The following is a 40,623-nucleotide window of genomic DNA, read 5'->3' as shown; positions in this document are numbered from 1 at the left end:
AAGGTTCTTAACTATACAAGAATTTACAATTTCATTTAACCTTTTAATATTTTTTTATTTGTGAAAGTTCATTGTAAAATACAGCTAAAAATCCTACAGCAATATCTTCTCCCTTTAACTCCTGTGGATTGGTCATAATTGACCTAATATCCTCTTTTGCAATTCTATTTGCTTTAAGTCTTCAAAAGTACCTTTGCAATGTCCCTTAAAAATATTCAAAACTGTTTATCTTGATGTGATGATAAAATCAGCTCAATATAAAAAGTCAAAAGCTATTAATAATATACAAAAGAAACATTGCAAAAAAATAAAACATTCATGACTTGACATGAACAAATGATTTTCTTTTTTATAATATATGTTTGAAGTAACAACTGATATTGACTATAGAATTATCACATTAGACATGCTATATATTAGTACAATCAAATAAGCTGCCTGTGGACTACTGGTAGGTATCACTCACCCCTTTNAACAACTGATATTGACTATAGAATTATCACATTAGACATGCTATATATTAGTACAATCAAATAAGCTGCCTGTGGACTACTGGTAGGTATCACTCACCCCTTTTTGAAGGGAGGTGATACAATGAGTAATGACATCTTAATGTTACTTTTTGAAGGAGAATTATTCCTCATTTCACTGCTAACATTCATAGTATTACTTATTAAGACAATAAAAAAATAGTAACCCCCGCTGCAAATGGATGGTTACTATTTTTTATTATAAATTAATAACAACACCAGTTGCCTGAGCAACTAGATTGTACACTACAGGATGTTCTCAGCATCTATTTTTATTTTCCCTTTTCTTTATTTATATTATAACACATTTTACAATTTAAAATCATATATTTTATAAAATTTTTCATCCATATTAAATTCAAGCAAGTCTCTTTAACCCTCTCATATCAACTCATACCACAAAAACCTCCGTCATTTATGGTATGGTTCTCCATAACAGTTATAACGTAGACTTTTTTCTTTAATCATTTAATAATAATTCAGATTTAAATATTATTACAGCATTTCCAGAAACTTTAACTTCAACAGGCAAAATCCCAACACCTGTTTTATGATAAACTCTTGAAGTATCGAGTCCATCTTCAACAGCATGGGCATAATGAGCAGCAATAGTAGCATGCCACAGATAATAGAACCCTATAAAAGCATATTAAGTAGCTCATATTCCCTGTCTTTATTGGTATTTATATTATTTACATCATTAAAGCCTACATCTATTATTTTATTGTTTCTAATTCCAACAACCCTTCCTGTACAATTTTCTATTAACAACTCCACAGCTTTAATACCCATTTTGCTTGCCAATATTCTGTCAAAAGCAGATGGGTTTCCTCCTCTTTGTATAAACCCCAAGACTGTATTTCTTATACTTATATTTAACTTTCTCTCAATATATTCTTGAAGCTCCCTTATATCATATATCCTTTCAGTTATTATTATCAAGTTATCACTTTTCCCCTTACTTATATTTTTGCTTAATTTATCACATATAGTATCAAAATCCAGCTTTCTCTCGGAAGTAGATATTATATCTCCTCCTCCTGCTAAAGCAGAATACAAAGCTAAATCCCCGCAATACCTTCCCATAACTTCTACAATAGTAGTCTTTTCATGGGAAGCATCCGTATCTTTTATCTTACCTATACATTCCAATACCGTATTTAATGTTGTATCAAATCCTATACAATAATCTGTATAGGCTAAATCATTATCTATAGTTCCTGGTAGGCCTATAACTTTTATTCCTAATTTACTAAGTTTCTCTGCTCCTTTAAATGAACCATCTCCTCCAACTACAACTACACTGCCTATACCAAATTTATTTAATGTATCTACTGCCTTTCTTCTTCCTTTCTCTCCCATAAATTCTGAACACCTTGCCGTTTTGAGTATGGTTCCCCCTTTTTCTGAAATGTTATCTACAATTGAATTGTCCAATTTTATCAATTCTTCATCTATCAATCCTTTATAACCATATTTTATACCCAAAACTTCAATATTATTATAACTTGCGGATTTTACTACTGCCCTTATAGCAGCATTCATTCCAGGTGCATCTCCCCCGCTTGTTAAAATTCCAATTTTCATATGCTTCACCTACTTTGTATAAATTTTAATATATAAAAGAAATGAACTGCCAACAGGCACTTCATTTCTTTAGTTTTATTTAGAATATTCAACTTCTAAGTTATATATTAGTGAAATTAATATTAATGTAGAATATTTTTTAATACATAGCTCTTTACCCTGCTCATTTCCTCTAGAGTATATCGAACTCCTTCTCTACATATATTATTGTAGAATTTTTAAATATATTTTCATATAACCATTTTTACAATTTTTCTTAATAACCATTATGCACCTGTACAATTAAATTTGGCACTTTATTAATTGGATATTATTGTTTTATAAACTTGACAAAAATATTTAATGACTCCATAATTTAATTAATAAATTTATAATAAATAATTATGTAAGTTATCATAACAAATTTTATACTATCCAAATTACTTGGGAGGTAATTATTTTGCAAATTATTTTAAATGAAGCTTTAAAACTGCATCCACTTAATAAATCGAAAATAATTGCAGGTGTAAAGGGTTTAAATCGCCCAATAGATCAATTTGGAGTACTTGAAACTCCTGATTCCTTTCATTTTGTAAAGAGCAATGAATTTCTTATGACTACAGGATATTTATTTAAAGACAATACTGAACTTCAATATAAAATCATAAAAGAATTATACAATAGAGGTGTCTGTGCTTTAGGAATTAAAATAAACAGATATATAAAAGAATTTTCACCAGAGGTCATAGATTTCTGCAATACTTACAATTTTCCTTTAATATATATTCCCAATGAATACGGTTGGTATGATTTTTTTTCTCCTCTGCTCTATTTAATGCATATAATACAATTAGATACAAATAAAGATATCTTAAATAAAATGACTACATTATCCGATTTTATATTAAATAGCAATAGTTTTGATGAAATCGCCAAACATATATACAAAATATTTAATATTCCCTGTTATATACATATAAATTACAATGATATATCCGCTAGCTACCCTCCAAAATCTTCCATATCGAAAATACAAATAACAAAGTTAATTGAAAAATTTCAAAATACAGAAAATACTTTCGCAATAAAAGATATCAAAAGAATTGTTTTCGAAGACAAATCAATTTTATTTTCCGATATAAAGCATAAAACGAGCTGTTATGGCTATATAATTCTTTATGAAAAAAATGGTGAGCTTAACTTTGAAAATATATCTTTGTTTCAATATGTCTTGACTTGCGTTCAATCCTATGTAAATAGATTTTTAAACTCTAATAGAAAATTTAGTGCAAAGCAAAACAAATTTTTACTGCAATTAGTTAATAATAAAATTATAGACAAAATTGCTTTGTTATGTGAGTCAAATGAGTTGAATATAGATTTATATAATGACTATATAGTAGCTGTGTCTAAAGACTCGCCTATATCTCAATATGAGGATTTAGACAAAATTTACACATTTATTGAAAATAATATAAATCTCAAATATAAGGTATTAAGTGCCTTTGAGTTTAATGGAAACTATATTGTATTTAGTCCTGTAAATAGAGATATTTCCTCTATCCAAAATTATAAAAACACGAAATTGAAAATTATAAAAATACAAAAAGAATTTAAAAGTTTTTTTCATATAAATGATTTTAGTTTTGGAATAGGTACATATTATCCTTCAATAGACGGTATTAGGACAAGCTATAATGAAGCCATAAGAGCATTTGAGTCCTATAAAAAATTTTTTAATAAAGACTTCATTATAAATTTTAAAGACCTTGGAATTTATTCTATATTGAGTAATCCTGCTGTCAATAAGGATATTCAGAACTTTGCCAATAAATATATAAAACCTATAATAGCTTTTGATAAAAAAAATAATTCTGAACTGCTTATAACTTTAAAATATTTTTTTGAATATCACAGAAGTTTTCGAAGTTGTGCAAAAGAAATGCACCTCCATCACAATACAATAAGGTATAGACTAAAAAAAATAGAAGAGCTATGCCATGTGGATACAGCTTCAGAAAACGATTTACTAGAATTAGAAATTTCATTGAAACTGTTACCATTTATAAATAAATCTATTGACAACTAAGTAATTATAACTAGACTTGTATATTAAAATTTCGATTTGATTAAATAGTCATAAAAATAAGTATAGATTTTCAAAACTATACTTACTTTCAATGTTTGCTTATTTTTTAATATTATTATTTAACGCCACATTTAAAATATGACTGCAAACATTCCTGCAGCTGCTATACCACCACACACTGGTGCAATAACTGGAATCCAGGAATATGCCCAATCAGAGCCATTTTTTCCATTTATAGGAAGCAATGCATGTGCAATTCTTGGAGATAAATCTCTGGCAGGGTTTATTGCAAATCCTGTAGTTCCCCCTAAGCCTGTACCTATTACTAAAATTATAAATGCTACAAATACTGTTCCAACTCCATCTGCAGTCTTTGCAGCACCCACACCCAAAATTGTAAATACCAATATAAATGTAGCCATAAATTCTGAAATAAAATTCATAGTATAATTTCTTATTGCAGGAGTTGTACAGAAAATTGAAAGTATGACCTCTGATGGTATGTCTTTACTTTCAGCCCAGTGTGGCAGATAATGAATCCACACAAGAACTGCCCCTATAAATCCTCCAAGCATTTGGCTAACTACATAGCCCGGTACTTCCGCCCACGGAAATTTACCTATTGCAGCAAATGCTATTGTAAGCGCAGGATTGAAATGTGCACCACTTATACCTCCAAATATTAATGCGGGAACTCCAACTGCAAGACTCCATCCAATCATACAAAAAAGTGAACCTGCATTTTGGCTTTTACTTTTATTCAATGTAATATTAGCACAAACTCCATCACCTAGAAATATAAGAATTGCTGTTCCTATAAATTCAGCTAAATAATGGGACATAAAATTCCCTCCTTTCACTTATATCCAGTATAAATTCTCTATGGGATTTCTATATTTTTTATATAATACTATTTTAAATGAAGCACCTTAATATTTACGTTTTTATTAAGATGCTTCACAGTAACATTACTAAATTTAGTATTCTATCTTGACTTTATAAAATTTTACCTGATGCAACTGTCATTTCAATATTACAGCGCTAATTTAAGTATTTCTACTATATCTTCTTTATACAACTTTTTAAATGATCCCAAAGGACCATTCACAGTAGCTTTTACTGCCATTTCTTCAAAATACTTATCATCAATGTTTAATTCCGTTAACGACGTTGGGAGGTTAACTTCTTTATAGAAATTTTTAGTTCTGTTAATTCCCTCTAGCGCTATTTTTTCTAAAGATCCATATTCAAGGTCTACATCCCATACTCTTACAGCATATTGTACAAATCTATTTACATCTTCCTTATAAACATATTTCATCCATGCAGGAATAATTGCTGTTAATCCTGCTGCATGTGTAATATCATATATAGCGCTTATCTCATGTTCAATAAAATGAGATCCCCAATCTGGTGTTCTTCCACTATCTGTATATCCATTGTGAGAAAATGAAGCTGCAAGCATTATTTCCGAACGAGCATCTATATCCTTAGGATTTTCCATAACTATTCTGCCATTATATATCATTGATTTAAGTAAAGCTTCACATAATCTGTCAGTGAAGTCATTTTTCCATCCCGGTGAAAAATATTTTTCCATTGTATGAGACATTATATCTACAAAACCACAAGCAGTTAAAAACGGCGGTATCCCAACTGTTAGTTCGGGATTTAGCATGGCAAATCTAGGTCTTAATTCCAAACTGTCAATAGATAATTTTTGCTTTGTATCACTTTTACTAATAACTGCTCCTGTACTTGTCTCACTTCCAGATGCCGGCATGGTAGTAATAACTCCGATAGGCAGAGCTTCTTCTACTATACCTGCTTTACCTGTAAAATAATCCCATACATCTCCATCATAAGGAACACCTGCTGCAATTCCCTTAGCTGTATCAATTATGCTGCCCCCTCCTATTCCCAATATGAAATCTACATTATTCTTTTTGGATATTTCAATGCCTTCATGTATTTTACTTAAATCTGGATTTGGCTTAATCCCCTTAAGCTCCAGCACTTTCAGATCAGCTTCTGCCAACGATTTCATAACTCTGTCATAAAGACCAAGCTTTTCAATTAGACCATCTCCATAGTGGATTAAAAGAACCCTTTTACTTTTGCTAATATTATTTATCCTCTTACCTACAGTAGATTCAACACCCTTACCAAAAATAATCGAAGTTCTGTTAGAAAATTCAAAACTCTTCACACTTATCTCCTCCTTATTATTTAAATTTCTATTTAAGAATATTTTTTAATACATAGCTCTTTACTTTGCTCATTTCCTCTAGAGTATATTGAACTCCTTCTCTTCCTATACCGGTCATTTTGGTACCGCCAAAAGCCATATCTATATGTCTATAGTTTCCCGTTCCATTTATTACAACATTTCCGACTTCAATTTTTGCAGCCATATTGATAGCTGTTTTAATATCATTGGTTACAATTCCACACTGAAGCCCATATATTGGAGCATTTGCTATTTCAACAGCCTCTTTTTCAGTATCAAATCCAATTATAGGAATTACCGGTCCAAATATCTCCATATCATTAGCTACATCCATATCCAGTGTTACATCAACCAACACAGTAGGTTCAAAAAAGGCTTTGTTTCTGGTACCTCCATATACACACTTTGCCCCCTGATCTATAGTATGCTTAACTTGCTTTTCAACATCTATGGCAGCTTTTTCGCTTATCAAGCATCCTATATCCGTACTGTGGTCAGCTGGATTACCCCTTTTTATTTTTTCAAGTCTTTCTATAAGTTTCTTTATAAACTCATCTTTAACCTTATTATTGACAACTATTCTCTTTGTGGCACAACAAGTTTGTCCAGTATTTGATATCCTTCCAAGCATGGCTTCCTCTACTGCAAAATCTATATCTGCATCATCCATTACTATCATAGCATCGTTTCCGCCAAGTTCCAAAAATACATGATGGAGATATTTTGCTGATTTCTCAGCTACTTCAATACCAACTTCTGTACTTCCTGTTAAGCTAACAGCATCTACATTAGGATTTTCAATAAGATGATTTCCCACTACAGGACCTCTTCCTGTTATTACTTGCACCACATTCTTAGGTATTCCCGCTTTTAATAGAAGTTCAACAAGCCTTATAACTGTTAATGGATTATCTGTTGCTGGTTTTACAATAACTGAATTGCCCATTACAAGAGCCGGTGCTACCTTATGACAGAATAATTCCACAGGATAATTAAAAGGTATTATACAAACAATTACGCCTAAAGGTTCTCTTCTTGTAAATATTATGTCCTTGCCACATTCCGACTGACAATCCGGCATCACTTCACCACATAAGTGATTGGCTCTTTCAATAAAACCTGTAAATATCTTTGCAGCCGTACCTAATTCCCCTTCACATTCTTTTATTATTTTGCCGGTTTCACTGCTTTCCAATTTGGACAATTCTAGTTTGTTTTCTTTTAGAAGTTCAACATACTTTTTAAGTATTGAGGAGCGTTCATATAAAGGTATCTGAGCCCAGACTTTTCTCCCTGTTTGGGCCACTTGTATAGCTTTTTGTATATCTTCCTGCGTCGCACTTGGTACAGTATCTATGACTTCCTGTGTCGCAGGATTTAAAACCTGTATTCCTTTTTTATCACTGGAATCAACCTTTTCTCCATTAATAATCATCTTCATAATACAATCCTCCAATTTTCATTTAAATTTTAAACATCTAAATAACTTGTCTCCAATTCAATTAAAACCTTTTCAGAAATTTTAAAATGTGCCCCTTAAACTCTACATATATTATTGTAGAATTTCTAAATACATTTTCATATAACCATTTTTACAATTTTTTTTAATCTATATTATACATTTATACAATTGAATTTGGTATTTCATTAATTGGATATCATTGTTTTATAAACTTGACAAAAATATTTAAGTTATTTAGGAAGTGATATTTTGCAAACTATTTTAAATGAAGCTTTAAAAACTACATCCACTTAATAAATCAAAAGTATTTGCAGGTGTAAAGGGCTTAAATCGTCCAATAGATCAATAGGCACATATTATATTTTCATAGGCAGTATTAGGACAAGCTACAGTGAAGCAATAAGAGCATTTGACTCCTATAAAAAACTTTTTAATGACAACTTTATTATAAATTTTAACGTTCTTGAAATTTACTCTATATTGAGTAATCCTGATATCAATAAGGATATTAAGAACTTTGCCAATAAATATATAGGACCTATAATGGCTTTTGATAAAAAAATAATTCTGAACTGCTTATAACTTTAAAATATTTCTTTGAATGCCATAGAAGTTTTTGAAGTTGTACAAAAGTAATGCACCTCCATCACAATACAATAAGATATAGACTAAAAAAGATATAAGAACTATACCATGTGGATACAGCTTCAGGAAACGATTTATTAGAATTGGAATTTTCACTGAAACTGCTGCCGTTTATAAACAGAAGCTTAGCACGTAAAAATATTTTAAGGCGTTAGACTGTTGATTAATAATAATCTGTGTTCACAACCTATTGATCTGCCAACCTACCAGTTCCTTAATCAAATATAATAAAATACTATTCCAGTAAAAATAAAATTTTTACTGGAATTTTCATAATAAACTTCTGTAATATAATTGAGCTTTTTTACTTCTAAAAATGCTATAAACTTTCATACTAATTTTTTCAAAATCTTCATTTATATCCTCTACCCCACATGATTCCTTCTAAATATGGATCTGCCGGTTTTTCAAGACATGCTCTTTTTATAGCCTTTGTTGCCATGAACAAACGAGGAAAGAAAAATCCTGCTGCCAATTTAAAAAATCCAAAGATGATTCTCTATGCCCTGTAAGCATTAAAAATATTTCCTTGTTGTTATATTTAATTTTTTAATATACTCATATCTATTATAATTTCGTATTCCATCAGCAATACCATTTCCCCGAAGATTGTGAATGCTTAATGAAGTTTCATAGGCTCTAATTTTGGCATGATCAAATAAGCAAATGCCCCAATGAGAGAAATGATACCAGATACAATAAATGGCACTGCATAAGAATTGCTGATGCTGAGCAGCACACCAATCAGAATCGGGCAAACAATTCCTGACATATTACCTGCTGCACTTTGTACACCACCTATGGTACCAATCATATTACTGTTTGGTGCAACATCAGCAGGAAGCGTCCATACAACAGATCCCGCTCCGGTCGCTGCTCCATTGGCTATGCAAAGGATGGTCACAGTGAACCAAATATTGTGAGAGATGGCAGCTAGCCCAATCACACAACTCAACAATAGACCCAATATCAAAGGTACTTTTCTTGATGCCGTTGTTGAATATCCTTTTTTATAAAGTTGATCACAGATAATTGCTCCAATCCACCCACCAATCATAGCAGCAATTCCCGGTAAAATACCAATAAAACCAAACGTAATAAGTTTGAGATGATACGTATTGATCATGTAAGTAGGAAACCATGTGAAGAAAAAATAGGAGACAAAATTAACCGAAAAGAATCCTATCATCATACACCACATTGTTTTTTGCTTAAATAATTTTGCTACCGCATATTTGGGAAGTTCTTTTAAAACATCTTCTTTTACTTCCTCCTGATCGGACTCAATGAGTTTCAATTCCTCATCAGTGATACTATAGTGATCCCTTGGTGTCTTGTAGTATTTTAACCATACAAATCCCCAAATTGCTGCAATACAACCAACAACTACAAACGATAGACGCCATCCAATGCTAGTAATTAGAATAGCAAGAAGTGGGGTAGCAACAGTCCCACCAAATTTTGATGCATTATTAAATGTACCGCTGGCAAAACTACGTTCCTTCTTTGGAAACCATTCTTTAATAGCTTTAGTTCCAGAAGTATAAAGAGGCGCTTCTGCAACACCAAGAACAAGTCGAAGTCCAAAAAATGACAAGAAACCTCTAGAAAGTGCATTTACAGCTGTTGATAATCCCCAGATAACTGAAGCACAACCTTGTGTTAATCTCGGTCCAACCTTGTCACCTATATATCCTAACGGTATTAGGAAAATAACGTATGACCAGAAAAAACCAGAGAGAATAACACCTGTTGCAGCAGGCGACATATGAATATCTTTTTCAATATACGGCAATGCGACACTTAATGCTGATCTATCCAGATAGCTGAACGCCACACCTAATGACAAAACACCTAGCATAACCCATCTGCGGCCAGCTTTTCTACGCACATTACCTGGTTTATTTGCGGTATTTTTGTTATTTACAATATCCTGTTTATTTTGCATTATTATTCACCCTCCATTATAAAAATTCATAGGATAAGATAATACCATATTTAGCATTACTAAAATTAAATAGCTTAATTTAACACATAACCCTGTATTAATTTTGTTATAAGCTTTCTATAAAACGTTTACAATAAGATCAGGCAGTTTTAAACAGTGAGTCAGATTTCAAGAATTTCACTGAAAATACATCAAAAGCATCTCCTAAAATAATTTTTTCTTTTAATGCTCTATATAAATCTTCTTCTACTACAATTTCCCAATGTAAAGCATTGATTAAATAAGAGATGTTCTTCATCAATTTAATTCTCATAATCAATTAGGTTATTGGTGTTCTCTATAAATGAAATATGAATCGTAATAAAATCATTTTGTTTTAGCACTTTCAGCTTAGCTTCTATTAACGATTTCACATTTTTTAAACTTATCTTCTCCTTTATAATATAAAATAATATATAAAATCCAATAGGAGCTGAACAGCTATTTTGTTCAGCCGCCTATCAAACTATATATGCAGTATTTATTTGCTAACTTTCAGCAAAACTTTAAAGTGGTCTTTGTCTTTTATGGAAAATTCCAAAGCCTTTTTGACATCCTCTATATCAAATTCATTAGTTACAAGTCTCTTTAATTTGTCATTGAACACATTATTCTTAATGGCATCTACTGCAGCTGCAAAATTTATTTGTGAATGTATTCTTACCCCTCTCATTTCCAGTTCTTTTAAAGTTACAGCTCCTGTATCCACAATGTAACTTTTAGTTGGGATCCCTATCATCATTATAGTTCCACCTATTTTAGCAGCTTTAGTCATCAAGTCAGCTCCAGCCTGAACCCCTGAAACTTCGTAAACTACATCAAATCCCATATTATGAGTTACACCTTTAATTTTTTCATCTATATTACCTTTCAAAGGATTAATCACATCAAATCCCATATCCATATCTTCAGCAAATTTAACACGTTTTTCATTTATTTCGCTTATAACAACTTTAGAAGCCCCATTGAGCTTTGCAACCATAGCTATTAAGATGCCTATAGGGCCTCCTCCTATTATTAATGCTGTCTGCCCTACCAATAGGTTACTTCTTCTAACATCATGCATAGCTACTGCTAGAGGTTCTACCAATGCCACAATTTTAGGATCAATAGTCTCTGGTACTGAATAAACCTTTTTTAAAGGTACTTTTATATATTCTGCAAAGCATCCATTACTATGAACGCCAAATATATTTAAATCCACGCACACATTATCTCTTCCTTGAATACATAATTCACATTTGCCACAGCCAGTTAAAGGCTGTGCTGCAACCCTTTGTCCTATTTTAAAATTTATAGGTTTATCTGTATTGACTTCAGCCAATCTTCCTACAAATTCATGGCCCGGAATGAGAGGTGGTTTGGCTTGCTTGTGATGTCCTGCAAATATATGGACATCCGTACCACATATTCCGGCATATTCAACCTTTATCAGTGCCTCATCATATCCCAATTGTGGTTTTGGCACCTCCTTTATTATTATATTATTAAATTCTTCAATAACTGCTGCTTTCATAATTAACCTCCATATTTGTATTTTTTCTCTTTAAAACTTTCTCTACCTTGTCAACTACATTGGAACAATTCAGGCCATATTTATCCTTTAAATAATCTATTGAACCAACTTCTCCATAGCAATCCGGCATTCCTATCCTCTCCATAGGCACAGGAGTATTTTCCGTTAAAACTTCTGCCACTGCTGATCCAAGTCCATTCAATATATTATGATTTTCTGCTGTTATAATGGCTCCAGTTTCCCTAGCACTTTTTATGATTGCTTCTTTATCAACAGGTTTTATGGTAAACATATTAAGTACCCTAATAGATATGCCTTTATTTTCCAAAATTTTTGCCGCCTTTATAGCTTCAGCTACCAGAAGTCCTGATGCTATAACTGTGGCATCATTTCCCTTAACTACTTCCACAGCTTTTCCTATTTCAAAAGTTGATCCCTCTTCATATATTTTTGTGGAAATTTTTCTTACAAGTCTTATATAGTACATTCCATATTTATCCTTGACTTGTTTTAATATGTCTTTTAACATGGTAACATCTGTAGGCTCCATAACTGTCATACCTGGAATTCCCCTCATTATACCCAAATCCTCGTAGGTTTGATGTGTACCTCCATTGTAGGCTGCTGTAACTCCAGGGTCACTTCCCACTATTCTTATATTTGCTTTTTGATATGCTCCTGATATGGCAACTTGGTCGCAGGCCCTTCTTGAAGCAAAAACTCCGAAAGTATGCGCAAAAGGTATTTTTCCTGTTAAAGACAGACCACTGGCCAATCCTATCATATTTGCCTCAGCTATGCCTACATCAAAAGTCCTTTCTGGATACTCTTTAGCAAAAGGTTTCATACCCATAGATGACATTAAATCTGCATCTAAAGCTACAACTCTTTCATCTTTTTTCGCTAGTTCCATGAGGGTTTCAGCATAAGCATCTCTCATAGCTTTTGAATCAACAACATTTTTCTCTGCCAGTATAACGCCCATAATTTTCACCATCCTTAATTAATCATTAAAGTATTTAACTTCTTTTCCAGTATTTCGACAGCTTCATTTCCCTGTTCCATAGATACATTTATGTGATGGTTATTTAAAGTGTTCTCAGCGAAACTACATCCTTCACCTTTTCTTGTATTTAATACTATCATCGAAGGTCTTTCTTTTTGTGCCTTGGCTTTTCGGACAGCCTCCTCTATTTCTTCTACTTTTGAGCCATCTATATTTAGTGAGTACCAGCCAAAGTCTTCAAACTTCTTACATATATCTCCCAAATCATCTATATCTTTCGTATATCCATCTATTTGTTGCTTATTGTAATCTATAAATGCAATCAAATTGTTTACTTTTTTTTGTGCTGCATATAATGCTGCCTCCCATACTTGTCCCTCTTCACACTCTCCATCACCCAATATTACATAAATATAGTTATCCTTTTTATCCAACTTGTGCCCCAGTGCAATTCCTGCTGCTATAGACAATCCCTGTCCTAAAGAGCCTGTAGTTACATCAATTCCCGGAGTTTTTGTCCTGTCACAATGGCTTGGAAGACTTGTTCCATTTTGATTCAATGTTTTAAGCTCTTCTACCGGGAAAAATCCTCTCAAAGCTAATGTAGAATATACCGCTGGACCTGCATGTCCCTTAGAGCATACAAACCAATCCCTTTTTTCCCATTTAGGATTTTTAGGATCAATTTTCATAACATCACCGTACAAAACTGCCAATACATCACATATGGACATAGCTCCCCCAATATGTCCAAAACCTCTTGTGGCTATTTGTCTTATAGTTTCTATCCTAATTTTTGTTGCAAAAATATTTAATTTTTTTACCTTATCTTTATCCAACACTTATCTTCACCTCTTAATTTTTATAATTTTCTATTCTATTAGAATAAATTTTCATATACAGAAGATATAATCTTTTTATTAAAAGGAACATAATTGTTTTTAAGCAGCCTCTGCTGAGTTTTAATTACCAGTTCTGAGAAATCATCTATTTCACTTTTCTGCATACCATATTCACTGAGCTTTTTCTTATATAAAAAATCCCCTAATGTTTTATCTATACTATCGTATATGATTTCTGGATCATCTCTGACATTCAATATTTCCGCAATATAAGTATTCAGTTCTTTTATTTTTCCTTTGCTGTTCATCTTATAATAAGTTCTTAAAACCTCTGTTAAGAACTGATAGTTGGCTTCTCCATGAGCCACATGGTATTTCCCACTTAAAGGATATGATATGGCATGTACAGCACCTACTCCTGTATTGCTAAAAGCTATTCCTGCATAATTACTGGCTACAGCAAAGTTATCCATAATTTCATTTCTGTAGTCCTTACCCTTCGCAGCCATTTTTAAATATCCCTTTAATATGATCTTCATTGCCTTTAAACTGTATAATTCCGTATAAGCATTGGATTTTGGTGCCAAATAGGATTCTATGGAATGGATTAAAGCATCAATAGAACTTGTCATAAATGGATTGAATGGCAAAGTTTTTAAAAATTCTGTTATTAATACCGCATCATCAGCATAAAGTTCTTCGCTGGCTAATCCAAACTTTGTATTTTTCTTAATAAAACCTACTATGGAAATATTAGTAACTTCGCTTCCTGTTCCACAAGTAGTTGGAATAATAACCAACTTTTTATTTTTATCAAAAGGAATTTTTTTTGTAAAAAGACTATATAAATCTATATCTCCAGATACATCTGAATAAGTCATCAATTTGGCTATGTCTATTACAGTACCCCCTCCAACAGCTATAATTCTTTTATAGTTAAATTTCTCAGCTTCCTGAAATATACTTTTTACCATCTGGTCTGTTGGTTCTCCAAGACCATATTTATCCTGAAATATATAGTTGCACTTCAAATTCAACGGTTTAAATATCGGCTCATATAGAAAACTTAAAGTTAATACAAGATCCCCTTCACCTACATTAAATTCTTCTGCAAATTCTTTAAATTTTTCAAAGCTGTGAATTGTAGGCTGACATTTGAACAATAACATAGACATCTTCTCCCTTATTTTGTTTTCAAATCATATTATCTCTTTACATAAAAATTATATTACCTGTGAAATACGTTTACATCAGACAATAATATAATATTATCATCTCTTTATTGTATGAATGCTCATATTTTAAATGTTTTTCAATGGCAGACTTGACCAAAAAACCATCACTTTTAAAAGTGATGGTTAAAATTATTATTAGTATTATAAATGTCTTCCATAAGACAAAAGCGGGTTCCCTGTGCTAAAAAACCAATCTCAACATAACGGAAATAGCACTATCCTGTGGGTTCAGCAATATAATTTATTTCACCCGTTTTTATAAAGAGTCTAAAAATATATCTCCTCTAAAATTCAGAAAAGGCAATTAAGAATCACTTGATTTTAAAACAACATCTTTATTATTCCTGAATTTATAAAAATAAATTGCTCCCATAAATCCAATTATAGATACAGTCCCCATAAAATAATATGCCGTACTCATATTATAATTATGAGAAATTATTCCTGTTAAAGCTGGAATTATCGTCATACCGACTGCATAAATTGCCTGAAAATACCCCATGGCAGTAGATTTTTTATTTTGATCAACATTTTTCATTGCCTCACTTGTACAAAATGAAAACAAAATTCCTGTAGACATTGCCATTAAAATCTGTGCAAAATATATATAGGTTATAGAAGCTGAATTAGGAACTACTAAACAATAAATGCAAATGCATACAAGAACAAGGGGAACCCAAAATTTAGGTCCTCGTTTTAATGCCAGTTTTGATGTGGAAAAATAGGAACTAATTACTGCTGCCACTATGTATATTATTGAGTTCATTCCAATTTGAAAGCCGGAAGCTCCAAGTTGTTTCACAATCTGATTTGTAAAAGACATTACAGTAGACATGAGAATACCCTGTTGAATCAGAGTCAGCAAAGAAAATCCTATTAATCTTTTATTGAAATATACAGTTATGAGTTTTTTCACTGGAACAGGTGTAAAATTTATATCTGGTTCCTTTATAAAAAACGCCAGTATAGTTGAAGGCACTGCAGCTACAACACTCAATATACATAAAAGATTCATTCCAAATCTGTCATAAAACAGAGACCCTGCAACAAACCCTACAAGAACACCTATATTATTTGCTGCAATAATTATTCCCATTGATTTTTGCATTTCATCTTTTCTGAAATAATTTGAATATAAAACCATAAATGAAATCCACATAGCTGACGCCAATCCTGAAAATAAGCTTCCAAGAAGAAACCCAACACCATTAGGCATAAATATCCTAAAAAGAGAAGCTAGTCCACTAGAGCCGGTACCTATTATAATAAAAAATTTATGCCTGCCCCTCATATCTGCCATTATCCCTATTGGCATACGAAGTATCATCTGAGATAGTCCATAGGCACCTACAATTACTCCAATAAAATTTGCAGCCACACCTACAGAAAGTAAATATGGAGTTTGATATGGCATATACACATATTGTGAAAACCAAAACATTACCACTATTACGAGTAAAATTCTTTTTTGTACTTTTATATTTAATTGTTCCACTACTGTTCTCCTCATATAATAAAATGCAGATATCACAACACATATTTATGTATCGTGATATCTTATATATTTGTTTCTATTTTATTTTTCCATTTTATGTTTCAATCCCCAAAAACAAAGTGAATTTTAAATGGCCCAACGAAGATTGGAGCTTGTGTTTTCATTAGATAAACATTCTTCTCCAATTGCCTCCACACGCTTAGCTGTTTTTTTCCGTTACTCAAACCAATTCACCTCACATATATGTTTTAAACTAAACTGATATTTTTATGCGGCTTATACGTCAATAATTATTTCAAATAAAAAAGGGCACTTCTATCCCCTTAATATTTAATAACATTATAGTATTTAATTGCATTTTTCAAATGGTCATATTTAAAATCCGGCCAAAAGTCATTTGTAAACCATAACTTGGCTTTCTCAGACTGCCATAACAAAAAATTACTTATCCTCATTTCTCCACTTGTTCTAATAATTAGATCAACATCAGGCAATCCTGAAGTAAACATATACTTGCTGATTAACTCCTCGTTTATTTTATCAGCACTAAGACTTCCAGTATCTATGTCATGCATTATGTTTTTTGCAGCATCTGCTATTTCTGAACGGCTTCCATAATTTAATGCTATATTCAATATCATACCTGAATTATTTTCTGTTGAGTTTTCTGTCTTTTTAATTTCATTTATTAATTCAGAGGAAAGATTATCTCTAATACCAATATGCCTTACCCTAATATTTTCTCCAGCTTCATTACGTAATTTTACGAAAAATTCCATAAAAAGCTTCATTAAGAAATTTACCTCTTCATCAGAACGGCTCCAATTCTCAGTAGAAAAAACATAGAAAGTAAGTACTTCAACTCCTAATTCAGAACAACATCTAGTAATATTTTCAATTGGCTTTGTGCCAGCTCTATGACCAAAAGTTCGAGGAAAGCCTTTCTTTTTAGCCCATCTACCATTCCCATCACAAATTATAGCAATATGATTTGGTATCTTAATTCTATTATCATCTAATAAATCCTTAATCAGACCATTCATTTCCTCTGACCCCTTTTCTTTAACAGTAACTAGCCGTTAGTTCTGTTCACAATATAAACAATTATTGATATATTTTAAAATTGATCACCATATAAGAGGAAAAAGTCGGTAGGAATGTTTGCAATATTCATCAAACTCGCCCTCAAATTGTATTTTCAAAGCCCTTTCTTCTATTTTAATTCTAATGCCATAACATATCATGCAAATTATAAGTACAGCAACTGGCGCAAATACACTTCGCAGAGAAAAGGCAATACCCATCAAACTCATAATACTCCCTAAATATGCAGGATTTCTTATATATTTATAAAACCCCGTTTTGATCAAATGTTGATTATCTGTTGTCTGGACATAAAAAGTAAATGACCTTTTTAAAGTCCATACTAAAATATCTCTAACAAATATTCCACCTATAATAAGTAAAATGCCAATATAATAAAATATATGGGGCAGCAGTAAATTTCTTAAATCTTCTATAAATCCCCTGCTTCTAAAATAGTAACTGACCCAAATGCTGCTGCAAAATCCTAAAGTAATCAGCCATATTGTTCCTCTGTCGGAATCGGAAGGTTTTCCTTCTCTCTTTGCTGTAAATCTGCTGGAAGTAAATAGCCGTATAATAAACTCTGAAAGAAGTAAAAAATAAATAGAATACTGGCAAATACTATACTCTAATAAATTCATAAATTTAGGTGGATCACCCATGAAATTCCCCTCTTTTCAACTCCTTAATCTAGTTTACTTCTGCAAATTGAATAATAATTCAATTATATCACTAGTTAATTAAATACACATCTCAAATTTTCTTTGTATAATCTGTAATGCCCATTCTGTTTCCAAAAGGATCTTCAAATTCAACAGCCATGCCTGTCATGGTTTCAAAAGGTTCGGACAAAAATCGAACACCTCATCCTTTCAATTGATTATATTCAATTTCAACATTTTCAACTTCAAACCAAATGGTGGGCTTCATATTTTTAAAAATACTCTCATCTTTTAAAATAATTGCCGGTTCTTCATTTCCAATATTAAAGGCCGCCATTCCTTAACAATATTTCGCTCATCTTGCTCTTTTCCCTTGATAAAAAATTTGTTATATATGCCGCTTCAAACCAATGCTACAGCTGCGCACATAATAATTAGAGATACAGCTTTTACCGTATATCTACCCAAAAAGAATATAGCACTTGCCGAACTGACCAGCATTATACCAATCACTATGATAGGTATATAATTAAAATTTTTCATTTTTTGAATCCTCCTCATAAATAAATATTTCTTCTATGCTGACCCTAAAAAACTTAGAAATTTTAAAAGCCAGTAATATAGAAGGATTATATCGGCCGTTTTCAAGTGAACCTACTGTCTATCTTGATACTCCAAGTCTTTCTGCAAGTTCTTCCTGTGTAATGCCATGTTGTTTTCTAATTTCCTCAAGCTTATTTTTCAATTAAATTCCTCCAATCAGTGACGGAAAGTAAACTTTCCATTTATAAAATATCATTCCCAGTATAAATACTTCATAGGATGTAAATTCATTATCACTCATAATTTAATTTATTCATAATTTCTGGAGATTTTTATGAGACAGGGTATTTGTAACAAAATAAAACTTTATAGAATTAACATATTGACAATTCTTAATTAAGCTTCTAATATAAATTACATGATGGAAAGAAACGGTGGGATAAATTATGAAATATTATAAAAACATATGGATAGAATTATTACTTAAAATGCCCTCTTTATTTTTTGGCTTTTTTTTATGTTCTATAGCAATACTTCTGGCACTTTATTCAAAACTTGGAATGAGTCCTTGGGATGTTTTTCACATGGGCATAGTTAATCATTCCATTTTTTCTTTGGGACAGACCACACAAATCGTAGGTCTTTGTGTGGTACTGCTATCAATTTTTTTAAAGGTAATTCCCGGAATTGGAAGTATATTTAATATGTTTTTCGTTGGAATTTTTGTAGATTTAATCAACAATACCGGAATATTTAAAACACCAGAAAATATGGTTGGAAAAATACTAATGCTCATATCATCTATCATACTTATGGGTATATCTACATATTTCTATTTACGGGTCGAACTGGGTGCCGGCCCCAGAGACGGGCTCATGGAAGGACTTGTAAAAAAGCTAAATAAGCCAGTATGCCTTATAAGAGGAACCATGGAAATTACAGTTTTAATAATAGGACTCTTTTTAGGAGGTCCCGTTGGAATTGGCACTCTGGTATCTGCAATCGGAATTGGGCCTTCAGTAGAACTTGCATTTAGAATAGGAAAATATGATTCTAAAAAAGCTCATCACATGGATTTCATAGACTTGTATAAAAACATCAAGGGTACAGACAGTGTGGATATTATTGAATCCAAGAAATCCGTTTAGTTTATTATTTCACAAGACTTTTTCATTCTCCTGCAGCTCCCTTCTGCCATCCTATATTGATATCAGTGATTCTCCAGATTCATACTTCCTCTTTCCTAAATATAAACATTTACCTAAATTATCATCAAAGTACTTTTTTTGAGTATTTCTCCATTTCATCAATATCAATATGATCCTCAAAGAATTGTTTCTAAATAACTTTAAAGAAACAATTCTATTGCCTTTATAGCTTTGATGCAGCATTTGTTTTTGCAATTGCACGTTTACCTGCAACTATGTTTCTCTATGGAATAGCAAATATTTCTCCGATTCCAGCCGCTCTTTTAACAGAAATTATTTTAATGAATTCAGAAATTTACATATTTTTAGCATATTATTTGGCTTGATTTGTGGTTCACTTTCAGGCAGATATAATATGTAATGTAATATATTGCCTACAGCATTCTATATTTATTTATTTTCAACTAGTTGAATCTGAATGCCATTTGGATCTTCAATAAAGAAAAATCTCACCTTTGGAGATGGAGAAATTGGCCCTTTTTTAATAGGAATATTTTTACTCTTTACATAACTCATAGCTTCATCCAGCCATTCCACTTCAAAGCCAATGGAAATACCCTCACTTTGATTTTTAACCTTATTCTTTTTATTGCATATCAACTCAATTTTTGGTTTATTCTCTTCTCCAAGCATAACAATCTCTACTTCTTTACCTGGGCTAAATCTTTTTAAAATTTCAACTCCAAGCAATTCATGATAAAATTCCAAAGATTTCTCCATATCTTCAACATTTAATGTTATCCAACAAAAATTCATAATACTACCTCCTGATTAATATATTTATCTTAATATCTTCTCTTTATTTTTTCATTATAATAATCTTTTTAAAATAAGTATTTCATATAACCTCTGCTTTTGCAAATTAATCAATCTGCAATTTCATTAGCAAAACACTGTTGATTACTCCATAACTATTGTTTTCACAAGTTAAAAAACAATTTACATCTATTAATATATAGTAACGCAATGATATAATCTAATTATAACTTAATTCGCAGATTTAAATTTTCAAGAAAAAGAACCCCTAAATACATAAAGGTTCCCATCTTGCGAGGCGAAATAGCAAAACTTACTTCATTGGTTTTAAGGAAACATTAAGGTACTACCTATATTTTAACATTACAACAGAAAAAGCAATAATCTAAATATTAAGAATAAATTAATATATTATGGGTATGCTATTTATAGAGTATTTTCATTTTAATTTTTACATGATTCCCTTAAGATTAGAAGTTCTGGCTAAATTAGCCTGAAGCTTCTAATTATTTTTGATGGTAAAAATATAATAGACTTTATGACAATTTGTGGTATAATAAACATATATAGCTAACTTCTTACAATGTAAGTTACCTTCTTATCTTTATAAAGCCCCGGCTTCCCGGGGTATAATTATTTCTATACTGGAGCTGGGGTATTCGCATTTTGTGTAGTGCCCACAGGAGTTACAGTACTTTGTATTGTAGAAAGCTTAAAAAGCAGAGTTGTTAAATATTCATGCAGCTCTGCTGTATTTCATTATCCATCTTTCACCTCGCCCTCCTAATAGCATCCTTGACCATTCCGTAACAGTCATGGACCATTAACTTTTTTATATCGTAAAAAGAGAGGTTCTCGCCTCTCCTAAGTTTATTCTTATTCAATTTTTCCCTCTTAGGCTTTTTCTTCATATCCCCCCTAATTCCTGCATAAAAACACTTTCTATTAATTCACTGCATAATATAAAAGAGCCCTAGTTATAAGGCTCTTTAAGGTGCTCTAATTATTTAATTAGAATAGCATAGAAATTAATCCACACTCTTAGGGTTTTCTTCTTTTCCCTGTTGTTTTAAATACCATCTTGACGCATTAATTTTCTGGCTCAAATTACCAGCAAATGGTTCAAAACTTTTTATTACCTTATCTTCTTCTTGAAGTTCACATAAAGCATCATAAATTAGAGAAGCGTCCAAATGAGCATTATCTATTTTTAAAAGAAATTTTAAAGTAGTCATTGGGCATTCACTTAATCCACTTATATAATTATGTTTTTTTAGTATGTCTAATATTTCTTGCTTTAAATTCTCTTTATCCATATACATTATTTCCTCCTCAATCTTTATATCTATTAAATTTCTACAAATAATGATAATATCCTGCTAAAATAAAAAGATGGCAATATATACTAGCATATTAATTATTTTTTCTGATTTCTTATATAAAAATAAGTACCAGGTTTTCTGGTACTCTAAGCTATTAATCAATGCTATTGTACTAGCATTGATTTCTTGCCTGCTTTTAATTTTGTGCAAAAAATCACCCGGCATTTAGGGTGCTTATCTGTATATCTGTAACGCTATTACAACTATTAAAAGGAGTGTCTATTTATTATAGTATCTTTTGGCGGTTGCACTTAAGTTTATCGTGCCCTGCAACCACAAGCACCAGCTTAGTAATTACCATTACTCTTTTCATTTATGTAAATTTATTATTTTCAATTTCGCTAAGGCTATTTCCTTAGGACACTTATAAGTATATATGGTATTTGTTACGTCTTAATATCATATTAGTTAACTATTTGTAAACATTATGAAATTTTAAAGACACCCAGCTAAAAGTCAGGTGTCTTATAATGGCCGCAATATCTACATTGCTGAATTTATACCATATCATCTTAGTTTTAATCGACTATATACAGCATATAATACTTTTATATGCTATTTGTCCCAAATATGTTCCAACTTTGTCCTATTTTGTCTCAAATTTGCCTTACGATTTTTTTATTTATTTTATATAAAAGCAAAAGTCTGATTTTTCAGGTTCTATTCACTAATATTTAATTGTCTCTTTAATCCTTCCTGAAGAATATGTGAAAAGTTTAAATGTGCTTCTTCGGCCTCTGTATTAAGCCATGCTGGTACTGTCAAAGTTTTCTTTACTGCCTTATTGTCATATTCTCTTATAACTTTTTTCAGCTCAACTTTAACTAATATAGCTACTTTATTTTTCTTTAATTCTATTTTATTAATTTTAGTTGCCTCATGTATAATAACTTTATCTTGGTATAAATCAAATAAACATAACTTCAGTGCATCCTCTGCCATTATATATGCCTCTTCTAAAATTTCTCCATAAGTTATTATTTCTTCAAAATCTGGGGAACTTACATTATAATCATTTTCTGCCATAGTAGTTATTATTGCAGGAAAAACATATATATCCTTATACATAAATTGAAATAATTACTTGAACTATAAACCTGAATTTGATTTATATGGTTATAACAACTTCTGTACCATCTTTTGCTTTAACTTCCACAATCCTTAATCCACTATACCTTTTTAGAAAACCAACGCATTTTAACAATTGGTTTAAGTCAATCATTTCAACATATTTTCTATTTTTTTCAGGTATATGCTTCATTGTCCAGGGAGATTTTAAAATTGATGCACTAAGCCTTAAAAGTATAAATGGAACAGGTATCACAAATCTCTTCCATCTTGATTTAATATATATTTTCATACAAGCTACTCCTATTCTATTACAACTTCCACTACATCCCCATTTGCACTTTTTACATCCACTATCTTTCCAGAAAGGTTATTATCTATGGCTTCGGATATAAGATTCAGATCTATATTTTCCATTCCCTTGACGCTGTCACTTATAGGAATTTTTCCTACAGTCTTGAGTATTATCTTTATAAACTTTACAGGAAGATTTACATTTACATTGTCTCCATCATGAGAATTAACTTTGATTTTAAGCATCTTGTCCGTTATATCCTCATCTGAAACAGCCTGAACATCCTTACTTTTGTCCTTAAGGGATTCAATAATGTCCTGGGCCTTGTCAGATGTGATTTTACCTTTCTCTAACATTTTTAATACTTTTGCTATTTCCTCATTCATTTTCTTATCCTCCACTTCATATTTATTCATTCAACATCTTAATTGCCTGATCTGCATTTATCTCTCCCCTGTCCAGCATATCCACTACCTTCTTCTTGTCAATCTTCAAATCTTGGGATACATTATACCCTAGTGCAGTTATTACCTCATCTAGTTTTGATCTTACTGTAGGATAGGATATACCGAGTTCTTTTTCCACATCTTTTATATTTCCCCTGTTTTTTAGAAATACCTCTATAAATTTAAGCTGTTCTTTCGTAAGATATTCAAATTTTGACATCTCAAAATCATTTTCAATCACAGTGCTGCACTTGGGGCATTGAAGTTTTGAAATTAAAAGTTTTGATCCGCATACAGGGCATTTCCCAATAATTTTATATGCCATTTCACCACCACCTTTCCTATGGCCATAGTATATCATGTATTTTTTATATATTCAATGCAATAATTAATTTTATTATATATATTTAAATTTAACATTAACATATTTAATTTAAATATTAATAATTCTAATAGTACCTATAAAAATTCGAAACATTTTATTGTAGTATAAATGTATATATTGCACCAATAAATAAAAAAGCTCTTCATGACATTTACTTTATCATGAAAAGCCTAAATTCATATATTCCTAAAATATAACTTTAAATTGAGGATAATTTACAATGGCAATCCGAATGGATCTCATAGTCATTGCAAAAATACACAGTATCATTGCAATGGCTATATGGCTATGGCACTTATATCATATTTTATTTTTTCATCCTCGTTTATAAGGTCTGCCGCAGTAATTTCTATTTCAAATACCAACTCCATACTCATGCAATGACTTATGCTTTCACATCCAGAGTTGTTCCTAAATTCGGATCCTGCATCTCACTGATATTCTCTATCATCTGCTGGGCATTTTCCTGTCCATCATCCAGTACTTTTCTTGTCAAAGCTGTACCTACTAAAGTTGATACATCGAATTGGCTCATAGCTATTGACAATTCAGGTATATCCATATTTTCACCTTCGTCTCTCTTTTATTTTTTAGGAATTCATTAGAGGCCTCCGTCCTCTGTATTTTGGCCATATTATATCTGCTATTAAAGTATTTTCAATTATATTATCGTAATTATATTACAAATATTTAATGTAAATGCTAGATTGCATTTACATGTTGTTTTGGTTTACATTTGTTTTCAATTTACATAATATATAGAATGTATACTATGACAGAATTGATGAAGTTTCATTTCAACAGCTACTAATAATACAGGCTTTACGCATAGACCTAATAATTTACCAAGACTCTAAATAATCCTGACAACCGCTTTCATTCCAGGTATCTAATAGCAGTAACTTCCTCTTTATAATTAATATCTGGTACTTCAGGTTCTTTCATTTGAAATTTCTCCTTAAATTTATTCGAGAATATTATTCCAAATCTACCATGCCGTTATGCAAAAAAGAATAGATATAGATTTGATTTTTACACAAATCTATACCCATTCCCCCTATTTCATAATAACTCTTGTAGGATCTTTGAAAAATAAAGTCAAATATGCTCAGTACCAATCCATAAAATTGATTCATAGAATACTATTAATCAGTGTCCCCTATGCTTCATAAGTTTCTTTTGCTGTCTCAAATAAAATTTTTTTCTTTCCTCTATTTCTCTTTTCTGTTTTGATGCCTTTTTCCTCTGAAATTTACCTGTTTCATACTGTAATTTCATAACAAGCTGTGCTTTTGTTCCTATCCCTTTATATTCTACTTCTTGTTTTATCTTCCTTTTGAGCCTTTTGGAATTCAACTTTCTTTCTTTAGTTTCACTAGTATCATGTAGATGTACTGCTCTGCTAAATTTTAGATTGTAAAATTTTCTAAGTATAAAATCATATACATCATAGTCTCTGGGTTCTGAACCAAATACAAATCTTGAAACCTCATACTTTCCATCATAAATTTTCTCAAACACTCCAATCCAAAATGATCCATCAAAAAATACTGTTAACTTGATACAAATTTCCATATTACATTTTCTCCTGTTTATTTAAAACTTGAAGAATGGACAACCCCAGGAGGGCAGGTTACTTCTATATGTTTAATATAGGTCCGGACTACCAACCGGAACTGTGTTTTTATCTTCATTTATATATTAAACAAAATTGAAATTTTATACAACATGTAAATTTTATTTAATGACAAATATAAGTGCTTAAAATATTGATTACGGCTATAAAAATATTATATAAACTTAAATGTAGGTAATATCACATGACTTTATATTTTTCCAACCCATAGTTAAATTAAAACAACATGAGGCATTGAAATATAATGGCTAAATGTGCTTTTATGGCATAAATTATAAAAAGTTAAAAACAGTTGGAAAAATATTAAGAAAATCCTTTATTTATGTGCCTCTAAGGCATATAATAAAAATAAAGAATAGCTATTTTGCACAGGTTGAACCTTAACATGAGATGTATTTAAATCAACAATTAGGACAGATGCCACATTCACCACATTTGTTGAACCTTAACATGAGATGTATTTAAATTTATAAATCGGTCGATATATTGCTTTTCCTTCTTTGTTGAACCTTAACATGAGATGTATTTAAATTTGTTTTAACTGGATAACTATTAAGGTGCATATATGTTGAACCTTAACATGAGATGTATTTAAATGTAGGTATAAGAATGTACCAGAGAATCTTATTAAACAGTTGAACCTTAACATGAGATGTATTTAAATAGGTACTTGCAAAAGCGTCCTCTTTACTATACAAGGTTGAACCTTAACATGAGATGTATTTAAATATAATAGATAAACTTTCTCGTGATGAACAAAAGCAGGTTGAACCTTAACATGAGATGTATTTAAATGGCTAAATGTAAAGTAAATAAAGTAGAAGTTCCTAGTTGAACCTTAACATGAGATGTATTTAAATCTGTTACTGCCTGATCTAATTTAAAATCCTGTTTTTGTTGAACCTTAACATGAGATGTATTTAAATTTTTTTCTCCTATAGCCTTCCATGACAACCCATCAAGTTGAACCTTAACATGAGATGTATTTAAATTCTGCAAAACTCTTATTTAAAAGATTTTGTGCTGTGTTGAACCTTAACATGAGATGTATTTAAATGGCGATGATAGATGGAGTTGTGAATGAGGAAGATGTTGAACCTTAACATGAGATGTATTTAAATTTATTTTGTTGTAAGGCATTTCTTACTAAGAAAGCTGTTGAACCTTAACATGAGATGTATTTAAATTAATGGTAGAAGGAACATTCAAAGCAACTCACGCCAGTTGAACCTTAACATGAGATGTATTTAAATTTCTTGCTTAGACATTATATATACTTTCTTCATGGCTGTTGAACCTTAACATGAGATGTATTTAAATAGTCCATGATGATAATAACGGTGTTGATGTTGGTGGTTGAACCTTAACATGAGATGTATTTAAATTGCTATTGCAGTACAGTTGATTATGACGGTAATGAAGTTGAACCTTAAATAAGTATATCTTACAATGATAATTATTATTAAATACAAAAAAGTAAAAAAATGGTTGTGGTACCCTCGATTATATATTTGTATTTATTTGGTTTTCATCAGTGAGTTCTCGAATCTGTATCTTGGACCATTAAAAACAAGCAGACGGCTGTAATGAATAATTTTGTCAATCAGCCTGTCTGAAAACAGTATAAGACCTTTCACTTTAGGGAGAAAAAATTGGCTCTTTAGTGGAAGCCCCAGAGGAGCTGAAGCCAGTGCCACAGTCTATAGTATAATTGAAACATCCAAAGCCAATGGATTGGAGCCATACAGCTATTATGAATATACACCGGATAGTTTACCGCTTACGATTCAGGGACAGCCCTTCCATAAACCACCGAAACTCCCTGGGTTTTATACATTTTACTGCTTCTGCGTCTTTAGGCCACTGAAAATGACCATTTTCCAATCTCTTGTATAGAAGCACAAATCCATCACCCTCCCAATACAATGCTTTCAGTCTGTCTTTCTTTCGACCACAGAATAGGAACAAACTATTCTGGAAAGGATTCAATTCAAAATTCTTCTGTACAATGGCGGCCAGCCCGTCAATTGACTTCCTCATATCAGTATGTCCGGTTGCAATGTATATTTTTTCTGTCCTTGAAATATCACCCAACATTTTGCAGCACCCTTATAGTTTTTTCAATTAAACTAGCTGAGGCACTATTACGAATTTCCACCACTGCAGAGCCAAAACGAATAACAATGTCAGTCTGAACTGTTTCTGAAGAAACATAGGCTGCATCTGTAGAAATGCTACTTGATAATTTGGAAGTATCTACAGGAACTATTTGTTCCCCTGGATTTTTGGAAGGTAGGGCTTCACAAGCAGCAGCACGTATTTTTCTCAACCAGTACTAGCTGGTCCTAATGCCATTTTCCAGGGACCATGATTTCACAGTCTGTCCACTGCCGCGGCATTCATGTATGATTTTAATCCACTCATTCATTCTATATTCCTGGGTTGCTTTTTGTACATCCATATAAAATCTCCTTTTAAAGTTTTTCAAGTTAACTTTAAAAACTTCAAAACTTATTTTAGAAGATTATCGCATACTTTTTGAACACTTTCCATCCACTTTCTTATTTGACGCATACCCTGAATCAACCAAAGGCTGTAAAAAAAGTTGATGTACAAACAGCCCTCTTGTGTCAGAGAAATCTGAAATCATGCGGTTTATTCTAAAATATCAATTTACTTAATTTTTGCCATTGGATATGGACTATTAAAATCCAAATCAGTAAGTTTCATACCACCATTTTCATATTTATAATAAGCGTCAAATCCACCTAAGCTATCAGCATGATTAGCACCTGATACGTCTTCATAAACCTTTAACCCATAAGTACCACTATTATCTATATTATACAAACTATACATAGGTCCATGTCCCATCCAAGCTTGCACCTCTTGTCCAGATACTTTAGCATTTTGCATAGATTCATCATTAGCTAAATCTATAGAACAACTTTTATTAAAATTATTTGAATACATTTTAAATGTATCATATCCATCTAATTCATAGGAAAAATTATCTTCACTTATATTTCCGACTTCTAACCCTGGTTTTTCACCATCATTATAGTTATCTACTTTGGTCAAACTACTTCCATCCATAGTTTCAGCATCACAGGTCTCACTTCCGCTGCTTCCTCCTTCTAATGCCATAGATATTATTTCAGGTAATCCATCTCCTGTTATATCTGCTAAGATAATTTGTCCATAACCAACAAAACTTTTACCTACAATTTTTGAAGAAATTATTTGACCACTAGAAGTATTCTGTACATATAACATTACTTTACCATCATTATCTATATTGTTAGTAAGTATAATATTTTCAAAATTTCCATCATTATTTATATCTACAGTTTTTATATCAATAATTTTCTCACCATTAAAGCTTCCACCAATATCTAATTTTGTACCATCAAAACTATTTTCTACATCTTCAGATACAGATCCTTGTCCACCTAAAATAATAATATTACTACTACCCAAAGAATCTATATAACTTTTCTGACTATCAATAATTTTACCCTCTGTAAGTATTATTGGTGCATTTAATTTAGCTGCAAGTGCTGATCCCGACAAAGCATCTGGAAAATTCTCTCCATTGGCAAGTATCACATTTTTAGAATACAATTTAAAATAATCAGCTACCTTTAAAGATGTATCATATCTATTATTCCCGCTAATTCTTATAATGTTTTCATTATCTATATTAGACAAATTATTTTTTAATTGACTTTGAATATTATTACTTAATACTCCGCTACCGCCAATTAAATAGATTTTGGATGGATTTATAGAAGATATTTTATTAATAACAGCATCTGGTATGCTATTATCTTCACTCATAAATATAGGATATCCTTTAGATGCCGCAATACTTGATATACTTAGAGCATCAGGAAAATTAAATCCATTAACTATGACTACAGGAGTGCCTTTTTCAACATTCATCTCATCAACTATAATATTATTAGTATCAAATCTATTCATGCCACCCAATCTCTTAATATTTTTATATCCATACTGTTCAAGTTCATTCACTACATTACTACCAATTGAACTCTCTCCCCCAAGTAAATATATAGTACCATTTTGTGATAAATGTTTACTTATATAATCTAAATTTTCATATGAATTACCATAAATAAAATCATCCAGAAGTAATATAGGTGCATTTATTTTCTTTGATAGCGGTGCTCCAGCTAATGCATCTGGAAAATCTTTGCCACTAGCTATTATTATACTATTCGTTACCCCTGGGCTAACCTGACTAGCAATATAAAAAGATGTTTCATACCTATCTTGTCCAGATAATCTAGTAACATTATAATACTTCGATGATTGCGCAGAAGCCCTATAAAAAGGTACTATAAATAATAAAATTACTGTTAATATAATCATCTTCATAATTCTTTTGTTCACATATAACATCTCCCTAAATGTATACTTTTTAATATTATATTAACATTTAATTAATGTCTTATCAATAATTAGTAAATCTTCTTAATAATACCATTTAGGTTGTATTGTATTTCCATATATCTTGATTTTTATATAAAAAAGAATGAACTGACCCCCATAAGTTAGACCTAAAAATCTAACTTATGGGAGGTCAGTTTTTTATGGCAAAATATAGTTATCAATTAAAAAAAGAAGTTAACGCTACCAATATCAAATTAACATTCATATTTTTACTCAATGTATCCAACTTACCACAACTTGATTTTAATCTTGTAATTTCAACATTAATATCTATTTTCTCGTCTTTTATTTTTTCTTTATAAGAATTATATATCTTACTATATAAATCTTTATAATAATCATAATCATCTGAATCATTCATATATCTGTCAAATATTTTTGAATATCTATTATATTCATGCTTATATATTCTTTTCTTTTTTTTACTTGATTTATCCAAATAATCACCCCATTGTAAATATTCTATATATTAAGTTTAAATCCTTTAAAATTAATATAAAATTTCTCATAAGATACATTTCTAAAAACAGTCATTTTTTTACACGTATTAAAAATAAAAATTTACACTATACTACTGTTATTATCATAATCTCATAACACAGATGAAGAAAGGAAAATTAAGATATGAAGAATATTTTTAAAAAGAATGCAATTATATTATTGATAATATTAATAGTATTAGTTATTTTTGAAATTCAATCTATTGTAGCAAAACACCAATTTCATCATATCTCCAATAATAAATATATAATATCCAGTTCTTTTCGATCCCACAAAGATAAATCTGTAAAATAAATTATTTTATAAATTTTATCCTCTATAAAGCTGTTTTAAGACGTTTTAAATCCAATGGAAGTCATTTATTTTTCTCAATCAACCGGCCGCTGTAAAGTGCAGAGCTTTGAAATTTTCTCTCTAGATTATTTGAAAAGACGTACTTTGAAATCTAAAAAAATTCTTACAAATTTATAAAAATAAATCTAAAAAAATGCAAAATTAACACATAACTATTTTGTACTAAAAAACAAAGAAGGAGGAATAGAAAATGAATAAAAATTTATTTTACATTTTATTGTTAATTGTTGTACAAGCTCTCATACAAATAATTTTTAATTTTGTAATAATTTACCTTAAAAGTAAAATGTAAAAAATAAGCAATAAATTATAAGTAGTAAATTATCCGGTGTGTATACAAAAATAAAGACCATTCATTTTTTAGAGTGGTCTTTATTTTTGCTATTTGTTCCTTTTATAGCAAGATTGAACCCATAGATTTCAATATCAATATATTAAAGTATTATCTCATAAGAAAATATTCCTCTTAAACATTCTTTAATTACATCACTGCTTTAATAACACCACAAGCTAACCTTCTACCAGACGCTCCAGAAGGTTGAGTTCTATAATCATCTGGGCTCTCATGTATAATCACTGATTTTCCAATAATCTGAGCAACATTAAATTTATTTGTAAAAAAAGTCATTCTAGAATAACCATTATTAGAAAAAAGAACAGGAAAATCTCCTGCATGATTGCCATGGGGCTGATTAGTTGGATTCCAATGTTCTCCGGCAGGATTGAATGGTTCCTCAGAATTACCTACAGCACATGTACCATTCTGGTGTATGTGAAATCCATGAGGCCCAATTTGAGGGTTTCCATCCATAGCAGGTCTATAAGAAGGTAATCCATTGACTTCTGCCGAAACCTCAGTCCCTCCACTTACTTGAGTAAAGATAACAGTACCTCTTATATTAGTAGCCAAGGGGCCTCCCATTATATGGGCTACAGCTTTTCTGACAGGCACATTCATATCATCATTTCTATATCCACAGTCATTATGACTTAAAAAAGGGCATTTATATTCGTCAAAATACATAATATCCTCCAAATTAAACACTTCAATTTATGTTATGTAAAACTTTTAAAATAGTTACAATTATATAATTGTATTCTAAAGATATTATTAGTAAATAAAAGTATTAGTGAACATTATAGTGTTTTTATCAATATAATCATTCATATGACTTAATTAATAATTATTATCAATTAATACAAATAATCTATAAATACATTTTCTTGATAAAAATTTTATATTTAATAACGATGGAACCCTTTGATATCAATAGATTAAGCCACTTTTTATTTATATGTTATCGTATTCACAAAAAAATAATCTTTATGTGTGAGTAGATGTCATTTTTTTTAATTTTCACCTTATATTCTATACTAAACATTTTATATATCAATACGATAAATAGGTTAAATAAAATTTTTATGGAAGTGAATATAAATGGATGTAAATAGTATTATGAGTACTTATTATATGAATTCTTTATGGAATAACTTAAATTCTACTTCAACAACTCCTAATGTTCCATTAGTAAATAATATTGACTCTACCTTACAAGAGGATTATACTGCATCTAATTACTTTGGACAGAATACCAGCACAGAACTTCAGGATATTTATCAGCAAGTTGAACCAACATATGGGATACCGTTAGCGTATAGTTCATTAGGTGATTTATCTATACCTACAAATATTACTCCACCTAGCAACGGGCTGCCTCCTGCTGAATCAAATATTGCATCATTACTTCAGGGCAATAATACTGAAACAGATAATATAAATGAAAATATTTTATCTCAATATGATGCAATAGAAAATAGCACATATCAGTATAGTTATTCAAACATTTTATCTTCAAATCCTAACGATATTTACAACACTATTGATTCTTTATCACAACCTATAGACAATAATTTAGACACTTTAGTATAATAGCTTCAAATCTTTAATATTCAAAGAAAATTTACACTATAATAACATTAATATCATAATTTTGTAACATATTAGTGAGAAATTATTGGTATTAAGAAATTTTATAAATTAAAATATAAAGGAAGGAGGAAAATTAAATAATGAAAACTATTTTAAAAAAGATTCAAATATCATTATTAGCGCTATTAATGATATTTGGTAGTGGATCTGTTATGGCTAAAGGACAAGCAAAGGATACTTCCAATGGAAGCTATGTTTTATCAGGTTATTTTCCAAGGCGAAATCTAATCAATTCAATTCGCAATTATCATCCTCAGTCCACTGAAACTACAATAAATCTTCCTGCAAATACTGAGAAATCTAGCAATTGGGCAGGATATATAGATACACCTACTTCCCAAAATAATAGTTATACAAGTATTTCTGGTAGTTGGATAGTTCCTACTATTTCATCAGCTCAACAAGATACTTCAGCAGCACAATGGATTGGTTTAGGTGGAGTGAACTCCAAAGATCTTCTTCAGATGGGAACTATAGAAGAAATAAAAAATGGACAACCTACCGCAGAAGTATTTTGGGAAGAATTGCCTAATGTTGCTCAAAATATAATGAGTATTCCAATTGGTTCAACCATTAGTTCAAGTATATCCAAAACGTCAGATTCAACTTGGAATTTAGTATTTACCGCAACTACACCACAAGGACAAACAGAAACCAAGACCATATCTACAACATTGGATTCTTCTTATGCTGAAGAAATTGGGACATCTGGAGAATGGATCAGCGAAGATCCTTCTAACCAATATTCTCAACTGTTTCCTTTAGCAAATGCAGGTACTGTAAAATATCAATCAGCTACAGTTAATGGTACATTGTTGAACAGCTCAAGTAATACCGTTCATCCAGTTGCAATGATATCAAGCAATGGAAATGTTTCAATTTACCCTTCTACAATTGAAACAGATGGAGAATCATTTACAACAACTACTAATATTAGCTCAATTGCTAAACATAGGTTTAATAATTTTCCAAAATATACTTTAAAAAATCCTAACAGTAAAATTCATTCTAGAAAATCAATGTCAATTACAGTAATATTTCACTAAAATAATAAAGAGGTTATAGGGAATGGGTACAGATTTGTGTAAAAAACAAATCCATACCCATTTTCGAGTTACTTTTAAAATATAATTTTAACAAAATATTTTTTTCCTGTATTGCCGGAATTGTATTAATGGTTATTCTAATTATGATACTACATAATGCCATAAAAAATTTCAGTAAATTATTAGCAAAATATTCTATTAATAGTAATATCTAAAAATTAAATAAGAAGAGACACATTTAAATCTCTCCAATTTTTAACTACTACATTTACAATCTATCTCCGAATAATTCATAACTAATATTTCAGCTTTATTCTTTCTAACTTCATCCACTATTTTTTCTACTTTTAAAGCAATATCATTTTCAAGAAAATATTCTCCACATTGCTTACAGACATTTGCCGGAACATCTTTAATTATGATAATATGTCCATCCAGATCTACAATGTGATTAACTCTACCCTGTACTAAATCACCTTTACATAAAGTGCAATTCATATATTATCTTCCTTTTAGTACTTTAATATCAACTTGATGTCTTCCTATAATTGTTTTTATTGCATCTATGTTTTCATTTATATTTTTTATATCATTTTTGATATTCTCTATATCAATATCATTATCCACTTTATTCTTTCCAGTTCCAACAACTTCTAAGCTATGTACTAATGCTTTAAGAATTTGAGTATTTTCATCCAATTGGGATTTTATAGTGTCAAGTTTTTCGTCTAATTTCTTATCTAATAAATCCACAATTTCCTGTAAATCTTTTTTATCCGTATTAACAACCACCTTTCTAAATTATCATATTATATTTTTCTATTTACAATGAGAAAAAACTATAAATAAAATTTTATGTAATAATAAAGAACTCAGCTAGGAGTTCCTTTTATTTAAGCATCTGATTTTTTTTAGTTTTATATTCTTCTTCGCTTATTTCACCTTTAGCAAATCTTTCATTTAATATGGACATGGCTTTTGCTGAAGATATATTAGTAGCAAGGTTTAAATTTCTACTGCTAATTGCCTTATATATAAAATATGCTATTAATAAACATACTATTAACACTGGAATCATAATTATTAGATTAAATCCGCCATATCCATAATATGTTCCAAATCCATTACAAAACATCCAAAACACCTCCATATTTTTATTATATCATACTTTATCAACTCAAAAACATAATAAGATAATTAATTAAAATATGCCATTTTTATATTATATTGGCAGGTCTTTTACATAATATCATCTTATTTGAATAATTAGTATTATCTAGTACTAAAACTATTACTGTATCACCTATTTGATATTTATCATCATTCATAGCATGTATAACTTGTACCTGCCCATTTATCAATGTATTATATGAATTATCTCTATTATATTGTTGTATTTGTCCATATAATATATGACAATAATTTATTTTTTTTATCTTCGAATTGACTAATGAATTAATTGATTTTAATATTTCTAATTTCATCTTATTTAATATATTACCTTTGTTTTGTATCATCTTTTACACTCCTTCTTTTTTAAATAAAAGAGAGAAGATATATTTCAATCTTCTCCTAATCATATTTCATTACCATATTTATAACTTGAAGTATACTGTTTCACTGTACCATCTAATGATGTTAAAGCATTTACTATATCTTGTCCATCTATAACACTTGGGAATTCTAATTTGTCTATATGATATTGATGAACTACTTGAGTAGGTTGCGATTTATTATTTATATTACTTGCTACCTCTGGTGTCTTTGGTATTATTATATTATCTAATAAATTACTAGAAGCAATATTATTAAATCTATTTGTTATACCATCCAAGTCAATATCCTTAATTAAATCTACTGCTTTATACATTTTTGCTGTATCTTCAGAATTTAATACATATTCTGGTTTACCGGGTGTACCATCCAACCATTGTAATCCAGTTTTTGTATTTTCTCCACCAGTATCAAATTTGCTCAAATCAACATTAGGATTTGTTGGTACAAGCCCCCATTTCTGAGCTATATCTTCAAGATATAATTTATTCGTATCATATCTAGTTGTTCCAGGTCTTCCACTCATTCCTGTACCAGCATAAATAGTAAGTTTATCACCAAATTGTGCCTTTAATATCGCTGCATCTGAACCTCTTGCTCTAATGCTGTTTTTTCATCATTTAAATCATCCTGTAAATGTTGCTGTGCTGTCTGATGTTCCCAATCATTATCTGATTGCTGTTTATCCCTTAAATCCTGTTCATCTTGATCTACAGTGGATTGATTTGCTACATATGTCCAATTCCAGTTACCACTCTTATCTTTAGTTAATTGTTGTACATTTCTATCATTTTGATCCTGTTATAATTTTATTCTAGCTTGCTCTAAATCAAGTAAATTCTTATCCCTAGTTTCCTGTTCCTGTAAAGCTTGATTCTGCTTATCCATAGCTTTAAGTTGAGCATCTATATGCTGCAATCCTAGCACTAACCTCAGCATATGTTACTGTAGTTTCATTCTCTTGCCATTTCATTTTTGATTTAGCTGCTTCCATAGCAACGTTAGCACTAGTTTGTAATTTCCCATTTTCAGTATCTAACATTTTTCCTTCACTGTCTAATAAACCAGTATTATTAATAGTAATATTACCATCTTTATCTTTAGATACCACTAGACCATCAATACTTTTGGATAAATCTTGAGATAGTTGAGACATTCTTTCTCTTTGAGTTGCATCTTTATCTTGTACTTCTGCCAATTGCTGATATTCTGATATTTCATCTTTTGTCTTATTATTCTTATCAGTTTTTGCTTTAGCTTCGTCTTGAACATTTTGTAATAAATTATTGTTATATAATTGATTTTGTGCTTGAGCCAGTGTATTTGTTGATACTCCAGCATCATCCATTTGTTTCTTTAAATCAGCTATATCAGAATTGATTTTCTTTAATTTACTAGAATCGTAATCCTTAACAAGACCAGTAGTACCAGGATCACTCATTTGATCTTCTAATTCTTGTTTTTGCTTTTGTAAACTTTTAATCTGATTTTCTTTGTCTTGAAATGGCTTTAAATTTGTTTTTATTTCTTGTGATGAATTATCCTTCATTGCCTGAGTCAATCCTTCATAAGAAGTTTTCAATTCGTCTGTCTTTTGTTTCATATCCTGTTGATGCTGTATATGATTAATTATTACTGCTGAAGCTATTCCAATACCAGCTATTATATATATAAGTGGATTTGTTAATAATGCTAAAGTTACTCCCTTTATAGAAGTTGCAAGTATATTAAATGTATCTGCTAATCCTGCAACTATACCTGCTTTACTAGATATAATTATAAAATTACTTAATACAATTCCTATTTGAGTGAATAAACCAGTAACTAACTTACCATTTTTAATTACTAATATTAATGCTGTTGCTAACCCCGCTAACGCTATGCCCGACTTTGGAGTTGTTGTAATTAATGTATTTAAAGTCCATACAAATGAGGTCAATCCTTGTAATGCTTTATTTATAGAGCCAGTAGTTACCATAGATTGATATAAATTTTCTACCGCATGTTGAAAATCCTTAATTTTTGCTAATGTGCTTTTATTCCATACATTATTAAATTTTTCTTCTGCATATCCAGCACTATCACCCACATCTTTTAACATACCTTGTACCTTATCATAATTCTGCATTAGTACCTGAAAATCATTCGCATGATTAACGCCGGCCATAGCTTTACTAATGGCAGCCCTACTAACTTCAGGGAGGTTACTAAACTTCTTAGCTAATTCATCCAATACTGTCTCATAACTTTTAAATGTACCAGCATCAGATCGTATATTTACATCTGCATATTTTTTTAAATCTCTTTCAACATTACTAAGATCTTGTCCTTCTGCGTCAAATTTCTGTCCACCTTTCACGTTTTGATATCTTGCGAATTGTGCCTGAAAAGATGATCCAATTGAACTTGCATTTTCTCTAGTAACACTAGATACAGTACTTATATATGCTAATAAGTGGTCAAAATCAACTTTTACAGATTGTGCCATAGCAGATGAACCTTGCATTGCTGTGCTTATTTCTTTAAAACTTGTGGCACTGTCATTATCTGCCTTTGTTAGCTTAGAAATCACATCCATCATAGCTTGAGCATCCTTAGTGTTCATCCTAAATCCATTACTTATAGCAATTAATTGGTCTGCTACATCTTGATTTGATTGCCCTGATAATGTAGCTCCTATAGTTGTGGCTTTCAACATATTTTTAGTTTGAGATATACTATCACCTGCTCTAAGAAAATCCTCTGCGCCTGACATCATTTCTCCTGTTGTACTATGTAATTGAGTAGCCAAATCAGAAAATTGTTGAGTTAATCCTTTAACCTGGCTTTGATTTGCCCCAGTAATCATTTGAATATTAGTTTGTGATTTATTTAAATCAATCACATTTTGAATTGCATCCTTAATTTGATTGATTCCACCATAAACCGCTGCACTTGCAGCGCTAAAACTCAATAATCCTTTTACACTGTTTCCAATACCCGAACTAAATGAACGATTCTTCTCATCTACATTTTGTAGACCAGTATTTAAATTATATATACCTTGGGTATCACTATCTATGGTCATTTTATGCTTACTAATTACATTACTACCTTCATTAATTGTGTAATTGACCGTTTTTATTTTATTACCTAAAGAATCTACACTTTCATTAATAGAGGATATGGAAGCTTTGGCACTAACTGTACTCTGTAGAAACTTTTCTACGTCCTGAAAGCCAGAATTTATATCTAATCCTGTACCGCTAAAAGTCCCTAAATTAGAACCAAATCCTTTGACTCTTTGCACTTCAGTTGCTAATTGTTTCAATTTTTCTATTTCTTGGGAAATAGCACTAGAATCTCCTTTTAAATTAGGAGAATTATATAGCCCCTGCAAGCTAGTTTTTAATTCACTTATCTTACTATCAGGAATTATGTTACCAAACCTAGATTTTAAGGCATCTAATGCTGTTTCTTGCTGTTTTATTGTATTAGTAATGCTAACAATAGAGCTCTTTTCTTTATTAAAATCATTAATCCTATTTTTGATGTCATTTGATTGCTCTGTAGTAAGTGATTGTTCAGCTTTCTTATATGTATTTAATTCGTTTATCAAAGATCTATATGTAGTCTCTAATTCAGCATATTGAGAACTTCCAGCATCTAATTTACCGCTATAACCAGACCTAACATTGTTTAATCTATTTTGCTGGGTATTTACAAAGTTATTTAATTGTTCTTGCTGCCTAATTCCTTCACTATATTTCTTTTGCTCATTCAATAAATCATTATATGTATTTTTTATTTGCTCTGTTTTCTCTTTAAAATTATTTATGTTAAGAGAATCCAATTGTTTTTGAAAGTCAACTACAGAATCAATCTTAATGCCCTGTAATTCTTTTACAGCATTATTGTATTTATTCTTAAAATCTTCTAATTTAGACAATGTCTGATCCAAATTATTTATTTCTTTAATACTGTCAACCTTAAAGGATATTGGTGTCATAGAATTCTTACCATCTACGAATTCACCAGCATTGTACTTTACTTTGTCAATTAATCCGTTTAATTGTTGTAATTGTATTGTAAAATTCTTTATCATTCCATTTTTATCAAAATTAGGACTCACATTAATTTGACCTAATTGCTTATATGTATTAATAATATCTTCAAAAGAACCTTTAATCCCCGCTAACTCCTCTTTGCTTTTACTAGCATTAACTTGTATATCTATTGGCTTTGCAGCGGTATCCCTTACGTTTCTTATTGCATCCAACATAGAATTAAGCTGTTTTATTACAGCATCATCCTTTATATCAACCCCTAATTCAATTTTTTGTTGCTTTATTCTATCTATTTGTTCCATTAATTGCATCTTCAAAGAATTTAATGAAGATTCATTCCAGCCGATTTTTAATCCACTCAAATTTTATTGCCTCCCGTTTTCTAATTTTTTTCATAAAAACCTGCTAATAAAAATCAATATCTTTAATGCAAGTTTTTATTAGCAATTTATTTCATTGCGTCACAAATAGACCAACCATATTTTCTATGCTTGGCCATTTCAAGTATTATTATCTCTAAAAATTATTATATATACACTTCTGTATATGTCAATAACTTTTTAGGTCAAAAGGCCATCCAATTTTA

General features: G+C 30.6%; 40 protein-coding genes, 4 pseudogenes and 1 CRISPR repeat array. Of the genes and pseudogenes, 7 read left to right on the top strand and 37 right to left on the bottom strand.

Annotation, left to right across the window (positions count from 1 at the left end; translation table 11 throughout):
• Window positions 1–1,166 precede the first annotated feature (1,166 nt).
• Complete coding sequence (gene pfkA, locus AB8U03_RS16380; protein ID WP_369705627.1) at window positions 1,167–2,117, bottom strand: 6-phosphofructokinase; 951 nt, start codon at window positions 2,115–2,117, stop codon at window positions 1,167–1,169.
• 439 nt (window positions 2,118–2,556) lie between these two features.
• Here pfkA and AB8U03_RS16375 point away from each other — a divergent pair, with 439 nt between their 5' ends.
• Complete coding sequence (locus tag AB8U03_RS16375) at window positions 2,557–4,185, top strand: PucR family transcriptional regulator (RefSeq protein ID WP_369705626.1); 1,629 nt, start codon at window positions 2,557–2,559, stop codon at window positions 4,183–4,185.
• Between the two features lie 131 nt (window positions 4,186–4,316).
• Here AB8U03_RS16375 and AB8U03_RS16370 read toward each other — a convergent pair whose 3' ends face one another.
• The 3 genes from AB8U03_RS16370 to AB8U03_RS16360 all read right to left on the bottom strand — a co-directional run bounded on the left by AB8U03_RS16370 (window position 4,317) and on the right by AB8U03_RS16360 (window position 7,856).
• A complete protein-coding gene (locus tag AB8U03_RS16370; RefSeq protein WP_369705625.1) occupies window positions 4,317–5,027 on the bottom strand; it encodes an MIP/aquaporin family protein in 711 nt (236 codons plus the stop codon).
• A 191-nt stretch (window positions 5,028–5,218) separates the two neighbouring features.
• Complete coding sequence (locus tag AB8U03_RS16365) at window positions 5,219–6,394, bottom strand: iron-containing alcohol dehydrogenase (protein ID WP_369705624.1); 1,176 nt, start codon at window positions 6,392–6,394, stop codon at window positions 5,219–5,221.
• 28 nt (window positions 6,395–6,422) lie between these two features.
• Entirely contained in the window at window positions 6,423–7,856 is a 1,434-nt protein-coding gene (locus tag AB8U03_RS16360; RefSeq protein ID WP_369705623.1) for an aldehyde dehydrogenase family protein, read from the bottom strand.
• 656 nt (window positions 7,857–8,512) lie between these two features.
• Between AB8U03_RS16360 and AB8U03_RS16355 the strand changes: the two genes are divergently transcribed.
• Window positions 8,513–8,560, top strand: a complete 48-nt coding sequence (locus AB8U03_RS16355) for a hypothetical protein (protein ID WP_369705631.1) — start codon at window positions 8,513–8,515, stop codon at window positions 8,558–8,560.
• A 581-nt stretch (window positions 8,561–9,141) separates the two neighbouring features.
• On the opposite strand, the gene AB8U03_RS16350 is transcribed toward AB8U03_RS16355, so the two are convergent.
• From AB8U03_RS16350 to AB8U03_RS16325, 6 genes are all read right to left on the bottom strand, one after another.
• Window positions 9,142–10,470: an MFS transporter gene (locus tag AB8U03_RS16350; protein WP_369705622.1), complete on the bottom strand. Its 1,329-nt coding sequence runs from the start codon at window positions 10,468–10,470 to the stop codon at window positions 9,142–9,144.
• A 139-nt stretch (window positions 10,471–10,609) separates the two neighbouring features.
• Complete coding sequence (locus tag AB8U03_RS16345; RefSeq protein WP_369705621.1) at window positions 10,610–10,783, bottom strand: NAD(P)-dependent oxidoreductase; 174 nt, start codon at window positions 10,781–10,783, stop codon at window positions 10,610–10,612.
• Between the two features lie 207 nt (window positions 10,784–10,990).
• On the bottom strand, window positions 10,991–12,025 hold the full coding sequence (locus AB8U03_RS16340) for a zinc-dependent alcohol dehydrogenase (RefSeq protein ID WP_369705620.1): 1,035 nt from the start codon (window positions 12,023–12,025) through the stop codon (window positions 10,991–10,993).
• A complete protein-coding gene (locus tag AB8U03_RS16335; RefSeq protein ID WP_369705619.1) occupies window positions 12,006–13,010 on the bottom strand; it encodes a transketolase family protein in 1,005 nt (334 codons plus the stop codon). The genes AB8U03_RS16340 and AB8U03_RS16335 overlap by 20 nt, the downstream gene beginning before the upstream one ends.
• Window positions 13,011–13,024: 14 nt before the next feature.
• Entirely contained in the window at window positions 13,025–13,873 is an 849-nt protein-coding gene (locus AB8U03_RS16330; RefSeq protein WP_369705618.1) for a transketolase, read from the bottom strand.
• 38 nt (window positions 13,874–13,911) lie between these two features.
• Window positions 13,912–15,042: a 4-hydroxybutyrate dehydrogenase gene (locus tag AB8U03_RS16325; RefSeq protein WP_369705617.1), complete on the bottom strand. Its 1,131-nt coding sequence runs from the start codon at window positions 15,040–15,042 to the stop codon at window positions 13,912–13,914.
• A 266-nt stretch (window positions 15,043–15,308) separates the two neighbouring features.
• On the opposite strand from AB8U03_RS16325, the gene AB8U03_RS16320 reads away from it, so the two are divergent.
• The gene (locus AB8U03_RS16320; RefSeq protein ID WP_369705630.1) at window positions 15,309–15,416 is read left to right on the top strand and encodes a helix-turn-helix domain-containing protein; all 108 of its coding nucleotides are present in this window, start codon (window positions 15,309–15,311) and stop codon (window positions 15,414–15,416) included.
• Here AB8U03_RS16320 and AB8U03_RS16315 read toward each other — a convergent pair.
• The 6 genes and pseudogenes from AB8U03_RS16315 to AB8U03_RS16290 form a co-directional block, all read right to left on the bottom strand.
• A complete protein-coding gene (locus tag AB8U03_RS16315; RefSeq protein ID WP_369705616.1) occupies window positions 15,413–16,603 on the bottom strand; it encodes an MFS transporter in 1,191 nt (396 codons plus the stop codon). The genes AB8U03_RS16320 and AB8U03_RS16315 overlap by 4 nt on opposite strands.
• Window positions 16,604–16,926: 323 nt before the next feature.
• Window positions 16,927–17,646, bottom strand: a complete 720-nt coding sequence (gene uppS / locus AB8U03_RS16310; RefSeq protein WP_369705615.1) for a polyprenyl diphosphate synthase — start codon at window positions 17,644–17,646, stop codon at window positions 16,927–16,929.
• A gap of 84 nt (window positions 17,647–17,730) precedes the next feature.
• Window positions 17,731–18,351, bottom strand: coding sequence for a methyltransferase family protein (locus tag AB8U03_RS16305; RefSeq protein ID WP_369705614.1), 621 nt, complete (start codon window positions 18,349–18,351; stop codon window positions 17,731–17,733).
• A gap of 91 nt (window positions 18,352–18,442) precedes the next feature.
• Window positions 18,443–18,691: pseudogene (locus AB8U03_RS16300) on the bottom strand (VOC family protein); the annotation flags it as partial.
• Window positions 18,692–18,753: 62 nt separating this feature from the next.
• Window positions 18,754–18,894 (bottom strand): hypothetical protein, encoded by a 141-nt coding sequence (locus tag AB8U03_RS16295; RefSeq protein WP_369705613.1) that lies wholly within the window; start codon window positions 18,892–18,894, stop codon window positions 18,754–18,756.
• Window positions 18,881–19,096 (bottom strand): annotated as a pseudogene (locus tag AB8U03_RS16290) (helix-turn-helix transcriptional regulator). The gene AB8U03_RS16295 and the pseudogene AB8U03_RS16290 overlap by 14 nt, the downstream one beginning before the upstream one ends.
• Window positions 19,097–19,340: 244 nt before the next feature.
• On the opposite strand from AB8U03_RS16290, the gene AB8U03_RS16285 reads away from it, so the two are divergent.
• On the top strand, window positions 19,341–20,042 hold the full coding sequence (locus AB8U03_RS16285; protein WP_369705612.1) for a YczE/YyaS/YitT family protein: 702 nt from the start codon (window positions 19,341–19,343) through the stop codon (window positions 20,040–20,042).
• A 450-nt stretch (window positions 20,043–20,492) separates the two neighbouring features.
• On the opposite strand, the gene AB8U03_RS16280 is transcribed toward AB8U03_RS16285, so the two are convergent.
• The 10 genes from AB8U03_RS16280 to AB8U03_RS16235 form a co-directional block, all read right to left on the bottom strand.
• Window positions 20,493–20,858, bottom strand: a complete 366-nt coding sequence (locus tag AB8U03_RS16280; protein WP_369705611.1) for a VOC family protein — start codon at window positions 20,856–20,858, stop codon at window positions 20,493–20,495.
• Between the two features lie 770 nt (window positions 20,859–21,628).
• Window positions 21,629–21,769 (bottom strand): hypothetical protein, encoded by a 141-nt coding sequence (locus AB8U03_RS16275; RefSeq protein WP_369705610.1) that lies wholly within the window; start codon window positions 21,767–21,769, stop codon window positions 21,629–21,631.
• A gap of 117 nt (window positions 21,770–21,886) precedes the next feature.
• Window positions 21,887–22,174, bottom strand: a complete 288-nt coding sequence (locus AB8U03_RS16270) for an uS8 family ribosomal protein (RefSeq protein WP_369705609.1) — start codon at window positions 22,172–22,174, stop codon at window positions 21,887–21,889.
• Between the two features lie 726 nt (window positions 22,175–22,900).
• On the bottom strand, window positions 22,901–23,308 hold the full coding sequence (locus tag AB8U03_RS16265; RefSeq protein ID WP_369705608.1) for a type II toxin-antitoxin system HicB family antitoxin: 408 nt from the start codon (window positions 23,306–23,308) through the stop codon (window positions 22,901–22,903).
• Window positions 23,309–23,348: 40 nt separating this feature from the next.
• Window positions 23,349–23,600, bottom strand: coding sequence for a hypothetical protein (locus AB8U03_RS16260; RefSeq protein ID WP_369705607.1), 252 nt, complete (start codon window positions 23,598–23,600; stop codon window positions 23,349–23,351).
• A gap of 11 nt (window positions 23,601–23,611) precedes the next feature.
• Window positions 23,612–23,989, bottom strand: a complete 378-nt coding sequence (locus tag AB8U03_RS16255) for an SHOCT-like domain-containing protein (protein WP_369705629.1) — start codon at window positions 23,987–23,989, stop codon at window positions 23,612–23,614.
• 22 nt (window positions 23,990–24,011) lie between these two features.
• A complete protein-coding gene (locus AB8U03_RS16250; RefSeq protein ID WP_369705606.1) occupies window positions 24,012–24,374 on the bottom strand; it encodes a DUF2089 domain-containing protein in 363 nt (120 codons plus the stop codon).
• 445 nt (window positions 24,375–24,819) lie between these two features.
• The gene (locus AB8U03_RS16245; protein WP_369705605.1) at window positions 24,820–24,996 is read right to left on the bottom strand and encodes a YjfB family protein; all 177 of its coding nucleotides are present in this window, start codon (window positions 24,994–24,996) and stop codon (window positions 24,820–24,822) included.
• A gap of 415 nt (window positions 24,997–25,411) precedes the next feature.
• A complete protein-coding gene (locus tag AB8U03_RS16240; protein ID WP_369705604.1) occupies window positions 25,412–25,570 on the bottom strand; it encodes a hypothetical protein in 159 nt (52 codons plus the stop codon).
• A gap of 13 nt (window positions 25,571–25,583) precedes the next feature.
• Window positions 25,584–26,009 (bottom strand): YjdF family protein, encoded by a 426-nt coding sequence (locus AB8U03_RS16235; RefSeq protein ID WP_369705603.1) that lies wholly within the window; start codon window positions 26,007–26,009, stop codon window positions 25,584–25,586.
• A gap of 433 nt (window positions 26,010–26,442) precedes the next feature.
• Window positions 26,443–27,455: a CRISPR direct-repeat array (repeat unit 30 nt; unit sequence GTTGAACCTTAACATGAGATGTATTTAAAT).
• A 211-nt stretch (window positions 27,456–27,666) separates the two neighbouring features.
• On the opposite strand from AB8U03_RS16235, the pseudogene AB8U03_RS16230 reads away from it, so the two are divergent.
• Window positions 27,667–27,849: pseudogene (locus tag AB8U03_RS16230) on the top strand (IS66 family transposase); the annotation flags it as partial.
• On the opposite strand, the gene tnpB reads toward AB8U03_RS16230, so the two are convergent.
• The 5 genes and pseudogenes from tnpB to AB8U03_RS16205 form a co-directional block, all read right to left on the bottom strand.
• Window positions 27,844–28,110, bottom strand: coding sequence for an IS66 family insertion sequence element accessory protein TnpB (tnpB, locus tag AB8U03_RS16225; protein WP_369705628.1), 267 nt, complete (start codon window positions 28,108–28,110; stop codon window positions 27,844–27,846). The pseudogene AB8U03_RS16230 and the gene tnpB sit on opposite strands and share 6 nt — an antisense overlap.
• A gap of 46 nt (window positions 28,111–28,156) precedes the next feature.
• Window positions 28,157–28,531: pseudogene (locus AB8U03_RS16220) on the bottom strand (IS66 family insertion sequence element accessory protein TnpA).
• Window positions 28,532–28,743: 212 nt separating this feature from the next.
• A complete protein-coding gene (locus tag AB8U03_RS16215) occupies window positions 28,744–30,486 on the bottom strand; it encodes a cell wall-binding repeat-containing protein (protein WP_369705602.1) in 1,743 nt (580 codons plus the stop codon).
• 217 nt (window positions 30,487–30,703) lie between these two features.
• On the bottom strand, window positions 30,704–30,985 hold the full coding sequence (locus tag AB8U03_RS16210; RefSeq protein WP_369705601.1) for a hypothetical protein: 282 nt from the start codon (window positions 30,983–30,985) through the stop codon (window positions 30,704–30,706).
• 897 nt (window positions 30,986–31,882) lie between these two features.
• Window positions 31,883–32,425 (bottom strand): superoxide dismutase family protein, encoded by a 543-nt coding sequence (locus AB8U03_RS16205; RefSeq protein ID WP_369705600.1) that lies wholly within the window; start codon window positions 32,423–32,425, stop codon window positions 31,883–31,885.
• 414 nt (window positions 32,426–32,839) lie between these two features.
• On the opposite strand from AB8U03_RS16205, the gene AB8U03_RS16200 reads away from it, so the two are divergent.
• Both AB8U03_RS16200 and AB8U03_RS16195 read left to right on the top strand, forming a co-directional pair.
• Entirely contained in the window at window positions 32,840–33,331 is a 492-nt protein-coding gene (locus AB8U03_RS16200) for a hypothetical protein (protein ID WP_369705599.1), read from the top strand.
• 212 nt (window positions 33,332–33,543) lie between these two features.
• A complete protein-coding gene (locus AB8U03_RS16195; RefSeq protein WP_369705598.1) occupies window positions 33,544–34,437 on the top strand; it encodes a G1 family glutamic endopeptidase in 894 nt (297 codons plus the stop codon).
• A 255-nt stretch (window positions 34,438–34,692) separates the two neighbouring features.
• Here the strand turns inward: AB8U03_RS16195 and AB8U03_RS16190 are convergent, their stop codons facing one another.
• The 6 genes from AB8U03_RS16190 to AB8U03_RS16165 all read right to left on the bottom strand — a co-directional run bounded on the left by AB8U03_RS16190 (window position 34,693) and on the right by AB8U03_RS16165 (window position 40,399).
• Window positions 34,693–34,935, bottom strand: coding sequence for a type II toxin-antitoxin system MqsA family antitoxin (locus AB8U03_RS16190; protein WP_369705597.1), 243 nt, complete (start codon window positions 34,933–34,935; stop codon window positions 34,693–34,695).
• Between the two features lie 3 nt (window positions 34,936–34,938).
• Window positions 34,939–35,229, bottom strand: coding sequence for a hypothetical protein (locus AB8U03_RS16185; RefSeq protein WP_369705596.1), 291 nt, complete (start codon window positions 35,227–35,229; stop codon window positions 34,939–34,941).
• A 97-nt stretch (window positions 35,230–35,326) separates the two neighbouring features.
• A complete protein-coding gene (locus AB8U03_RS16180) occupies window positions 35,327–35,572 on the bottom strand; it encodes an SHOCT domain-containing protein (RefSeq protein ID WP_369705595.1) in 246 nt (81 codons plus the stop codon).
• Between the two features lie 82 nt (window positions 35,573–35,654).
• The gene (locus AB8U03_RS16175; protein WP_369705594.1) at window positions 35,655–35,954 is read right to left on the bottom strand and encodes a hypothetical protein; all 300 of its coding nucleotides are present in this window, start codon (window positions 35,952–35,954) and stop codon (window positions 35,655–35,657) included.
• A gap of 59 nt (window positions 35,955–36,013) precedes the next feature.
• A complete protein-coding gene (locus AB8U03_RS16170; RefSeq protein WP_369705593.1) occupies window positions 36,014–36,517 on the bottom strand; it encodes a hypothetical protein in 504 nt (167 codons plus the stop codon).
• A gap of 366 nt (window positions 36,518–36,883) precedes the next feature.
• The gene (locus tag AB8U03_RS16165) at window positions 36,884–40,399 is read right to left on the bottom strand and encodes a phage tail tape measure protein (RefSeq protein ID WP_369705592.1); all 3,516 of its coding nucleotides are present in this window, start codon (window positions 40,397–40,399) and stop codon (window positions 36,884–36,886) included.
• Window positions 40,400–40,623: the final 224 nt, after the last annotated feature.

The sequence above is a fragment of the Clostridium moutaii genome, from assembly GCF_041205085.1.
In the GTDB taxonomy this organism is placed as follows: domain Bacteria; phylum Bacillota; class Clostridia; order Clostridiales; family Clostridiaceae; genus Clostridium_B; species Clostridium_B moutaii.
Note: the sequence above shows the minus strand (reverse complement) of the source record. Positions and strands in the feature narration are given on the sequence as shown.

Excerpts from the sequence above, each read along its gene's own strand:
- pfkA (WP_369705627.1), bottom strand. The coding sequence starts at position 2,117 with ATGAAAATTGGAATTTTAACAAGCGGGGGAGATGCACCTGGAATGAAT.
- AB8U03_RS16370 (WP_369705625.1), bottom strand. The coding sequence starts at position 5,027 with ATGTCCCATTATTTAGCTGAATTTATAGGAACAGCAATTCTTATATTT.
- AB8U03_RS16360 (WP_369705623.1), bottom strand. The coding sequence starts at position 7,856 with ATGAAGATGATTATTAATGGAGAAAAGGTTGATTCCAGTGATAAAAAA.
- AB8U03_RS16350 (WP_369705622.1), bottom strand. The coding sequence starts at position 10,470 with ATGCAAAATAAACAGGATATTGTAAATAACAAAAATACCGCAAATAAA.
- AB8U03_RS16345 (WP_369705621.1), bottom strand. The coding sequence starts at position 10,783 with ATGAGAATTAAATTGATGAAGAACATCTCTTATTTAATCAATGCTTTA.
- AB8U03_RS16340 (WP_369705620.1), bottom strand. The coding sequence starts at position 12,025 with ATGAAAGCAGCAGTTATTGAAGAATTTAATAATATAATAATAAAGGAG.
- AB8U03_RS16335 (WP_369705619.1), bottom strand. The coding sequence starts at position 13,010 with ATGGGCGTTATACTGGCAGAGAAAAATGTTGTTGATTCAAAAGCTATG.
- AB8U03_RS16325 (WP_369705617.1), bottom strand. The coding sequence starts at position 15,042 with ATGTTATTGTTCAAATGTCAGCCTACAATTCACAGCTTTGAAAAATTT.
- uppS (WP_369705615.1), bottom strand. The coding sequence starts at position 17,646 with ATGAATGGTCTGATTAAGGATTTATTAGATGATAATAGAATTAAGATA.
- AB8U03_RS16305 (WP_369705614.1), bottom strand. The coding sequence starts at position 18,351 with ATGGGTGATCCACCTAAATTTATGAATTTATTAGAGTATAGTATTTGC.
- AB8U03_RS16295 (WP_369705613.1), bottom strand. The coding sequence starts at position 18,894 with ATGAAAAATTTTAATTATATACCTATCATAGTGATTGGTATAATGCTG.
- AB8U03_RS16285 (WP_369705612.1), top strand. The coding sequence starts at position 19,341 with ATGAAATATTATAAAAACATATGGATAGAATTATTACTTAAAATGCCC.
- AB8U03_RS16280 (WP_369705611.1), bottom strand. The coding sequence starts at position 20,858 with ATGAATTTTTGTTGGATAACATTAAATGTTGAAGATATGGAGAAATCT.
- AB8U03_RS16275 (WP_369705610.1), bottom strand. The coding sequence starts at position 21,769 with ATGAAGAAAAAGCCTAAGAGGGAAAAATTGAATAAGAATAAACTTAGG.
- AB8U03_RS16270 (WP_369705609.1), bottom strand. The coding sequence starts at position 22,174 with ATGGATAAAGAGAATTTAAAGCAAGAAATATTAGACATACTAAAAAAA.
- AB8U03_RS16265 (WP_369705608.1), bottom strand. The coding sequence starts at position 23,308 with ATGTATAAGGATATATATGTTTTTCCTGCAATAATAACTACTATGGCA.
- AB8U03_RS16260 (WP_369705607.1), bottom strand. The coding sequence starts at position 23,600 with ATGAAAATATATATTAAATCAAGATGGAAGAGATTTGTGATACCTGTT.
- AB8U03_RS16255 (WP_369705629.1), bottom strand. The coding sequence starts at position 23,989 with ATGAATGAGGAAATAGCAAAAGTATTAAAAATGTTAGAGAAAGGTAAA.
- AB8U03_RS16250 (WP_369705606.1), bottom strand. The coding sequence starts at position 24,374 with ATGGCATATAAAATTATTGGGAAATGCCCTGTATGCGGATCAAAACTT.
- AB8U03_RS16245 (WP_369705605.1), bottom strand. The coding sequence starts at position 24,996 with ATGGATATACCTGAATTGTCAATAGCTATGAGCCAATTCGATGTATCA.
- AB8U03_RS16240 (WP_369705604.1), bottom strand. The coding sequence starts at position 25,570 with ATGAATCAATTTTATGGATTGGTACTGAGCATATTTGACTTTATTTTT.
- AB8U03_RS16235 (WP_369705603.1), bottom strand. The coding sequence starts at position 26,009 with ATGGAAATTTGTATCAAGTTAACAGTATTTTTTGATGGATCATTTTGG.
- tnpB (WP_369705628.1), bottom strand. The coding sequence starts at position 28,110 with ATGAGGAAGTCAATTGACGGGCTGGCCGCCATTGTACAGAAGAATTTT.
- AB8U03_RS16205 (WP_369705600.1), bottom strand. The coding sequence starts at position 32,425 with ATGTATTTTGACGAATATAAATGCCCTTTTTTAAGTCATAATGACTGT.
- AB8U03_RS16200 (WP_369705599.1), top strand. The coding sequence starts at position 32,840 with ATGGATGTAAATAGTATTATGAGTACTTATTATATGAATTCTTTATGG.
- AB8U03_RS16195 (WP_369705598.1), top strand. The coding sequence starts at position 33,544 with ATGGCTAAAGGACAAGCAAAGGATACTTCCAATGGAAGCTATGTTTTA.
- AB8U03_RS16190 (WP_369705597.1), bottom strand. The coding sequence starts at position 34,935 with ATGAATTGCACTTTATGTAAAGGTGATTTAGTACAGGGTAGAGTTAAT.
- AB8U03_RS16180 (WP_369705595.1), bottom strand. The coding sequence starts at position 35,572 with ATGTTTTGTAATGGATTTGGAACATATTATGGATATGGCGGATTTAAT.
- AB8U03_RS16175 (WP_369705594.1), bottom strand. The coding sequence starts at position 35,954 with ATGATACAAAACAAAGGTAATATATTAAATAAGATGAAATTAGAAATA.
- AB8U03_RS16170 (WP_369705593.1), bottom strand. The coding sequence starts at position 36,517 with ATGAGTGGAAGACCTGGAACAACTAGATATGATACGAATAAATTATAT.